The organism is Flavobacterium hiemivividum, assembly GCF_004349145.1.
Lineage (GTDB): Bacteria > Bacteroidota > Bacteroidia > Flavobacteriales > Flavobacteriaceae > Flavobacterium > Flavobacterium hiemivividum.
The window spans coordinates 1-57,671 of the sequence record NZ_SMFO01000007.1 but is presented as its reverse complement, the minus strand read 5'-3'; the positions used below and the strand labels follow the sequence as shown (position 1 = coordinate 57,671).

Annotated in this window: 50 protein-coding genes and 2 pseudogenes (1 of these 52 running past the window's edge); 24 read left to right on the top strand and 28 right to left on the bottom strand. The window is 33.1% G+C overall.

Annotated features, from left to right (window positions below):
* On the top strand, positions 1–800 hold the 3' portion of the coding sequence (locus E0F98_RS10500) for a formimidoylglutamase (RefSeq protein WP_132111199.1). Its footprint begins 238 nt before the window's first position; only the last 800 of its 1,038 coding nucleotides appear in the window; the start codon falls outside the window, past its left edge; it ends in the stop codon at positions 798–800.
* A gap of 132 nt (positions 801–932) precedes the next feature.
* Positions 933–2,192 (top strand): DEAD/DEAH box helicase, encoded by a 1,260-nt coding sequence (locus tag E0F98_RS10495; protein ID WP_132111197.1) that lies wholly within the window; start codon positions 933–935, stop codon positions 2,190–2,192.
* Positions 2,193–2,279: 87 nt separating this feature from the next.
* On the opposite strand, the gene E0F98_RS10490 is transcribed toward E0F98_RS10495, so the two are convergent.
* From E0F98_RS10490 to aroC, 4 genes are all read right to left on the bottom strand, one after another.
* Positions 2,280–4,493, bottom strand: coding sequence for a response regulator (locus E0F98_RS10490; protein ID WP_132111195.1), 2,214 nt, complete (start codon positions 4,491–4,493; stop codon positions 2,280–2,282).
* Between the two features lie 260 nt (positions 4,494–4,753).
* Positions 4,754–6,034: a dicarboxylate/amino acid:cation symporter gene (locus tag E0F98_RS10485; protein ID WP_132111193.1), complete on the bottom strand. Its 1,281-nt coding sequence runs from the start codon at positions 6,032–6,034 to the stop codon at positions 4,754–4,756.
* A gap of 80 nt (positions 6,035–6,114) precedes the next feature.
* Positions 6,115–7,395 carry a dicarboxylate/amino acid:cation symporter gene (locus tag E0F98_RS10480; protein WP_132111191.1) on the bottom strand — a complete coding sequence of 427 codons (1,281 nt, stop codon included), beginning with the start codon at positions 7,393–7,395 and terminating at the stop codon, positions 6,115–6,117.
* An 81-nt stretch (positions 7,396–7,476) separates the two neighbouring features.
* On the bottom strand, positions 7,477–8,547 hold the full coding sequence (aroC, locus tag E0F98_RS10475; protein ID WP_132111189.1) for a chorismate synthase: 1,071 nt from the start codon (positions 8,545–8,547) through the stop codon (positions 7,477–7,479).
* Positions 8,548–9,032: 485 nt separating this feature from the next.
* Between aroC and E0F98_RS10470 the strand changes: the two genes are divergently transcribed.
* Entirely contained in the window at positions 9,033–9,542 is a 510-nt protein-coding gene (locus tag E0F98_RS10470; protein ID WP_132111187.1) for a hypothetical protein, read from the top strand.
* Between the two features lie 49 nt (positions 9,543–9,591).
* On the opposite strand, the gene E0F98_RS10465 is transcribed toward E0F98_RS10470, so the two are convergent.
* The 9 genes from E0F98_RS10465 to E0F98_RS10425 all read right to left on the bottom strand — a co-directional run bounded on the left by E0F98_RS10465 (position 9,592) and on the right by E0F98_RS10425 (position 20,222).
* Complete coding sequence (locus E0F98_RS10465) at positions 9,592–10,020, bottom strand: protease complex subunit PrcB family protein (protein WP_132111185.1); 429 nt, start codon at positions 10,018–10,020, stop codon at positions 9,592–9,594.
* A gap of 27 nt (positions 10,021–10,047) precedes the next feature.
* Entirely contained in the window at positions 10,048–11,217 is a 1,170-nt protein-coding gene (bshA, locus tag E0F98_RS10460) for an N-acetyl-alpha-D-glucosaminyl L-malate synthase BshA (RefSeq protein ID WP_132111183.1), read from the bottom strand.
* Positions 11,218–11,317: 100 nt separating this feature from the next.
* Positions 11,318–14,320, bottom strand: a complete 3,003-nt coding sequence (locus tag E0F98_RS10455) for a glycoside hydrolase family 3 N-terminal domain-containing protein (protein WP_132111181.1) — start codon at positions 14,318–14,320, stop codon at positions 11,318–11,320.
* A gap of 17 nt (positions 14,321–14,337) precedes the next feature.
* On the bottom strand, positions 14,338–14,820 hold the full coding sequence (locus tag E0F98_RS10450) for an ABC transporter ATPase (protein WP_132111179.1): 483 nt from the start codon (positions 14,818–14,820) through the stop codon (positions 14,338–14,340).
* Between the two features lie 41 nt (positions 14,821–14,861).
* Complete coding sequence (locus E0F98_RS10445) at positions 14,862–15,653, bottom strand: (Fe-S)-binding protein (RefSeq protein WP_132111177.1); 792 nt, start codon at positions 15,651–15,653, stop codon at positions 14,862–14,864.
* A gap of 81 nt (positions 15,654–15,734) precedes the next feature.
* Positions 15,735–17,072, bottom strand: a complete 1,338-nt coding sequence (locus E0F98_RS10440) for a (Fe-S)-binding protein (protein ID WP_132111175.1) — start codon at positions 17,070–17,072, stop codon at positions 15,735–15,737.
* Positions 17,073–17,077: 5 nt separating this feature from the next.
* Positions 17,078–18,043 carry an MlaD family protein gene (locus E0F98_RS10435; RefSeq protein WP_132111173.1) on the bottom strand — a complete coding sequence of 322 codons (966 nt, stop codon included), beginning with the start codon at positions 18,041–18,043 and terminating at the stop codon, positions 17,078–17,080.
* Positions 18,044–18,091: 48 nt separating this feature from the next.
* Complete coding sequence (locus E0F98_RS10430) at positions 18,092–19,228, bottom strand: N-acetylmuramoyl-L-alanine amidase family protein (protein ID WP_394345848.1); 1,137 nt, start codon at positions 19,226–19,228, stop codon at positions 18,092–18,094.
* A gap of 217 nt (positions 19,229–19,445) precedes the next feature.
* On the bottom strand, positions 19,446–20,222 hold the full coding sequence (locus E0F98_RS10425) for an N-acetylmuramoyl-L-alanine amidase family protein (RefSeq protein ID WP_132111171.1): 777 nt from the start codon (positions 20,220–20,222) through the stop codon (positions 19,446–19,448).
* A 75-nt stretch (positions 20,223–20,297) separates the two neighbouring features.
* Between E0F98_RS10425 and E0F98_RS10420 the strand changes: the two genes are divergently transcribed.
* Both E0F98_RS10420 and E0F98_RS10415 read left to right on the top strand, forming a co-directional pair.
* Positions 20,298–23,051, top strand: coding sequence for a putative LPS assembly protein LptD (locus E0F98_RS10420; RefSeq protein WP_132111169.1), 2,754 nt, complete (start codon positions 20,298–20,300; stop codon positions 23,049–23,051).
* Between the two features lie 63 nt (positions 23,052–23,114).
* Positions 23,115–23,495, top strand: a complete 381-nt coding sequence (locus tag E0F98_RS10415) for a RidA family protein (RefSeq protein ID WP_132111167.1) — start codon at positions 23,115–23,117, stop codon at positions 23,493–23,495.
* Here the strand turns inward: E0F98_RS10415 and E0F98_RS10410 are convergent.
* From E0F98_RS10410 to E0F98_RS10390, 5 genes are all read right to left on the bottom strand, one after another.
* Entirely contained in the window at positions 23,476–23,850 is a 375-nt protein-coding gene (locus tag E0F98_RS10410; protein ID WP_132111165.1) for a methylglyoxal synthase, read from the bottom strand. The two genes, E0F98_RS10415 and E0F98_RS10410, sit on opposite strands and share 20 nt — an antisense overlap.
* Before the next feature lie 8 nt (positions 23,851–23,858).
* A complete protein-coding gene (locus tag E0F98_RS10405) occupies positions 23,859–24,710 on the bottom strand; it encodes an N-acetylglucosamine kinase (protein ID WP_132111163.1) in 852 nt (283 codons plus the stop codon).
* Between the two features lie 126 nt (positions 24,711–24,836).
* Positions 24,837–25,841, bottom strand: a complete 1,005-nt coding sequence (gap, locus tag E0F98_RS10400; RefSeq protein ID WP_132111161.1) for a type I glyceraldehyde-3-phosphate dehydrogenase — start codon at positions 25,839–25,841, stop codon at positions 24,837–24,839.
* A gap of 78 nt (positions 25,842–25,919) precedes the next feature.
* Positions 25,920–26,906 carry a 6-phosphofructokinase gene (gene pfkA, locus E0F98_RS10395; protein WP_132111159.1) on the bottom strand — a complete coding sequence of 329 codons (987 nt, stop codon included), beginning with the start codon at positions 26,904–26,906 and terminating at the stop codon, positions 25,920–25,922.
* 357 nt (positions 26,907–27,263) lie between these two features.
* The gene (locus tag E0F98_RS10390) at positions 27,264–31,670 is read right to left on the bottom strand and encodes a translocation/assembly module TamB domain-containing protein (protein WP_165929311.1); all 4,407 of its coding nucleotides are present in this window, start codon (positions 31,668–31,670) and stop codon (positions 27,264–27,266) included.
* Between the two features lie 232 nt (positions 31,671–31,902).
* Here E0F98_RS10390 and tsaD point away from each other — a divergent pair, with 232 nt between their 5' ends.
* The 7 genes from tsaD to E0F98_RS10355 all read left to right on the top strand — a co-directional run bounded on the left by tsaD (position 31,903) and on the right by E0F98_RS10355 (position 38,703).
* Positions 31,903–32,925, top strand: a complete 1,023-nt coding sequence (gene tsaD, locus E0F98_RS10385; protein WP_132111157.1) for a tRNA (adenosine(37)-N6)-threonylcarbamoyltransferase complex transferase subunit TsaD — start codon at positions 31,903–31,905, stop codon at positions 32,923–32,925.
* A 3-nt stretch (positions 32,926–32,928) separates the two neighbouring features.
* On the top strand, positions 32,929–33,636 hold the full coding sequence (locus E0F98_RS10380; protein ID WP_132111155.1) for a 16S rRNA (uracil(1498)-N(3))-methyltransferase: 708 nt from the start codon (positions 32,929–32,931) through the stop codon (positions 33,634–33,636).
* Between the two features lie 110 nt (positions 33,637–33,746).
* The gene (locus tag E0F98_RS10375) at positions 33,747–34,385 is read left to right on the top strand and encodes a DUF4159 domain-containing protein (protein WP_132111153.1); all 639 of its coding nucleotides are present in this window, start codon (positions 33,747–33,749) and stop codon (positions 34,383–34,385) included.
* 446 nt (positions 34,386–34,831) lie between these two features.
* The gene (locus E0F98_RS10370; RefSeq protein WP_132111151.1) at positions 34,832–35,779 is read left to right on the top strand and encodes a zinc metalloprotease; all 948 of its coding nucleotides are present in this window, start codon (positions 34,832–34,834) and stop codon (positions 35,777–35,779) included.
* Between the two features lie 80 nt (positions 35,780–35,859).
* A complete protein-coding gene (locus tag E0F98_RS10365) occupies positions 35,860–36,951 on the top strand; it encodes an AI-2E family transporter (protein ID WP_132111149.1) in 1,092 nt (363 codons plus the stop codon).
* 1 nt (position 36,952) lies between these two features.
* Positions 36,953–38,131 (top strand): THUMP-like domain-containing protein, encoded by a 1,179-nt coding sequence (locus E0F98_RS10360; RefSeq protein WP_132111147.1) that lies wholly within the window; start codon positions 36,953–36,955, stop codon positions 38,129–38,131.
* Positions 38,132–38,136: 5 nt separating this feature from the next.
* Positions 38,137–38,703, top strand: a complete 567-nt coding sequence (locus E0F98_RS10355) for a hypothetical protein (protein ID WP_132111145.1) — start codon at positions 38,137–38,139, stop codon at positions 38,701–38,703.
* A gap of 1 nt (position 38,704) precedes the next feature.
* Here the strand turns inward: E0F98_RS10355 and E0F98_RS10350 are convergent, their stop codons facing one another.
* Positions 38,705–39,361, bottom strand: a complete 657-nt coding sequence (locus E0F98_RS10350; protein WP_132111143.1) for a M15 family metallopeptidase — start codon at positions 39,359–39,361, stop codon at positions 38,705–38,707.
* 1,215 nt (positions 39,362–40,576) lie between these two features.
* On the opposite strand from E0F98_RS10350, the gene E0F98_RS10345 reads away from it, so the two are divergent.
* The 5 genes from E0F98_RS10345 (at position 40,577) to E0F98_RS10325 (ending at position 44,112) form a co-directional block, all read left to right on the top strand.
* A complete protein-coding gene (locus tag E0F98_RS10345) occupies positions 40,577–41,170 on the top strand; it encodes a Crp/Fnr family transcriptional regulator (RefSeq protein WP_132111141.1) in 594 nt (197 codons plus the stop codon).
* Positions 41,171–41,266: 96 nt separating this feature from the next.
* Positions 41,267–42,106 carry a hypothetical protein gene (locus E0F98_RS10340; protein WP_207917101.1) on the top strand — a complete coding sequence of 280 codons (840 nt, stop codon included), beginning with the start codon at positions 41,267–41,269 and terminating at the stop codon, positions 42,104–42,106.
* Positions 42,107–42,142: 36 nt separating this feature from the next.
* Positions 42,143–42,991, top strand: a complete 849-nt coding sequence (locus E0F98_RS10335) for a hypothetical protein (protein ID WP_207917100.1) — start codon at positions 42,143–42,145, stop codon at positions 42,989–42,991.
* 82 nt (positions 42,992–43,073) lie between these two features.
* Complete coding sequence (locus E0F98_RS10330) at positions 43,074–43,667, top strand: FMN-dependent NADH-azoreductase (RefSeq protein WP_132111139.1); 594 nt, start codon at positions 43,074–43,076, stop codon at positions 43,665–43,667.
* 10 nt (positions 43,668–43,677) lie between these two features.
* Positions 43,678–44,112: a nuclear transport factor 2 family protein gene (locus E0F98_RS10325; RefSeq protein WP_132111137.1), complete on the top strand. Its 435-nt coding sequence runs from the start codon at positions 43,678–43,680 to the stop codon at positions 44,110–44,112.
* Positions 44,113–44,356: 244 nt separating this feature from the next.
* On the opposite strand, the gene E0F98_RS10320 is transcribed toward E0F98_RS10325, so the two are convergent.
* The gene (locus E0F98_RS10320; RefSeq protein ID WP_132111135.1) at positions 44,357–45,073 is read right to left on the bottom strand and encodes a sulfite exporter TauE/SafE family protein; all 717 of its coding nucleotides are present in this window, start codon (positions 45,071–45,073) and stop codon (positions 44,357–44,359) included.
* Positions 45,074–45,196: 123 nt separating this feature from the next.
* On the opposite strand from E0F98_RS10320, the gene E0F98_RS10315 reads away from it, so the two are divergent.
* Entirely contained in the window at positions 45,197–45,631 is a 435-nt protein-coding gene (locus E0F98_RS10315) for an Lrp/AsnC family transcriptional regulator (RefSeq protein WP_132111133.1), read from the top strand.
* Positions 45,632–45,646: 15 nt separating this feature from the next.
* On the opposite strand, the gene E0F98_RS10310 is transcribed toward E0F98_RS10315, so the two are convergent.
* Together E0F98_RS10310 and E0F98_RS10305 are read right to left on the bottom strand one after the other, a co-directional pair.
* On the bottom strand, positions 45,647–46,099 hold the full coding sequence (locus E0F98_RS10310) for a hypothetical protein (protein ID WP_132111131.1): 453 nt from the start codon (positions 46,097–46,099) through the stop codon (positions 45,647–45,649).
* Positions 46,100–46,255: 156 nt separating this feature from the next.
* A pseudogene (locus E0F98_RS10305) lies at positions 46,256–46,450 on the bottom strand (YceI family protein); the annotation flags it as partial.
* A 119-nt stretch (positions 46,451–46,569) separates the two neighbouring features.
* On the opposite strand from E0F98_RS10305, the gene E0F98_RS10300 reads away from it, so the two are divergent.
* The 4 genes from E0F98_RS10300 to E0F98_RS10285 all read left to right on the top strand — a co-directional run bounded on the left by E0F98_RS10300 (position 46,570) and on the right by E0F98_RS10285 (position 50,533).
* Complete coding sequence (locus E0F98_RS10300) at positions 46,570–47,394, top strand: hypothetical protein (protein WP_207917099.1); 825 nt, start codon at positions 46,570–46,572, stop codon at positions 47,392–47,394.
* Positions 47,395–47,471: 77 nt separating this feature from the next.
* Positions 47,472–48,158, top strand: a complete 687-nt coding sequence (locus tag E0F98_RS10295; RefSeq protein WP_132111129.1) for a DUF2490 domain-containing protein — start codon at positions 47,472–47,474, stop codon at positions 48,156–48,158.
* Between the two features lie 277 nt (positions 48,159–48,435).
* On the top strand, positions 48,436–49,296 hold the full coding sequence (locus E0F98_RS10290; protein WP_132111127.1) for a helix-turn-helix domain-containing protein: 861 nt from the start codon (positions 48,436–48,438) through the stop codon (positions 49,294–49,296).
* Positions 49,297–49,495: 199 nt separating this feature from the next.
* Positions 49,496–50,533 carry an alpha/beta hydrolase gene (locus E0F98_RS10285; protein WP_132111125.1) on the top strand — a complete coding sequence of 346 codons (1,038 nt, stop codon included), beginning with the start codon at positions 49,496–49,498 and terminating at the stop codon, positions 50,531–50,533.
* A 153-nt stretch (positions 50,534–50,686) separates the two neighbouring features.
* On the opposite strand, the gene E0F98_RS10280 is transcribed toward E0F98_RS10285, so the two are convergent.
* Positions 50,687–51,403, bottom strand: a complete 717-nt coding sequence (locus E0F98_RS10280) for a LytR/AlgR family response regulator transcription factor (RefSeq protein ID WP_132111123.1) — start codon at positions 51,401–51,403, stop codon at positions 50,687–50,689.
* The gene (locus E0F98_RS10275) at positions 51,400–52,491 is read right to left on the bottom strand and encodes a sensor histidine kinase (RefSeq protein ID WP_132111121.1); all 1,092 of its coding nucleotides are present in this window, start codon (positions 52,489–52,491) and stop codon (positions 51,400–51,402) included. Before E0F98_RS10275 ends, E0F98_RS10280 begins: the two co-directional genes overlap by 4 nt.
* A 198-nt stretch (positions 52,492–52,689) precedes the next feature.
* Between E0F98_RS10275 and E0F98_RS10270 the strand changes: the two genes are divergently transcribed.
* Entirely contained in the window at positions 52,690–53,682 is a 993-nt protein-coding gene (locus tag E0F98_RS10270) for a hypothetical protein (protein WP_132111119.1), read from the top strand.
* Between the two features lie 529 nt (positions 53,683–54,211).
* Here the strand turns inward: E0F98_RS10270 and E0F98_RS16050 are convergent.
* Positions 54,212–54,367, bottom strand: a complete 156-nt coding sequence (locus tag E0F98_RS16050) for a hypothetical protein (protein ID WP_165929310.1) — start codon at positions 54,365–54,367, stop codon at positions 54,212–54,214.
* A gap of 365 nt (positions 54,368–54,732) precedes the next feature.
* Positions 54,733–55,677 (bottom strand): NADP-dependent oxidoreductase, encoded by a 945-nt coding sequence (locus E0F98_RS10265; RefSeq protein WP_132111117.1) that lies wholly within the window; start codon positions 55,675–55,677, stop codon positions 54,733–54,735.
* Positions 55,678–55,759: 82 nt separating this feature from the next.
* On the opposite strand from E0F98_RS10265, the gene E0F98_RS10260 reads away from it, so the two are divergent.
* The gene (locus tag E0F98_RS10260) at positions 55,760–56,599 is read left to right on the top strand and encodes an AraC family transcriptional regulator (protein ID WP_132111115.1); all 840 of its coding nucleotides are present in this window, start codon (positions 55,760–55,762) and stop codon (positions 56,597–56,599) included.
* 54 nt (positions 56,600–56,653) lie between these two features.
* Here the strand turns inward: E0F98_RS10260 and E0F98_RS10255 are convergent.
* Positions 56,654–57,318, bottom strand: a pseudogene (locus tag E0F98_RS10255) (IS6 family transposase).
* A gap of 215 nt (positions 57,319–57,533) precedes the next feature.
* Positions 57,534–57,671, bottom strand: a 138-nt coding sequence (locus E0F98_RS10250) for an ATP-binding protein (RefSeq protein WP_165929278.1), incomplete at its 5' end; no start/stop codon positions are given.

Below are 57,671 nucleotides of genomic sequence, written 5' to 3'. Positions count from 1 at the left end.
TAGCTAATATCCAGCACAATCGTTTTTGTAAAGGGAGCCAAATTATAGTTCTAGGCCAAATTAATGTTTGTGAAGAAATGAAAGAAGTCGAACATCTAGACTTCCACGATATCGATGATCGCTCAAAACTAAGTCAATTAGTAGAAAAAATTGACAAAGACGTTTCTCATATTATTTTTAATATTATCAAGGCCGGCAAAACACCGATAATAATTGGCGGAGGCCACAATAATTCCTATGGTAATATTAAAGGTACCGCTTTAGCAAAAGGAAAACCAGTAAACGCCATTAATTTTGACGCTCATTCTGACTTTAGAATTCTAGAAGGACGACATAGCGGCAACGGTTTTTCATATGCTTATGAAGAAGGTTTTCTTAAAAAATATTTTATTTTTGGATTGCATGAAAATTATACTTCCAAAAGTGTTTTAGATCTAATCAAAAAAACAGAGGATCGAGTGCGTTACAATACCTACGATACTCTGGCTATAAGAAAGGAAAAAGAGTTTAACCAAGAAATGATTACTGCCCTTGAATTTATAAAAACGGATTGTTTTGGAATCGAAATTGACTTAGATGCTATTCCAAACATCGCCAGTAGCGCTATGACTTTGAGTGGCTTCTCAGTAGAAGAACTTAGACAATTCATTTCTTTTTTCGCTGGCAATAAAAATGCTGCTTACATACATATATGTGAAGGTGCACCTGACTTAGCCGAAGATAAAAACAATCATTTGATAGGCAAACTAATTGGATATTTGGTGACTGATTTTATAAAAGCGAAAAATACGGCAACATAATCCACCTCTTACACTCTTTTATTCCATCTACAAAACCGTTAGAGCATTAGGGCTATATAAGCATCAAAAATAATAATACTATCTTTGCAAAACTATCCTTGCACTTAATACGGGATATTTAATTTCAAAAATATGTTATTCGAAGATTTATCACTTTCAAAAAGTATACAAAGAGCCGTATATGAACAAGGCTATACAAACCCTACTCCCATTCAAGAACAATCCATTCCGCTAGTATTAGCAGGAAAGGATGTAATAGGTTGTGCACAAACTGGAACCGGAAAAACGGCAGCTTTTGCTATACCAATTATACATCAATTACACCGTATTGTAGGCTCTTCAAAAAAAGCAAAACAAATTCGTGCATTAGTAGTTACACCAACACGTGAACTAGCAGTTCAAATTGGTCAAAGTTTTGACACGTATGCAAAGTATACGAATTTAACACAACTGACTATTTTTGGTGGTGTTTCTCAAAATCCTCAAGTTGATGCTTTAAGAAGTGGTGTTGATATTTTAATTGCAACTCCAGGAAGATTACTTGATTTACACAAACAAGGTTTTATTGACTTAGATCATTTGCATGTATTAATTCTAGATGAGGCTGATCAAATGCTTGATATGGGATTTGTAAACGATGTAAAAAAGATTGTAAAACTGACTCCTAAAAACAGACAAACTTTGTTTTTCTCTGCCACCATGCCAATGGCTATCCGCGAACTGGCAGAAATGTTTTTAACAAACCCAGAAACAGTAACAGTATCTCCCGTTTCCTCTACTGCAGAAAATGTAGAGCAACACGTATATTTTGTTGAAAAAACAGAAAAACGAAACTTGTTATACCATTTAATTAAGAATCAAGATTTATCTGATGTGTTAGTGTTTTCAAGAACGAAACATGGCGCAGATAATGTAGTAAAAGCATTGCATAAAAACGGAATTGCCGCTGAAGCCATTCATGGTGACAAATCTCAAAATGCAAGACAACGCGTCTTAGATGCTTTTAAGAATAAAGAAGTTGGTGTTCTCGTAGCTACTGATATTGCAGCACGTGGAATCGATATTGACCAACTGCCTTATGTTATAAACTTTGATTTACCAAATATCCCTGAAACCTACGTTCACCGAATAGGAAGAACGGGCCGTGCAGGAAATGGTGGAGTGGCTATTTCATTTTGTAGTAAAGATGAACATGGTTACTGGAAAGACATCCAAAAATTAATTAAAGTGGATGTGAAAATAATAAGCGATCATCCTTATCAATGGCATTCAGGAAATCCTGAAACAGCTCCTGGAGGCTCCACAAAACCAAAAAATTCGAATAGAAGTGGTGGTGCACATAAATCCAGAAAATCAGATGCTTCAAAACAAAATAAAAAACGCTGGTATTAACTAAATTAGTTTTTACTGAGTAGCTAAAAAAAACACCTTTTTCCATCATTGAAAAAAAGGTGTTTTTTTGTGCGCAACTGTTAGTATTTAAACTACTGCCACTTCATTACTTTTATACAAAAGCTGATTTATCGTTTTAAATAAAATAACAGGCTCAAATGGCTTGATTATAATATCATTCATTCCAGAGGCAAGTGCCTCTTCTGTTATTTCCTCTTTGTCAAAGGCTGTTAATGCAATTACAGGAGTTTTTATACCGTTTTGACGCAATCTTTTAGTAGTTTCAAAACCATTCATCAATGGCATATTGATGTCCATTAATATCACATCAAATTTTTCCATTTCTACAATTGCAAGCGCAGCCATACCTGATTCAACTACAGTACATTTATAATTATTATTTAAAATAATCTTTTTTGTTATTAGCTGATTAATTTTGTTATCGTCTACCACTAAAACATTAAATATTTCACTTGCAGTCAAATCAACTTGAATCTTATTTATGAGCTCAACAGTTCTTATAGGATCGTGATCAAATGCTATTGTAAAAGTAAAGGTGGTTCCTTCTTCTATTTTACTTTTTAAAGAAATCGTACTGCCAAACAATTCTAATAAACGCTTCACGATAGATAAACCTAATCCGGTCCCTTGATAGTCGATTTCTTTTCTTCCAATTTGTACAAATTTATCGAATATTTTACCTTGATCTTCTTCTGCAATTCCTATTCCATTATCCTGAATATTAAATTCAATATAATGTGCTTTATTTTCGATTTTAACTAAATCTGCTTTAATATTTACTTCTCCATTGTTTGTAAACTTCAATGCATTGTTTATCAAATTTATTATAATTTGCGAAAAACGTAGTTTGTCACCAATTAAATATTCGGGAATCGCAGGATCTATAAATACATTAATCTGGTTATTGTGGTTTTTAGCAATGAACAACAATGAATTCTTTATAAGATTAATTTCATCTGCAAGATTGAAAGTTAGGCTTTCGAGTATAATTCTATTTTCTTCTATTTTATTGATTTGAAGTACATCATTAACAAGGGACAGTAAGTAGCGCGCCGAGAATTTGAGAGCACTTAAATGTGGACTGTCGGCTAATTCTTTGTGCTCATCGAGTATCATATTAGTTATCCCTACAACACCATACAAAGGAGTTCGCAATTCATGACTAATCGTTGATACAAACTGAGATTTTAAATACGAGGCTTCCTCCGCTTTCTCTTTTGCCGCTAACAATTCATTATTTGCAATTGTAAGCTCTTCATTCTTTTCCTTCTTGAATTTATAATTTTTATAAACACTATAAAGCAATAGTAGCACTACCGTTAACGCAATTACAAATAAGGCTACAATAATTCTTGACTTTTGCAAACTTATAGCTTGTAAGTTTTTCTCGCTTTCTATTGCATCGACCTTTCTTTTATATTCATCTAATTCGATATTAACACCTACTACATTTGCCCTATTAAATTTGTCAGCGTCTTCTAGTTCTTTTTTGACCGAATTATACAAAACTAAATTTTCATAAGCTTTTTTAAAATCTCCTTTTTTCTTTAATAATTTAGCATACTCCTCGTATACATACGGTAAATCCGATTTATCACCAGCTTCCTTTCCAGATTTAATTGCTTTTAAAAAGAACGATTCCGCCTTATCAAATTCTAATTTATGAGTAAAAAACATCCCATTTAGCATACTTACGGCTAGAAATGTCCCGTTACCATGATATTCATTTTGATGCTTATTAATAAAATCCAAATAAGGCTTTCCTTCATTAAATTTATCCTTATGAAAATAAGCCCAGGTAATATTCACTTTTGTAATATATACCCCGCTGGTATCTGAAATTTTATAACTGTAATTTAAGGATCTTTTATAATAGCTTAATCCTTTGTCCATATTGTTTAATCCGAAACAATACGTATTCCCTAAATTATTATTTAACGAATTCTTGATTGTATCATTATCTGTTTTATCAGCATGGAAAAGTCCTTTCTTGTAGTAAAAAATTGCTTTATCAACTTCTGCTAGTTCTTCATAATTTGCTGCAATTGTATTATATGATTTAGCTATAAGGTAATCATCATTTCGATCTATAGCATACTGCAATGCTACTCTTGCTGTCGATAAGGATTTATCGTATTTAGATTGCCTCAAGTTTTTAGCAGCCTCGGCCGTTAATTGTAAAATTGCCTTTCTAGAAGGTGCAGGAGTTTTAGCTACAGGAACATAGCTAAAGACATTTAACGAAAAAAAACAAAATAAAAATATTCGTATATGGAGCATAAATTGTTTTTGAGTATCAAATATACATTTATATAATTGAGCATCAACATTTACATCAAATAAATAGTAAGAAATTACACGAAATAATAAAAATCAATATTGTAAAGCAAATCTAACAACCAAGTTTAAAATGAACATCAAAACTTAACTAAAAACAAAAAGCCGTTCAGCACAATTACACTCAAGATATACCATCTTAAATAAATGTCCCGAACGGCTTATTTTATAACAATTACAAAAGAATCTACATGAGAATCTCTCTAAAAATCTTTAGGATGATGCAACTTTCCTACTGATTTTGCCACTATAGTAGCAACTGTAGAATCACTCGTTATATTCACAACAGTTCTACACATATCTAAAGGTCTATCAATGGCAAAAATTAGAGCTAATCCCGCTTCGGGAATTCCAGCTTGCCCTAAAACAATAACTAGCATTACCATTCCGGCGCTGGGAACTGCGGCAGAACCAATAGAGGCTAAGGTTGCCGTCACCACAATCATCAACTGAGTATTTAAATCTAAGGGATTCGGAAGCATTGCTTGAGCAATAAAAATGGCAGCGACAGCCTGATAAAGGCTGGTCCCATCCATATTTACCGTAGCACCTAGAGGAAGTACAAAACTCGAAACTTCTTCGTCTACACCTACATGTTCAGTCACACATTCCATCGTTACTGGCAAAGTTGCTGCACTTGAACTCGTCGAAAATGCTAACAATTGAGCTGGCGCAATCGCCTTGAAAAATTTTATTGGATTTACTTTTGCAAAAACCATTAACAAAGTAGGGTAAAAGATAAAAGTCATGATTAATAGACCTAACACAACGGTCAATCCATAAATACCCAAAGCTCGTAAGGTACTAAAATCAGGGATCTCGACCATTAAAGAAGCCATCAATGCAAAAACACCATATGGTGAAAAAAGCATTATAATGTCGATTATTTTCATAATTACATCATTCAACCCTTTAAAAAAGTCAACAACAGGCTTGGCTTTACTCTCCTCGATTAAGATCAGTCCAATTCCGAGCAGAATTACAAAAAGGATAACCTGTAGCATACTTCCATTATCACTCAAAGCTTGGAAAAAATTATCTGGTACGATATCAACAAGTGGTTGAAGTGGACCGCTTTGTTTGGCGCTTTCTGCCATCTCGATTTTTTGAGAAGCATCTACAGCAAAATTCTTTAGTAAACTTTCTCTGGATTCTTGATTAATATACCTTCCCGGCTTGATCAAATTAGCTAATCCTAAACCAATACTAACAGCAACTACCGTTGAGCCTAAGTAAAACAGAACTGTCCTACCACCTAGTTTTGAGAGCTTTGCAATGTCCTTTAGATCCGCTAATCCTACTATCAATGAAACCACAATTAATGGAACCGCGATCATCTTAAGAAGATTTATAAAAATAGTTCCAAAAGGTTTAATCCAATCGACAACAATCCCTTTCTGTTCCAGATTCTTCATCAATAATCCAAAAAGCAATCCTAATATCATTCCAATTAGGATTTTCCAATGCATCGCAAGTTTTTTCATGTTTTTAAGTTTTTTTTAGCGGTCAAGCCAAATATCCATAAATAAAAAACTCCTCAAATGCGAGGAATTTTTAGTGTGTTTTATTCTATAGAAACTTCATTTATTTGAGTATTTTCTTCCCATTTCCCTACCACCGAAGTAGCAATCGCATTTCCTAAAACATTAGTAGCACTTCTAAACATATCGCAAAAGTGATCAATTGGTAATATTAAAGCAATTCCTTCAATTGGTATATCAAACATGCCACAAGTAGCGGCAACTACAACTAAACTTGCTCTTGGCACACCTGCAATACCCTTACTAGTAAGCATCAGTACCAGCAACATTGTCATTTGCGTTCCTATATCTAAATCGATACCATAGGCTTGTGCAATAAAAATACTAGCAAAAGTCATGTACATCATACTCCCATCAAGATTAAACGAATATCCTAAAGGAAGCATAAAAGAAACAATTTTATCTTTTACTCCAAAGCGTTCTAACTCCTCTGTTAATTTTGGGAAAACTGCTTCGCTACTTGTTGTCCCAAAAGCAATAACCAGTGGACTTACAATTCTTTTAAGGAGCACAGTCATTCTACTTTTCAAAAAGAGATAACCCACTAGAATTAAAACTACCCACAAGGATGAAATTCCAATTAAAAAAGAACCAAAGAATTTGAAATACGTAATTGCTAGTTCCTGGAAATCTCTAACTGCAAAAACACCTGCAATTGCTCCGAATACTCCTATTGGTGCAAAATTCATCACATAATTTACCATTTTCAAAATGATATGCGACATTTTATCTAATGCAGTGATTACGGGCTTAACATGATCCCCAATTGATGCGGCAGCCAATCCAAAGAAAATAGAAAAAACGACTATCTGTAAAATTTCATTAGTTGCCATTGCCTCAAAAACACTTTTCGGAACAATATGTTCAATAAAATTTTCGAATGAAATACTTTGTGTTTTGGCGGCAACTTCTGACGCTGAACTCATATCCACATCAGATAAATTCAAACCTACTCCTGGTTTTAAAGCGTTTACAAAGAACATTCCTAATAATAGTGATATAAATGACGCTGTAAAAAACCAACCAAGTGCTTTACCACCAATTCTTCCTACAGCAGACACATTTCCTAATTTTGCAATCCCTACTACTAATGTGGTAAAAACTAAAGGAGAAATAATCATTTGTACTAATCTGATAAAAACTGTCGCTAGAATCTTTACTTTAGTACTAAAAGCTGTAGCAGCTTCTGGAGAAATTGTGTTATGTATTATAATTCCTAACACAGCTCCTAATAGCATTGCTATTAATATTTGACCTGTAAGCCCTTTAAAAAAAGACTTTTTCTCCACTGGTGTAGCGTTCATTGGCTTTAAATTGGTTTAGATTTTATTTTGTGAGTATTATAATACCGATTTTAACGCTATAATTAAACTGCGCTTAAAATCTTAGATGTTTTTATTATAAGTTTTATTGATCAAATAAAAGTCGGCCAAAACAATTGCTGCCATTGCTTCAACAATGGGTACTGCACGTGGAACTACACAAGGATCATGACGTCCCTTTCCCGTCATTTCAGTAATAGTTCCTTGATTGTCTAATGATTCTTGTTTTTGCATTATGGTAGCTACCGGCTTAAAAGCAACACTGAAATAAATATCCATACCATTACTAATACCGCCTTGAATACCGCCAGAAAGATTTGTTCTAGTAGTTCCGTCAGTATTGTATAAATCGTTGTGCTCGCTACCTTTCATTTTCGCACCACAAAATCCGCTTCCATATTCAAACCCTTTAACGGCATTGATAGAAAGCATCGCTTTACCAAGTTCAGCATGCAGTTTGTCAAAAACAGGTTCACCTAAACCAACTGGAACGTTTTGAATTACGCAAGTAACAGTTCCGCCTACAGTATCTCCTTGTTTGCGAATTTCACGTATGTACTCTTCCATAATTACTGCCGATTCTTCATCAGGACAGCGAACTGGATTGTTTTCAGTTTTTGAAAAGTCTAAATCTTGATACGGTTTTTCTAAAAAAATAGGCCCTACAGAGGAAACGTAGGCATTAATTTTAATATCTGGCATCATTTGCTTAGCAATTGCGCCTGCTACTACTCTACTTGCTGTTTCGCGTGCAGAACTACGTCCGCCACCACGGTAATCACGCACTCCATATTTTTTTTCATAAACATAATCGGCATGACTAGGTCTATAATTGTCTTTTATATGAGAGTAATCGTCTGATTTTTGATTTGTATTTGGTATAATAAATCCGATAGGAGTACCTGTTGTTTTTCCTTCAAAAATACCGGATAAAAACTGGACGTCATCTGGTTCTTTTCGTTGTGTAACTATGGCAGATTGACCTGGTTTTCTTCTAGACATTTCAAGTTGAATAGCCTCTAAATCTAATGCTATTCCTGACGGACAACCGTCAATTATTCCGCCTAATGCTTCTCCATGCGATTCTCCAAAAGTGGTTATTCTAAATAGGGTTCCGTAGCTATTTCCTGCCATTATAAAAAGTTTGGAACAAATGTAATATTTTAGTTGAAAGATTAAAAGTTTAAAGTTTAAAGTTTTCCTTCACAATGATAATATTAATCACTTTAATTGAATTATATCGTTAATTTACTAACCTTACTCTTATGTTAGGACCTCTTTAATTCCATAATGTACTAAAATTCAAATTAGAATCATATAAAAGAACAAATCCGAAAGCTATTACCCCTATTAGAAAGCTAATTTTTTTGAGCTTTAAAAAATCTACTACAAATGAAATAAAAAAGCACAATTGTAGCGTTTTACGCCTAATTTACACTGGACGCTGAAATATTTAACATTTTTTTAATAATCCATAAAAACAGAGCCAATCTCCTGACAACCAGTAAAAACGCCACTATCCAACGTAAATAAAGTGTGAATTTTGAAACATTTAACAATTATAGTATAAATTTAACGTTCCCATTTCGTTGTATCTTTGCAACAACAAATATCTACTTATGAAAAAAATTATTTTATCTGCTTTTATGCTAGTTGGATTAGCATTTAGCGCACAGGCACAAGACATCTCTAAAAATGCATTAGGTCTACGTTTAGGAGACAGCGGAGGTTTCGGAACTGAAATCAGTTATCAAAGAGCTTTAGGTAGCAACAATAGACTTGAACTAGATTTAGGTTGGAGAAATAGAAAAGATTATAATAATGACAACTACGATGACAATGCAATCAAACTTGCTGCTTTGTACCAATGGGTATGGAATATTGATGGTGGTTTCAACTGGTATGCAGGTGTAGGTGGAGGAGTAGGAACATTTGGTAGAGATTACTATGACAATCGTAACTACAATAACGAAGCTTTTGTTTTTGCTGCAGGTGATATCGGAATCGAATATAATTTTGATATTCCATTGTTGATCTCATTAGATTTCAGACCTGAGTTTGGTGGAAGTGGATACTACAACAACAATTACGGTTCTGATATCGCTTTGGGAGTTAAATTCCAATTCTAATCTTAGAATACATTATATTAAAAATGCCGCTAGAAATAGCGGCATTTTTTTATTTTATAATAATATCTTTTTTAGAATTGATTTTGACAACGCAAAATGGGTAAGTTATAACTTGTGTAACCATTGCACCAGGCTCTGGACTACTCTCTTTTACATTGATTATTATGTTTTTGTCCGTTTCTACTACACTTTCCACTCCTACCGCATAACCTCCAGAATTCTTTTCACCCATATTCAGAATCACAAAATTTGATTTTTGAACATCCACAGCTGAAATTTTGTTTTTTAACAATTCATCGTTTTGCAACATTTTTATCTCGTTTGGCTCCGTTAAAATCTCATAGAAATGAATATTCCCTCCACCATCAGATTCTTGTATTAAGACTTCATACAAAGGTCTTTTTCCAGCGTCGACTATAGCTTTAGATCCGCAAGAGACTACTAGAAAAATAACTAACAAATAGGGGATTTTTTTCATTGGATTGTTTTAAATAACTTCAAAAATCTATTCCGTTTTTGATTGATTCAAAAACTTATTTTTTTTCAAATATTTCTTAATCGCCTTTTCATATATTTCTACATACAATGGCAAAATATTTTTAATATCAAACTTCTTCGCAACTGTTAATGCGTTTTCTTTAAATTTTAAAAGAACTGCATCGTCCTTCAATATTTTTAATGCATTTTCAGCCATTTCATCGGTTTTCCCAACATCAGTTAAATAACCTGAGATTCCTTCGAAATTTACTTCAGAGAGCCCGCCAGAATTACTAGAGATGACTGGAACTCCCCATGCCATTGCTTCTAATGCCGCTAAACCAAAACTTTCCGTTTCAGATGGTAATAAAAACAGATCCGTATAACTTAAAATCTTATCAATTTCATTACTGTTTCCAAAAAAGATTACTTTGTCTAAAATTCCTAATTCTTGACACAGCTGTTCTGCTTTTTCTTTTTCAGGACCATCACCTACCATCATCAATTTGGCGGGGATTTGCTGTTGAATTTTATAAAATATTTTAATGACATCAGGAATTCGTTTTACTTTTCTAAAATTACTGATGTGGGTAATTATTCTTTCGTCTTTTTTTGCCATTACAGACCGGTGACAAGGAATATTTGGATCTTGGATATTCTTATCTAATTCGATAAAATTAGGGATGACATGAATGTCCTTTTTTATGCTGAATAACTTATAAGTATCTTCTTTTAAACTCTGTGAAACTGAGGTCACCACATCCGATTTATTAATACTGAAACTTACTGCTGGCTTGTAAAAAGGATGATTCCCTACCAAAGTTATATCAGTTCCATGAAGTGTAGTTACCATAGGAATTTCAATTCCTTCGTCTTTCAACATTTGCTTAGCCATATATCCCGCATAAGCATGAGGAATTGCATAATGCACATGTAGCACTTCAATTTTATAAAGTTTCACCATATCGACTAGCTTACTAGACAAGGCTAATTCATAAGGTTGGTAGTGAAATAATGGATACTCAGGAACGTTTACCTCATGGTAATGCACATTGGGATTTAATAATGCTAAACGTACGGGTTGACTGTATGTAATGAAATGAACCTCATGTCCATGACGAGCTAATTCAAGTCCTAGCTCTGTAGCTACAACTCCACTTCCACCAAAGGTAGGATAACAAACTATTGCAATTTTCATGTATTTATTTTAATCTACCGAAATTAAGAAAAATAGGAACGCTATTTTTATAAAAGGGAAAAAGAAATCTATTATTCGTTTTCTGTTTTCAATTACTGCCTTACTTTTCGATTGCGTTATATATTATTTCTTGAATATCTTCCCGAATATTTTCTCTTGATAATTTATTTGTGCCGTCTGCAGGGAAGGTTCTATTGGATAAAAAGACATAGACGATTTCTGTTTCTGGATCGGCCCAAGCCATTGTTCCTGTAAATCCTGTGTGTCCAAAACTAGTCATCGAAGCACAACCACAAGTGGGACCTTTATCTCCTAATTGAGGTTTATCAAAACCTACTCCTCTTCTATTTCCTTCCTCACAAAAATAACAGGTATTGAAATCATTGAAAGTTTTTTCAGAGAAATACTGCTTATTCCCATAATTCCCTTTTTGCAGATACAGTTGCATTATTTTGGCAACATCCAAACTATTCGAAAAAATACCGGCATGTCCTCCTACTCCGCCCTCCATAGCTGCTCCCATATCGTGAACATATCCTTGTATCGTTTGCTGACGGAAATAGGTATCGATTTCTGTTGGAGCAATTCGATCTTTAGCCACCCTTTGCAACGGATTGTACATTGTATTATTGGCGCCAAGCGGCTTAAAAAAGTTCTCCGTACTTAACTCGTCTAATTTCTTTCCAGTAGTTTTTTCTAGATACTCTTTTAGAATGATAAAAGTGAAGTCACTGTATTTGTATTTTTTTTGTGCAAGCAAACTACTCTGAGCAATCAACTTGATAATAGTGTCATGGTAGTCATTTCTTAAAAAAAGACTGTCGGCCACTTTTGTCGAAAACTGGGCATCCGCAGTTTTTTTATAATATTTTTCTAAAGGACTTCCGTTTTTATCTACGGTAGCTTTATAAAAAGGCATCCACGGTTGCAGTCTCGCATAATGTGATAGCAATTCCTTAAATGATATGTTTCCCTTATTCGAATTTTTAAATATCGGAAGCATCGCTCCTAATGTCGTTTCCATATTTACTTTTTGCTGGTCGTACTGCAACATTACGTTTGGTAAAGTAGATACGATTTTTGTCAAGGAAGCGACATCATATAAATCATTGTTACTGACTTTAGAACCTTTTTCATAGGTTAGGCTACCAAAAGACTTCTGATAAATAACTTTTCCTTTTCGAGCCACTAAGATCTGCATCCCGGGCGTCATCTTTCCATTAATCGCCTTTTGTGCCACAGATTCAATTTTCGATAAAATTAAAGGATTCATTCCCACATTCTCCGCAGCTGTAAATCCTAATACATTTAATTTCTCTGTGGGAAGTCCCGCGTTTGTATTGAAATCTGTGGTAAGCGTTACGGGTAATTTCCCTTTGGCCGCAATAGCCCCAAAAATCAGTTCTGCAGTCACTTCCTGAGCAATAGTACTATTTTGATAAGAAACTATTAATCCTTCGATGCCACTAAAATCTTTAACTGTTAATAACGAATATGGATTAGCAAAAGCAGCCACTATAACTTTGTTATTTTTAGCTAAAAAATCAAGTTTCGCTAATTCACTATTGCTAAACTTGTAATTTTTAAAAGGTGTATTAGAGGTGTGGTAACCCACAATAACCTTAGTGAATTTATTTAATTTCAGCTGTAAACTGTCTAAATTACTATCTGAAACTTCAGTAACTTCTGTATATTTTTTTAAGGTCGAGATAAAACTGCTATTTGTGGCATCACCAATTTTTACATAGGCAATTTTTTCATTTTGCAATTCTTTTATTGGCAATATAGTCTCTTCATTTTTTAAAACGGTCAATGCGCTTTCATACAATTCATACTGCAATGCATCGTTTTTAGTTTCATTAAGATCTGAAACTAAATTATCAATCACAATAGGTTTGAACTTATTAAGACCCGCAATGTATTTGTATTTTAAAATCTTCTTGACAGAGTATGCTAATCGTTTTTCACTAACCAAAGAGTCTTGGTAGGCTTTTGTTAAGGTTTGAATAGCCAGAGGAACATTCTCCGGAAACAATAAAATATCATTTCCGGCTAAAAAGGCCTCTAAGTCAATTTCGCCAGGTTTTAAATAATTACTGGCCGCTTTCATATTCAAAGCATCAGTAAAAATTAAGCCTTTAAAACCTAACTCTTTTTTTAAAACGCTAGTCACCACATTGTAGGAAATAGAAGAAGGGTAATTAGACCTAGATTCTAAACTAGGAACATTTAGATGAGCTACCATTACAGAGGAAAGGCCTTCTTTGAACATTTGCTTATAAGGGTAAAACTCCATTACATCTAGTCGTTCTTTCGAAAAAGTAATAGTAGGCAATCCTTTATGAGAATCCACTTCGGTATCTCCATGTCCCGGGAAATGCTTTCCAGTAGCAAAAATTCCTTGGTGTTGCATTCCTTTCAGCAATGCAATCGCTCTCGTTGCGACATTATATTTGTCTTCACCAAAAGAACGAAAACCAATTATGGGATTATTCGGGTTCGTATTTATGTCTAATACGGGACCAAAATTAAACTGTATTCCGAGACGTTTGCTTTGGCGGCCAATTTGCACACCCATTTTTTCTATTAACTTCATATCCTGAACCGCTCCAAGAGTCATGTTATAAGGGTACGCATAAGTTGAATCTAGTCGCATACTCAGGCCCCATTCGGCATCATTCCCTATAAATAAAGGCGTTTTTGCTCTTGCTTGAAACCTGTTAATTAGCTTTGCTTGTCTAACTGGACCACCTTGAAAGAAAATCAATCCACCCACCTTTGACTCTACAACTAATTTCTCAATAGCGTTTTCATGTGCTTTATCCTTATTCGAATAAGCAGCAACCATAAACAACTGCCCTAAACGTTCATCAAAAGTCATATTTGAATAAATACTATCCACCCATTTCTTCCGCTCTGTAAATAGAGCTATAGGTTCTTGAATGGTATCTGTATCCAATGAATTGTCTACTAAATATTCATCTACAACAGTAGGGATCTGTGTTAATTTAACTTTTGGCTCATTCTTTTTCGTAGTACTACAGCTGGCTACAAAAAAAAATAAGACATATAGAATATAAATTCTGATGTCTGTATTTTTCATTATGCTATTAAATAATTTTAGAAAAAACGGCTGTGCCAGCTATCAATCGCCGGAACTTCCCATGATTCATTATACTCCTGAATGTTATTGATTAAATTATTAAAAACCACTGTGTTTTCAGTAACTGCCTTGTCTTTTACCATTTTTTTAAAATCTATTAATGGTTTATGGGCAATATGTTCACCTAGTTTAAAAGTCACATTCATTTTGTCTAATAAATCGACATTGTATTTCTTTTCCAAAGATTGAATAAATTCAACAGAGGAGTCTATAGAGCAACCTGTCGCTGCCTGAACTTCTTGATCTACCGCTATAATAATAAACCGATTGTATTTTAGTTCAAAAGAAGAAACTAAGCTTGTTCCATGGGCAGCCCAGTTTTCTAAAAAAGCTTCCAAATCAGTAGCAATTTCAGCGAACTCAGCATCCGAAAATTTTCTATTGGATTGATAGATCCAAATTTTGGATTCTTCTGGTAAATTTTCAAATGGTACGTACATTTTTTTTATTTTTTTTATTTCGAAATTTAGATTCTAAATTTCTATAAATCTTGAGCATTTGCAATTAATTCTGCAATGTCCATCACTTTTACATCACCTTCTTTTTCTTTGTTTTTAATGCCATCAGTCATCATCGTATTACAAAACGGACATCCAGCAGCAATTATATCTGGTTTTGTCTCTAATGCATCTTCCGTTCTTTCGATATTAATTTCTTTATCTCCTGGTTCTGCATCTTTAAACATTTGAGCACCTCCCGCTCCACAGCACAAGCCGTTTGCGCGAGAACGTTTCATTTCAACTAATTCGGCATCCAATTTTTGAATCAATTCTCTAGGCGCTTCATATACATTATTTGCTCTACCTAAATAGCAAGGATCGTGAAAAGTAATTCGTTTCCCTTTAAACTGTCCGCCTTCAATAGTTAGCCTTCCATCATCAAGCAAGGATTTTAAAAACTCAGTATGATGTACCACCTCGTATTTCCCACCTAGTTCTGGATATTCGTTTTTTAAAGTATTAAAACAATGCGGACAGGCAGTAACGATTTTCTTAGCTTCATAAGCGTTCAACACTTCGATGTTCATCATCGCTTGCATCTGAAACAAGAACTCATTTCCTGCTCTTTTTGCCGGATCACCAGTACAGCTTTCTTCTGTACCCAATACTGCAAAAGGAACATTTCCACGATTTAAAATTCGTACAAATGCCTTTGTTATTTTTTTTGCTCTATCATCAAAACTACCTGCGCAACCTACCCAAAACAATACTTCAGGTTGTTTTCCTTGGGCTAGCATTTCTGCCATTGTTGGCACTATTAAATTCTCTGACATTTTCTGTTTTTTTATTCGGTTATTTCAGCAACCGGTTATTTGAGAAATAGTTCAATAAACAACTACTTATACTCTACAAATTTAATTTTCGTTTTTCCAATTCAATCTATCTTGTTGATTGTATTGCCAAGGCGCACCATTGTTTTCAATATTGGTCATCATCGCGTTCAAAGGCATCGGAGCAGCACTTTGCTCCATAACTAGGTAACGACGCATGTCCATGATGATAGATAATGGACTAATATTTACAGGACATTCTTCGACACATGCATTACAAGAAGTACAAGCCCAAAGTTCCTCTGGAGTAATATAATCATTCAATAATGTTTTGTTATCTGGAATAAAAATACCTTTATTAGCATCAATATTTTTCCCTACCTCTTCCATTCTATCTCTAGTGTCCATCATGATCTTTCGAGGAGAGAGCTTTTTACCCGTTATATTAGCAGGACAAGCAGAAGTACATCTACCACACTCCGTACAAGTATATGCGTTTAACAATTGTACCCAATTTAAATCCTGAATATCACTTGCTCCAAACTTCGCAGGAACTTCGCCCTCCGCCGGTGCTGGAGCTGCCGCAAATGGATCAGCGTTAGGATCCATCATCATTTTAACTTCTTTAGTTACCGCTTCTAAGTTATTAAACTGTCCTAGTGGATTTAAATCAGCAAAATAGGTGTTTGGAAAGGCCAATAAGATGTGTAGGTGTTTGGAAAAGTACAAATAGTTCATAAAAACTAAAATCCCAATAATATGCAACCACCATGACGCTTCAAAAATTAGCATCACTACCTCATTTGACATTCCGTTAAATAAGGGCTCGATGAACTGACTAATAGGAAAAGAACCAGCTTGTATAAAATGAGAAAAGCCTCCAGGTACATTTTGCAAATGCAAATCAGTGGCATTCATTAATAAAAACAAGGTCATCAAGACTACTTCAAAATAAAGAATGTAGTTAGCATCGTTTTTTGGGAATCCTGTTAGATCCTTATTTATGAATCTTTTTAATTTTACAACATTTCTTCTAATCCAGAAAACACTAACCGCTACAAGTACTAAAACCGCTAATATTTCAAATGAGGCGATTAAAACATCATAAGTAGTGCCTAAAAAAGCAAAAACGCGGTGCGTCCCAAATAAACCGTCAATAATAATTTCCAACAACTCAATATTGATAATTATAAAACCTAAATAAACAATAATATGAAGTATTCCCGCAACTGGTCGCTTTACCATTTTTGACTGCCCAAGAGCAATCATAGCCATGTTTTTCCAACGGGCAGCAGGGTTATCTTTTCTATCTATCTCAATACCTAGATTTATGTTTCTTTTTATTTTTAAGATGTTAGCAAAAAAATATCCAAATCCGATTATTAATAATAGGGCAAATAAAATATTGTCTAGATAGCTCATAGTTGCTAGTTTTTTTCTTTTGAAATAGTATCAGTTACAGGTGCTACATAGGGTTTGTTTTTCTTTCCAAAAAGAGAAACGTTTACATATCTAGTAGGATATAGTCTAACATCTTGCAGTAAAAGCTCTAATTCTCTCGAAGTTTTCGTCAAGTTGGCATATAATGCATCATCATTTAACAATTTACCCATGGTACCGTTTCCAGATTTTAATCCATTCATGAGACCGTCAACTTTGGCCAAGGTCTGGTTTAGATTGCGCACCGATTTACCTAAGTCTGCTTTGTTTAAAGAGTCGGAAATTTTAGCAAAATTGCCAGAGACCTTATTAAAATTAGTTACCACTCCTTTTATTTGAGTTTTGTTTTCATCAAGAATAGTATTCATACTTAATGAAGCTTTATGAAACTGCTCCATAGTTTTACTCAATTCAGCTAAACTAACCCTCAGATCTTCCTGTGCTTTCTTATCTAAAACATTATTAATTCCTGTAATTAGATTATCGGCATTAGCCATAACTTTATCTAATTTTTCTTGAAGCGGAACGAGTTTATCAGCAACTTTGTCAGTAAGTCCCAACCTAATCACACCCTGAAGCCTTTCGCCATCTAAGGCTAAAGTCTTATCATTAAAATTATGTTCAATCGCGATTTGTTTTCCGCCAATAAAACCAGGCTCGTAAATTGCAGCTATACTTGATTTCGAAATAGGAAAATCAGATTTTATTTGCAGTTCTACTAACAAATTCCCTGTGTTCTCATCGATCGTAATTGCAACAACTCTACCTATTTCTAAACCATTTAATGTAACTGGGGCTGAAGGAGCTAAGCCTTCTACGGTTTTGTATTCGACATATAATATCTTATAGCTGCTTAAAAGGTCTCTCCCTTTTAAAAAACTATATCCCCAAATAAATAATAATATCGATGCAATTACTAGAATTGCAGTTTTAATTTCTCTCGTTAATTTCAAAATGTAAGTATTTTGGACAAATTTAATATAAAATAATTGAACTTCTTGTTATTTAATCGCTTCTTGGATACTAATCTTCTTGCTATTTTTAAAAGCAATCAGAAAAGCAGAATCATAGCCTTTTGCCTTAGCCTCCTCTAAAAGATTCCTAGACTTTTCATAATCAGTCGTTTCACCATACATATATTTATAGACCTTACTTCCGTAATCTATCGATATATTTTTCAAGCCTTTAAAATTCCTAGGGTGTAAATCCAATTTTCTACTACTTGCTGAAATTTGAACCTTGAAAAGAACCTGCGAACTATCTATTTTAGATGCTGCTTTTCTATCTTCAGCAGCTTGTGGAACTTCTTTTACTCTAGTCGTAGCTCTTCCACTATCATTAGCCGAACTTTCATTACTTCTTTGCGAAGATCTAACTTCAGGAGTATCTATACTTCCGGTACCGTAATATTCATTTTTATAACTAATTATTGCAGTAGCAATAGCCTTAGCAATTTCATTTTGACCTGATTCTGAGTCTAATATTTTTCCTTCTGCAGGATTAGAGATAAACCCCATTTCGACTAAAACTCTTGGCATATACGCTTTATGCAATACCATAAACGGAGCTTGTTTTACTCCGCCGCCTCTTACTTTTTTATCAAGTGTTGCAAATTCATTTTCGATTTTACTAGCTAGCGAAATACTGTTTTCCAAATATTCCTCTTGCATCAAGGTCATTCCTATCATTGTTTCTGGAGAATTCGGGTCGAAACCTTCATACTTTGTTTTATAATCTTTCTCTAAAGTAATAACAGAATTCTCTTTCTTAGCCGCTTCTAAATTTGAAGCAATTTTATTCATACCCATAACATAGGTTTCGGTTCCATAAGCAGCAGTATTTCTGTTTGCGTTACAATGAATAGAAACGAAAATATTAGCATTAGCTCTATTGGCAATATTGGCTCTTTCGACTAAATCTACAAAAACATCCGTTTTTTTTGTATAAATAACGTCTATTTTAGGATGTGCCTCCAATAACTTACCGACTTTAAGCACTACTGCCAAAGCAATATTTTTTTCTACATGACCACCATAGACAGCGCCAAAATCATGACCACCATGACCTGCATCCAAGGTAACTTTAAAATTAGTGTTTTGACCATAAGAAAGGCTGCTAATTAAAAATGCGAAAACTATTACTACTTTTAAAGCACTATACTTATTACTTTTTATCAATTTCAAAATTTAGATTTTTTTTTTACAAATTTAATTATTCTTACTAACAACATCAAACTATTAAGACAAGACTTTGATTTAATTCGAAATCACTATATAAGCGTCAAGATAGCTAAGAATTTAAACTTCTCATTATATTATTTAGACTATTGTAATGAACTATGTTATTTCCAGCCCATCAAAGTCCAAAATACTTTTTCTTGTATGCAATTATTGCATTAGCGATTTGTAACGCCATTTCATCTTGGCCAGCTTCAGAATTTAAATACTCGCCTTCCTCTTTATTTGATAAAAAACCGAGTTCGATTAGAACACTTGGCATGTAAACAGCGTCTAAAACCCAAAGTGGTTGCTGTTTAATTCCCCTCGAGTTTCTGCTTAAGTTGTTTGTAAAGTTATCTTGAACCTCGGTGGCTAACATAATACTGTTGCTTAAATTCTCTTCTTGCAACATAGTCAATCCAATCAAGGATTCCGGTTTAGTTGGATCAAAACCCTGATATGTATCTTTAAAATTCTCCTCTAATAAAATTACGGAATTTTCCCTTTTTGCTACCTCTAGATTTAAATCACTTCGAGACATTCCCATCACAAAAGTTTCTGTTCCATGAGGCAAATAATTTTTTACTGCATTACAATGAATAGAAACAAAGGCGTTACCATTTGCTTTATTAGCAATTTTCGGCCTTTTTGCTAATTCAATAAAAACATCAGTAGTTCTTGTATAAATAACAGTGAAGCCAGGTGTTTTTTCTAAATAACTTCCTACTTTTAGCGTCGTTTTTAACACAATATCCTTCTCCACAAATCCATGGTGCGAATTCCCAGGATCTTTACCGCCATGACCCGCATCTAAAATGACAGTGAAATTTTGATTATCTTGAGAAAACACACAAGTATTACTAAACGCTATCAAAATAGCTATCAAAATAAAACTATGATAATTGAGTTTCATATGTTAAAGTTAATTTTAATGGAACACTAATCTTAAATTTATTTGATTATTTTTGCCCACAAATAATCTGTAAGTTTGACACTTCAAAAAACAGGCCGTAATTTTACAAAAATAGCATTTAAACCTTTGCAGACAAACTTATTTAATATCGTTTTAGTATCATTATTCCTGTTTTTAGGATATGCCAATGTATACTCTCAAGAGCTACCAAAAAAAACGACCGCTATTACTGCTAAAAAACAAGCAGACACTTCTACTTTAGGCACTAAGAAAAATGATGTTTCTATTTTAGATCTGAAAAAAGAAACAGATACTATTATTGTAAAAGATACAATCAAGCAAAAAAAAGCTTTTCTTGACGGAAAGGTAAAATATAAGGCTAACCAATATGCCAAGATCGATCAAAAGAAAAAACTGATTACCTTATACGACAAAGCAGAACTCTATTATCAAGATGTGGAACTGAAGGCCGGAATAATTGTAATGGATTACGAGAAAAATGAAGTTTATGCCGGTAGAATAAAGGATTCTACAGGTAAATTCACGCAATATCCTAATTTTAAACAAGCCGAAAATGTCGTGGAGCCCGATTCTATTCGTTTCAATTTTAAGACACAAAAAGCTTTAATCTACAATTCAAGATCCAGTCAAGGAGAATTTAAAATAAAAGCAGAAATTACGAAAAAGGAAAATGATTCCGTTTATTTCTTAAAAGGGGCACGATTCACCACTTCGGCTGATGTCGATAATCCGGAATATTATTTTCAAACGAATAAAGTTAAATTTATTCCAGGAAAGAAAGTAATCACCGGTTTAACTAATATGGTAATTGCTAATGTACCGACTCCGATAGCTTTGCCATTTGCTTATTTCCCCATGAGCAAGGAAACTAGCATTTCTGGAATTATTTTACCTAGCTATAATGATTCTAACGATAGAGGTTTCTCCTTACAAAACGGTGGTTATTATTTTGCTTTAAACGACCATTATGATCTTACTGTTTTAGGTGATTATTATACAAATGGTAGTTACGGAATGCGTTTTGAATCCTCTTATGCAAAACGATATGCTTTTCGAGGGAATATAAATTTCCGATTTGAGAATCTAATCAGCAGCGAGCGTGGCTATCCAGATTATTCGAAGCAAAATATATACAATTTACAATGGTCGCATTCTAGAGATTCAAAAGCAAATCCAAATTCTAGTTTTTCAGCCTCGGTAAACCTTGGAAGCAGTAAGTATTTTAAGCAATCGATAAATCAGGCGAATATTGGTTCGAATCTTAATAACACTTTGAACTCTTCTATTTCCTATTCTAAAACCTTCCAGACTGCTCCTCAAGTAAGAATGTCATTGTCTGCCACCCATTCGCAAAACACGCAAACAGAACAAATTAACATGACGCTGCCTACACTTCAACTTAGTGTAGACCGAATTTATCCTTTCGCTGGTAAAAACGACATTAAAAAAGGCTTTTTCAAAAATATAAATTTGCAGTATAATTTAAATGGCCGAAACACAATAACTACAACTGATTCGCTTTTCTTCAAACCACAAATGTTTAGAGATGCTAAGTTGGGAGTACAACACAGCATCCCTTTAAGCACAAATTTTAAATTGTTTAAATACTTTAGCGCATCGACCGCTTTAAATTATGAAGAAGTTTGGTACGCCAAAACAATTCAAAGAAGCTATGATGCAGACCAAAGCGCAGTTGTCGATAAAATTGTAAGCGGTTTTGACGCCTTTAGAACGTACTCTTTTTCTTCTAGTGTAGGGACTACTATTTATGGTACTTTTAATTTTGGTGAAGACAAAAAAATCAAATCGATTCGACACGTCATGAGACCTTCTGTTTCTTATGGTTATACTCCAAGTTTCGAAAAATACTATGATTCTTATGCTTCTGATGCCAGCGGAACGATTATAAAGCAATATTCTCGTTTTGAAAGCGGAATCTTTGGAGCGCCAGGACTAAGTAACTCTAATAATATTGGATTTGATTTAAGCAATACCTTTGAAGCAAAAGTAACGGATAAGGACAGTACTAAAGTAGAAGCAAAAAAAATAATGTTGCTTAATAATTTAAATCTATCCACGAGTTACAATCTTGATGCAGATGGAGTAACGTCTCTAGCTTGGTCGCCAGTTCGAGTTAGCGGTGGAACACAATTATTTGCCAATAAAATGAATGTCAATTTTGGCGCAACCTTAGATCCTTACGCGATCGACAATTCTGGTAATAGAATCGCAGTTTACAATATTGACAACGGCGGTAGCTTATTTAGAATGACAAGTGCAAATTTGACTATGAACTATTCCATATCCAGCTCAGATAAGGATAAAAACAAGAAAGATAAAAACGAACAAAGCCAAAGAAATGGTGGACGTGAAGATGATCTTTTTGGTTCCAATACCGTCTTGAATGATACTCGAAAAAGTCAATTTGATGGTGCTGAAGAAGAAGGCGAAGATAAAATTGCAGAATTTTTCAACAACAAATTGCCATGGGATATGACTTTTGCCTACTCTCTAACCTATGGAAACAACAACCGCGAGAAAAAAATTATAGGAAATTCTATAATGATATCAGCTAATACCGACTTGACTCCAAAATGGAAAGCAGGAATATCTACCGGTTATGATTTTGTACAAAACGGAGTGACTTTTACACAGCTGCGTTTTGAGCGCGATTTGCTTAGCTGGAGAATGGATTTCAACTGGACTCCTTTTGGAACAAATGCGAACTGGGGATTCTTCATTGGAATAAAATCAGGAGTGTTAAGCGATATTAAATGGGATAAACGAAGTACCAATACTTCGCGCTAAGCCTCTATTTATCTTTTGATTACAACTACTATAATTCATTAGAAAACCACTAAATACATTTTTATGAAAAAGATAATTTTTACTGATAAAGCTCCGGCGCCAATAGGACCGTACAATCAAGCAGTACTTAAAGGAGATACACTTTATACTTCTGGTCAAATCGCTATCAATCCTGCTACAGGTGAGCTCGTTCTAGAAACGATTGAGGCAGAAACTGCACAAGTAATGGAAAACATGAAAGCCGTGCTAGATGCTGCAGGAATGACTTTTGAAAACATCGTTAAAACGACAATTTTCATCATGGACATGAATGACTTTGGAAAAATAAATACCGTTTACGGTTCTTATTTCAATGAAAAAACCGCTCCAGCTCGTGAAACGGTTCAAGTGGCTTGTTTGCCAAAAAATGTAAATGTAGAAATTTCTATGATTGCAATTCTATAGCTTGTAATAGCAATTGAGCAGTTGCTTCGTTTGTCGCTATTGGCACATTGTGTACATCGCATACGCGAAGCAACATGTTTATATCCACCTCATGAGCATGACTAGCCATTGGGTCTTTAAAGAATAAAACCATTTTAGTCTTACCTTCGGCTACACGAGCCGCAATTTGTGCATCACCTCCCAAAGGACCTGAAAGCATCTTTTTTACCTTAAACCCCGCTTTTTCACACTTGCTACCAGTAGTTCCAGTAGCAATTAATTTAATGTTCACGTGCTGTAATAAATCAGTATTCTTATTTAAAAACTGAACCATATCTGCTTTTTTTCCATCGTGAGCTATAATAGCAATTTCCATAGCCATGACTATTTATTTGCGATATGATACGCAATTAAACCATCAATAGGTCGTCTAAGCACATTTCCCAACTTCAAATCGTATTTTTCAAATGTTTGCTCTAATTCCTCTTTCAAATAGAAAGCGATCGAACCTACAAAATGTACTGGTACTTCTTTGTGATTATCAAATTGCTTGATATAGTTCTTCACGAAAGATTTCATGCCTTTGAAAATAATTTTTTTGCAGAATTCAGTATCTTTATTTTGAATTAAAAATTTTGCAAAAGTGGCTAAATACGCATTCGGATTGGCTTCTTTGTACAATTTATTTTTAATAAAATCAGGATCTACATTGTACTCTTTTTCGAATTTAGCTGCTAAATCTTTTGGCATTTTATTGAAATAATACTTGCGTATCAACTCTTTCCCAAAAACATTACCGCTACAATCATCCATGATAATATATCCTAGCGACTGTACTTTTTGATGCAATTCTTTTCCGTCAAAATAACTACAATTAGATCCAGTTCCAAGGATGGAAACAATCGCTTGCTGCCCTTTTGGAGTAGTGGCATAAACCGCCGCATAAGTATCTTCTTCAACTGTAACAATGGCATTCGTAAAATAGCTTTGAAAAGCTTGCGAAAGATTTACTTTCATTCTATCTGTACCACAACCTGCACCATAAAAAAACAAATGAGTAGCCGTCTTTTTACTTTGAACAATATCAAAACGATCATTCAAACGTTCGATTATTTGTTCATTTTCAAGAATTTCAGGATTTAATCCCAATGTTTGCGTGGTAAATAATACTTTTCCATCATCGTCAATCGCAATCCAATCGGCTTTTGTGGAACCACTGTCAACTATTAATCTCATTTCTTTTACTATTTGGTTATCTTCTGTTTCTTCTAAATCTAATAAAACTATGTTTTACTTTAATTTATCGCTAAAATAAAAAAAATCCCGTCTAAAAACTAAAAACGGGATTTTTTAAAATTTTGATTATTTTAATCCTGAAATATGAACTGATAAATCAATTAATTTACTTGAATATCCATACTCATTATCATACCAAGATATGATTTTGAAAAAAGTAGAATTCAAACCAATTCCAGCATTTGCATCGATAATAGATGTTCTTGGATCAGAAACGAAATCTTGAGAAACCACTAAATCTTCAGTATATCCTAAGATTCCTTTCATTGTAGTTTCTGAAGCTGTTTTTAAAACTGCCATAATCTCTTCGTATGAAGTTTCTTTAGCCACTTTTACTGTTAAATCAACTGTAGATACATCAGTAGTAGGTACACGGAAAGCCATTCCAGTTAATTTTCCATTCAATTCAGGAATTACTTTACCAACAGCTTTTGCAGCTCCAGTAGAAGAAGGAATAATGTTGCAAGAAGCAGCACGTCCACCTCTCCAGTCTTTTCTAGAAGGACCGTCAGTAGTCATTTGAGTTGATGTTGTAGCATGTACAGTAGTCATCAAAGCTTCAACAATTCCGAAATTGTCATTTATTACTTTAGCCAATGGAGCTAAACAGTTTGTAGTACAAGAAGCATTAGAAACTACTAAATCAGAAGCTTTAGCACTTTCGTGGTTTACACCCATTACAAACATTGGTGCATCAGCAGATGGTGCAGAAATGATTACTTTCTTAGCTCCACCAGTAATGTGTGCGTGTGCAGTTTCTATAGTTGTAAAGAAACCAGTACATTCAGCAACTACATCTACATCAACTTCATTCCATTTTAAATTTGCTGGTTCTCTTTCAGCTGTAATTCTGATATTTTTATCGTTTACAAAAAGTTTTCCATCTATAACTTCAACTTTTCCTGCAAAACGTCCGTGAACTGAATCGTATTTTAATAAGTAAGCTAAGTGATCTACATCTAATAAATCGTTGATTGCTACTACTTCTACATTATCTCTATTAAAAGATTCTCTAAAAACAATTCTTCCAATTCTTCCAAAACCGTTTATTCCTAATTTTACTTTTGACATCTTAATTAAATTTTTTGTTTATTTTTCCTAACCTTCATTTAAAGTCTAATTTCCTCACAATAAACTTCACTTTTATTTTTATGTTGACATGATCTCAGAGACTCTTAACAATTCTCTGTCAATTTCAGTTTTTCCTTTAATTGCTTGTTCTAAAGGTGTCAACGAAATCTTATCGTTTTGTAATCCAACCATGTAATTTGATTTTCCTTCGATCAATGACTCGACCGCTTTCACTCCTAATCTACTTGCTAAAACTCTATCAAAACAAGAAGGTGATCCACCGCGTTGCATGTGACCTAATACTGAAACTCTAACATCATATTCTGGTAAATTAGCTTCTACGTAATCTTTTAATTCGAATACATTTTTTCCAATTTTATCTCCTTCAGCGATAACAACTATACTAGATGATTTTCCAGAAGCCTTACTTTTTTGTAAAGATTCTAATAGTCTATCTAATCCTAAATCCTCTTCGGGAATAAGAATTTCTTCGGCACCTGCACCAATTCCGGCATTCAAAGCAATATGACCGGCATCTCTACCCATCACCTCTACAAAGAACAAACGATTATGTGAGCTTGCGGTATCTCTAATTTTATCAATTACATCCACCACTGTATTCAGGGCTGTATCATATCCTAGGGTATGACTAGTCCCAAAAATATCATTATCAATTGTTCCTGGAATTCCCATTACTGGGAAATTAAATTCAGAATTAAATAGTAATGCTCCGGTGAAAGAACCGTCACCACCAATTACTACCAGAGCATCAATTCCCGCTTTCACAAGATTTTCATGTGCTTTTATTCTACCTTCAGGCGTTCTGAATTCAAGAGATCTTGCTGATTTTAAAACTGTTCCTCCTTTATTTACAATGTTATTCACACTTCGAGGTCCCATTTCTTTGAAGTCTCCTTCAATCATTCCTTGATAACCTCTATAAATTCCTATACATTCTATATTATGGTAAGCACAAGTTCGAACAACAGATCGAATTGCAGCATTCATTCCCGGCGAATCTCCACCAGAAGTTAGCACCCCTACTTTTTTTATTGTTTTTGGCATTATTTAAGTATTAAAGCGTAAATTTAGCAAACAAATTACACTTTTAGCGTTATGTCTTTACTAAATTAGTTAAGCGAACTAAATTCAAACGTTTTCGTTGATAAGTTTTCGAAAAAACAATAAAAACCTCCATTTTTTTTCAAAATAAGTTGAATTTGTTAATTATAATTTAATAATTAACTGTTTTTTGCCTTAAATAGTGTTTTTATAGCATTAAACACCCAGAAGTAAAAGTGTCATTTTCACAGCTATCTTAGTTAGATAAGGTACTGTGTTACAAAAGCCAGCAAGTAGATTTCGACTTTTAAATAAAGTAGCAATAACGTTAACTAGCAGCTACTATACAATAGCAACACACTAATCCTCCTCAGGAATTCTTCCTTCATTATTTTTCTTCGGAGTTTCCGTTTTAGGAGTCGTCGGCTTAGAGAAATTAATATATTCTGGGGCTAGGTTCGAATCTTGGAATTGCTGACTGTAGTTACTTTCGACACCTAATTTATGATTCTTAAAAATTATATTAACGAATTCTTTGAAGGTATCAAAATCGACTTCATAAGTTACCCCTACTCCTTGAGTATATCCGATTCCTTCTCCGATATAATTGATGTCATTTTCACGATTAAACAAACGCAAATTAAGTGTTCCGTCTTCATTAACCCTGTATTGAATTTCTAAATCCCCAACTATCGCCGACTCATTAATCCCTCCAAAAGGCACCCCTACTTTACCATTAATTGTAATTCTCTCATTAACCTTTGATGAAATAGTTGCCACAAACCTTCCGTCAGTTTCTTTTCCTATTCGTCTATCTGCGGAGATATAATTAAGTCCAACTTTGAATTTTTCATCATCCGATTTTATAATTCCTCCTAATAAACTAGAGGCCGTTTCGAACAAACTTCCAGAAAAATCAGACTGACTAACACCTTCAGCACTTAAAAATCCTCCTGTAGACAAGAGATAAAGTGCTTGTGTTTGTCTCACATCTTTATCATTTAGTTTGTATTGAATCTCTGATTTTAAAACACTACTAACGGTTGGGAATTCGATATTAAAATCTGGTTCTGGACTTGCTAAATCTCCACGTATTCCAATTACTACTTCAACTGGAACTTTTCTATTAAAAGATGAGTTTTCAAGTAAAACAGATGGATTAGCAATCGTTTTATAAACGGCTTCTAAATTTAATTGTGCTCGCATTGGATTCCCTTCCCATGAAATTGAACCTCCTTTTTTTACATCAAATTTCTTATCTATCAATCCTCCATACTTAAAATTATAAGAACCTTCATAGGCCTGGAAATCTCCCCACATATTAAACTTACCCAATGTATTTATTTTAAACAGTAAGGATCCAAAACCTTTTCCTTTAATTCCATGTCCTGAATTTCGATCTAAGATCACCTCCACTTCGGCATCTGGTGTAATATCAAGATCAAACTCTAATTCCAGTCCTTTATAATCCCTCGTATCTTCAACAATTCCCATTTGGATATTGTATTTTTCTTTTGGAGTTAAAAAGTGAACAAAAGAATTATCACTAACACTTTCAGCATAATTTATTGGAATTTTGACTTCGGTACCTTTCTCAGATTTTGCCTGTACCTTAATAAATAAACCATTTGTAGGACCTTTTATAGTAGCATCACCATCAATAAATGCTGTACCATAATAAGCGGCGTCTTCTTTATCGACAGTATTTAAAACAAGAAGTCTCTTAGTACTTACCGCTAAATCCAGTTTCCAATCGCCAAAATTATTATGCTCGATACTTCCGTTTAAAGCTCCCTTTGTTCCAAATTTAGAATCAGTTAATGTGTTATTTCTAAACAAGAACTTCTGACCAATTAAATCAATTACAGATCGATCATTTAATTCATAATCTACATTTAAATAAGGAATTGTCAAGCCAGTCTTTTCAACATACAATCGTCCGTTAATATCAGGTCTGTCTAAATCACCTTGAATCGTAGAGTTTCCACTAACCAATCCTCTTATATTAGATATTACGTCTCCTCCTAGCGAACTTAAAATCCCCAAATCAAATTTGGCAAATTTAAGTTTCATATCAAGAATCGTTTTATTATCTATAATTTCGAAATTACCAAAAGCATTAAAAGATTCAAAATTCTTATTTTCTAAAAAGGAATTTATGGTAAACTTCTCTAAATTTTCATCTCCTTCAATATCAAATTTCAAATCACCCAGATCAGTTTTATTGATGTTTAAATGATCAATTAAGAGCGAAGCCGTTGGTTTATAAACTGCTTTATTCTGTTTAAAACTAATATCGCCATTTACATTTCCTCTAAAGACAAACTTTTCATCTTCGGGTGTGATTTTATATAGATCTACATCTTTAAAACTGAGCTGTAAATCCTTATTTGTATTGTCTTTTATACTTCCTTTTAGCGATATCTCTTGGTCTTCATGAGACAATATTATATCGTCTATCTTCCAATTTTTAAATGACTTATCAAAAACAATTTGGTTATTAGGCGTTTCTTTTTCATTTAAAAACCACAAGTAGTCTTTAAATTTCATTTCAGATTTACTCAAGCCTACCACATTGTCGTTGTCCTTATTAATAGTGTGATATAAGTTTAAATTAAAATAATCCTCTCCGTTTGGTCCACCTTTAAACTCTGATCTAAAGAACAAAGTGTCTTTCATCGTTATATTAATAAGACTAAAATCACGTACTTTATAGTGCTTCGTTTTGATACTATCTAACTCAATATATGCATTGTATAAAGGGTTTTTATTATCTATTGACACTCTAATATTGTCAAAAGTATTTTTTGAAGCTACAATTTGTGGTGAATTAAATTTTAGTTTAAATTCTTGATTGTCTGATTTTATATTTCCTTTTACAACTGTATTGGACCCAATGGCAATTTCTGGGTAAAACAACTCAATAATTTTACTGTAAATTGTGAAATCAAATTTCAAAAATTGGCCTTTACTAACTTTATTGGGTTTAAAATTAGTGTACAAACTTCCTAATGAGTTCTTAACCAAATTCCCAAGTTCGCTAAACTGAAATTTCCCTATAATTTCACCTTCAATAATATCAGGAGAGTTCACCGTAATCGTACGAACCCTTTCTACATCAAAGCTAGAAGAGATATTAAAATCATCAAAATTATAAGTGTCTTTCCCATTACGGTAAGACGTTTCCTTTATAAATACGTTTCCTTGCAAATTTTCAATCGAATTTCCAGTCACCTGCACAATTACATCTCCTTTAAACACTGAAACGGAATCTTTAACTAATTTCAGCTTGTTTAAATCGGCATTTTCTACTTCAATATGAAAATCATATTTGTTTTCTCTATTGGTTAAATCTAATAAACCATCAAAATTCATGGTTAGATTTGGATCATTTACTGAAATCTGACCTTTATAATTCGGCGCTTTAAAGTTACCATTTACTACTACATTAGAATAGGTGTAATTCTTAAAATCTATTTTAGTAACATCTCCTTTTAATGCCGTATTTAGATATTTTTCGGTAAAACCTTTCCCATCTACGTCTATGTTCATGGTGATTTTACCCAAATCTTTTTTATCTAACAATACTCCTAAATCAAAATTATCTAAAATAACATTCCCCATATAAGAAGCTTTGTCAATAAAATCAATGCTTTCCATCCTGAAGAACGATTTTACACTACCTATATCAGTGTCCATTTTAAAATCGGCATCGATTGCAGTGGTGCTTAGCTGAGAATTTCCAACTAACGTAAACCTGCCCAGTTTTTTTAACTCAACTGGTAGTTTCTTTCCTAAAATATTAGGTAATATGGTTACCAGATTATCATAACTGCTAGAAAGTCTAGTAAAATCCCCATCCATATAAAATTTCTGATCCTTGTTTCCAAAAAGATTTTTGAAATTTATAGTCCCATATATCTGAGAATTCCTGGAGTCAATAAGAGCTAATTTTGTTATATTCAAATCATTTAACGGCCCTTGTACATCTGCATTAATTTTGAAAAATTCATTTTTACCTAGTTCATTGTAGAAATGTCTAATATCATTAGTGGCAATTTTAGACGCTTTAATCTTAACATCAAATTTCACTTTATCAGTAAATTTTGAAAAATCACCCGGTTTATAATTTAAAATTACATTAGCTTTAAATTTTGATTCTTTGGTAGACAAGTCAAGTTTGTCAAATTGTATTTTATTACTAGCATACGTAAATTTAGAACTCATATTTACAACATACAAGCCACGATGATCTAGGAAAGACATTTTATCTATGTTTGCTTTTAAGTCAGGCCCATATAATAAAAAATCACTCAGCGTTGTGTTTAACCTCGTAAAGTCCACGTCAACTGGGGTTGCTTTATTTTCATCAGTAATACTAAACCGAGCATCGGTGATATTTGCATTGTCAACTTTTAATAGAAATTTTCTTGTAGAGGGTTTATCGCTATCGAAAGCAGCTATAAACCTATTTAGATTCGTTTCGTCCTCGTTTTTATATAATTTGATTTTAAAAAGCAAACCATCAAGTCTAACATCTCCAAAAATCAAGTCGCCTTCCAGAATTTTTTTTCCTTCTAGTATATTAGTGTTTACAATTTTAGAAAAAATTAAAGTATCCTTATGATGATCTAGAATCAAAACATTTTTAAATTTCACCCCACCAAAAACGGATAGTCGTACAGATTCAATAGAAATATCAGTACCAAAATCTTTATTAAGACTATTTGTAAAATGCTTCGCTATTTTAGTCTGAAAATAAGGCATCGAAAGGGCAATCCCCAGCAGCAGCAAAAGCACAATTAGTCCCAGAATGAAACGAAGAATTATTTTAACGAATTTTTTGATACCTATTGATGTTTTATTTTTATCCTAAAATACTATTTTGCCCAAGGAAAGAGCGGCACCTTTAATAAAAATTCTTTAATTTTGGCTGCGCCGTAAAATTATAAAAAATAAAATCGGTTTGTAACTATAATTCAAAAATTTGTGCCTTTTTATGCAAAATTCCGATGTTTTTATTCTTGCTATCGAAAGTTCCTGTGATGACACGGCTGCGGCCGTTTTACATAACGACAATGTACTGTCAAATGTTGTGGCAAACCAACTCATTCACGCTCAATATGGAGGTGTTGTCCCCGAATTAGCTTCGCGTGCCCATCAACAAAATATAGTACCTGTTATCGATGCGGCACTTCGCAAAGCAAATATTACTAAAGAACAGCTGTCAGCAATCGCATTCACCCAAGGTCCCGGACTCATGGGATCGCTACTTGTAGGAAGTTCTTTTGCTAAATCGATGGCTTTAGCCTTAAATATTCCGCTGATTTCTGTAAATCACATGCACGCTCATATTTTAGCGCATTTTATAGATGAGGAAGGATTTGATAAACCTAACTTTCCGTTTCTGGCGCTAACCATTAGTGGCGGTCATACTCAAATTGTACAAGTAAATGACTTTTTTGATATGACTATCATCGGTGAAACTACAGATGATGCTGTGGGCGAAGCATTCGATAAAAGCGCAAAAATACTAGGTCTTCCCTATCCAGGTGGCCCTTTGGTTGACAAGCATGCACAACTTGGAAACCCAAAAGCATTTGCTTTTACTAAACCCAAAGTTCCTGGATTGAACTTTAGCTTTTCAGGTTTGAAAACAGCTATATTGTATTTTGTACAAAAGAAAAAATTAGAAAACCCTGATTTTATTTCTGAAAACATGGATGATATCTGCGCCTCGATACAATATACCATTGTCGAGATTTTAATGGACAAATTAAAACTAGCCGTAAAAGAAACTGGTATTAAACAAATCGCCATCGGTGGTGGCGTATCAGCTAATTCTGGAATTAGAAAAGCCATTAAAGATACAGAGCAGAAATACGGTTGGAAAACATACGTTCCAAAATTCGAATATACTACTGATAATGCTGCAATGATTGGAATTGTAGGTTATCAAAAATTTTTATCACAACAATTTGAAACTGCAGCAGTAGTTTCTAAAGCACGAATACAATTCTAAATTATGCAATTATTTTATAATCCAAATATTGACGAAACGACCGAAACTTTTACTTTTGACAAGGTAGAAAGCAAACACATAATAAAAGTATTACGCAAAAAAGATACTGATATTTTACATGTTACCAATGGAGCTGGTTGTCTATTCGAAACTGAAATCACCTTAGCCTCAGACAGTAAATGCACGGTAAAAATTATTTCTTTCGAAAAGAAACCAAAATCAAAATACCACTTACATCTGGCTGTGGCTCCAACAAAAATGAACGACCGTTACGAATGGTTCCTTGAAAAAGCAACAGAGATAGGTGTTCATGAAATTACACCTATAATATGTGACCGTTCTGAAAGGAAAGTGATCAACAACGAGCGATTTGACAAAATCATTTTGGCTGCCATGAAACAGTCAAACGAATTGTATCTTCCAAAATTAAATGAAGCCGTTACCTTAAAAGATTTTCTTAAAACTAAAAATGAAGGATTGCAATTAATAGCACATTGTGAGGAAACAGATAAGAAAACATTAAAATCAATTTTAAAACCAAATGAAGATATCACCATGCTTATAGGTCCTGAAGGTGATTTTTCTGAAAAAGAAATCGCAATGGCAATTGAGAGTGGATTCGTCGCTGTATCTTTAGGCAATACTAGATTAAGAACGGAAACTGCTGCAATAGTTGCCTGTCATAGTGTTGCATTTTTCAACGAAGGCTAGAAAACAGTACAATTAATCGTGAAACTAATATTATAAGCTTCTTTTTTTTTAGACATTCAAGGTTTATTTCGAATACCGATAGCGCTTTAAACAAACAATACAGATTGACTATGAAAAGAATATATCTTATTTTACTTTTAATCTCCATCTCCTCGTTTTCGCAAGAGATTGCTTTATTAAAATATAGTGGCGGTGGAGACTGGTACGCGAATCCCACTTCGCTACCTAATCTTATTAAGTACAGTAACGCAAACAATAATACTAGGATAAATACTAAGCCAGCAACGGTAGAGCCCAGCAGCCCAGATTTGTTTTCATATCCCTTTATTCATATGACGGGACATGGAAATGTAACTTTTAATGATACCGAAGTTAGCAATCTAAAAAAATATTTGAGTGCTGGAGGATTTCTTCATATTGACGATAATTACGGGATGGATCAATACATTAGAAAAGAAATAAAAAAGATATTTCCAAATAATCCACTAACTGAAATCCCATCTTCCCATATAATATTTCAAAAACCCTATCTCTTTTCTAATGGATTACCTAAAATCCATGAGCACGACGGGAATCGACCGCAAGCTTTTGGAATTTTCGTAGAAAATAGACTGGTATTACTTTATACTTTCGAATCTGATTTAGGTAATGGCTGGGAAGATCCAGAAGTCCATAACGATCCGACCGCTGTTCGTGAAAAAGCATTAAAAATGGGAGCAAACATTCTAAGCTATATTTTTAACAATTAACACTTTTTCAGGCTTCTTTATTATCCGTAATTCAATTTCGAAAGAAACTCTTGGCTTATGCAATGAACCGCAATTCTATTTTTTATTAGCCAAAAACGCGACTTTTTCTATTAGAAAACATAAAAAACAAACTAAAAACAAACTTTCCGTTCGTTCCATTAAGTGAAAAAAGTAAGATTTACTCTTCACTAAAATTAATTTATTAGACTTTATTAGAAAAAATAAAAGGATAATATTGAGCCAAATATAGTAGTAATGTATCAGATAAATCTTTCTTATTAAATTTTCTTTAATTCTGTAAATTTAAAAAAAGCGCGCGAAATAAGGATTCTTAAATAATTGTTAAAAAATACTTTTCACAATTATTTTTTTTACAACTGGTTTTGTTATAAAATTGTCAAATGATTGCCCAAAATCATATTTAACTAACATAACCTCTAATTATTATGAAAAAGATTATTTTATCTGCAGCAGCACTTATGATGCTTTTCTCTTGTCAAAATGACCAGACAGAATCAACAAACTTAAATGCAAATGCGATTAGCCAACGTGGTTGTGCATCGCACGAAGTACTTGCAGCACAATTAGCCGCTGACCCAACTTTAGCGGTGCGAATGAATCAAATTGAAGCCTTCACTCAAAATGCTAAATTAACTGGTCGTTTAGTAAACGGAAAAGTTGAAATACCGGTTGTCGTAAACGTATTGTACAGAACTGCAGCTGAAAATATTTCAGATTCACAAATTCAATCACAGATTGACGTTTTAAACGAAGATTTTAATGCAACTAACGCTGACTATAATGATGTTCCTGCCTTATTCTCTGGAGTAAAAGCAAATGTAGGGATAACATTTGTACTCCAAAAGATAGTAAGAAAATCGGTTAGAACTGTTTCCTTTTCTACTAATGACGCCATGAAATCCTCAAATAAAGGGATTCCGCCTACTTCACCTTCAACAGTACTAAACATGTGGTCTTGTAATCTAGGTGGCGGTATTCTAGGATATGCTCAGTTTCCAGGTGGATCTTTAGCAACGGACGGGGTGGTAATAGACAACAATGCATTTGGTCGCACAGGCACCGTTTCTGGAGTTTACAACCTAGGAAGAACCGCTACTCACGAAGTTGGACACTGGATGAACTTACGTCACATATGGGGCGACGCAACTTGCGGAAGTGATTCAGTTGATGATACACCTTCACACAATACTGCAAATTATGGAGTTCCTGCTTACCCGCATTATAGCACTTGTACTGGTACTCCAGTGGAAATGACAATGAACTATATGGATTATACAGATGACCGAGGTATGTACATGTTCTCTAACGGACAAAAAAGTAGAATGGCTGCTATATTTATTTCGGGAGGCGCAAGAGCTAGTTTTGGAATCTAAACTATTGTAAAAAATAAGAATACTTAAACTCGCTACTTGTTAGCGAGTTTTTTTTATCTTTAGCTCCAAAATAAAAATTAATGGTCACGTCTAGAATTATAGCATCAGGAATATTAAAGGCAATAGTCATCGTAGTATTAACTGCACTAGTTCTTTATTTTCTCTACCAAATCCAATCCGTATTAATATACTTGATCGTAGCTTTAATCCTTACGCTAATTGGAAATCCAATTTTAGATTTCTTTCGAAGACGCTTAAAATTCAACCATGTTTTTGCAACTATTGCTACCTTATTTATTTTTATAGTGATAATCGCTGGCTTCATAATGATGTTTATTCCTTTAATTTTATCTCAAGGTGAAAATCTATCATTATTAAACACTGGCGCTATTGAACAACAGACGCTTCAATTAGTGAATCAAATAACTCAATTTTTAGAAAATCATCATATTGATTCATCCAAAGTCTTAGGCTCTGCAGATATTAGTTCTAAAATAAATTTCAACATTATTCCAAATTTTTTAAATGCAATTCTGGGAACCATAAGCAGTTTCGGAATGGGATTAGCATCTGTATTGTTCATCACTTTTTTCTTTCTTAAAGAGCGAAAATCATTTATGTCAGGAGCAATAAAACTTATTCCAAACAGCCATGAGAATCAAGCACTGAACTCATTAGAAAAAATAAATTCCTTATTATCTCGTTATTTTATTGGATTATTACTCCAATTATTTATTGTTTTTATTTTATATCTTACCGTACTACTTATTTTTGGTGTTCCCAATCCGTTTATTATCGGTTTTTTATGCGCAGTTTTAAATATCATTCCATACATAGGTCCACTAATCGCATCCGTTTTAGCGGCAATTCTAACAATGTTAAGCAATCTAGGAAGTGATTTTCAGAGCGAAATTTTACCTACGACTATCTATGTTTTAATTGGTTTCTGGATTGTTCAAATTATCGATAATAATCTATCACAGCCTATCATTTTTTCTAAAAGTGTCAGTTCACATCCCTTAGAAATATTCCTTGTGATACTTATCGCAGGTTTTCTTTTTGGTATTTTAGGAATGATTGCAGCAGTTCCACTATATACTATTCTAAAAGTGGTAGGTAAAGAATTTTTCCCGCAAAACAAAGTGATTCTCATGCTAACTAAAAACATTTAACTTGGATTTACATATACTAAATTCTGATATTCAAGAATTTATAGATCACAATATTGGAGTCAGTATTGCAAAATTAGCTTTGCAAAAAAATCCGTTTCCTGAGGTAGAATGGATGGTTGTTTTAAATCAGATTGAAGCCAAAACAAAGGCAAAAGACAAATTACCCAATTGGTTCAAGACCAAAAAAATTATCTACCCCAGTAAAATTTCGATAGAACAAACTTCGTCCGAAAAAACGGCACACTATAAATCTACGATTGTATCTGGTGCCAAATTAATCGATCTTACAGGAGGTTTTGGCGTAGATGATTTTTATTTTTCTAAAAGTGTCAGCACGGTCGCTCACTGCGAAATTAATGCTGAATTATCTAAAATCGTAGCACATAATTATGACCAGTTAGGAATTGAAAATATTAGCTGCTACGCCGGAGACAGCGCAGCTACCTTAGAATCATTATACCAAAAATGGGACTGGATCTATATCGATCCTTCGAGACGCAATGATGCCAAAGGCAAAGTTTTTATGTTGAAAGACTGCCTACCAAGTGTTCCTGACAATCTTGACTTATATTTCAAAAATTCGGATGCTATTTTAATAAAAACCGCTCCCTTACTTGATATTGCTGCCGGCGTACTAGAGTTGCAAAATGTAAAAACCATTCATATTGTAGCTTTAGAAAATGATGTAAAAGAATTGCTGTGGGAATTGCATAAAGATTATCAGGGAAAAATTGAGATTAAGACAATCAACATTTTAAAAGATAAAACCGAAACTTTTGATTTTATTTGGAGTGATCAATCACAAACACCAAACTACGACTTACCTCAAAGTTATTTATACGAGCCCAATAGTGCGATAATGAAATCAGGAGGGTTTGATGAAGTAGCCACTTTCTATGCTTTAAACAAACTGCACAAACATTCTCATTTATATACATCGGCAAACCTAATTTCCTTCCCTGGAAGAATTTTTGAGATCACACGTTGTATTCCTTACAGTAAGAATGAAATGAAAACTTATTTGCAGGATAAGAAAGCAAATATTACCACTAGAAACTTTCCAGATACGGTAGAAAATATTCGAAAAAAATGGAAAATAAAAGATGGAGGAAATCTCTATTGTTTTTTCACTACTGATGAGAATAACAATAAAATTGTTTTAATTTGCACCAAAATATAATAAAAATGAAACAACTCGCCATACTAGTATTCTTATTCATATCAGGGAATGTCCTTGCTCAAGCGCCATGCGATTATAGTGTTAACGTCACAGATTCTATAGGAACCTACAAATCTACTAAAGACCATATAATCTGGGAGAAAAACTTTGCAGGAAACTCCAGCTACATCTTCTATTCATTAGCAATGACAGATGGTTTACCAACATTGAATGTTCAAATGCTTCAAAAAAGCAAAGATTTTATGAAAGCCAATTGTTTTGATAAAAATTCTAAACTTTATTTACAGTTATTTAATGGGAAGATAGTGACTTTACTGCACATTGATCAAGAGAATTGCGGGTCGTTGATACGCGACGATAAAGGATATGACAATAGAGTTATTACGGCATCTTTTATGTTCCCAAAAGGAAGTTTTGAAGATCTAAAAAGCGCTCCAGTTTCCATGATGCGAATCAAATACTTAAATGAAAATGAAGATTATATACTCAAAAAGGAGTTTCAATCCGAATTAGATAATAAAGTTTACAAACCCGAAAACTACTTTATAAATAATTTAAAGTGTATCGAATAAGTTATTCGCAATCCCATTTTACATTAGAAACAGCATCTTTCAGTCCTGATTTTAGATTGTAATGCCACCATTCTGAATCGAAAGGCATAAAACCCGAGGCTATCATTACGTTTTTTAATAACAGCCTATTGTCTTTCACCTCTTGTGAAAGCTTAGAATAACCATGACTGGCTTCGATACCAAAGAAATCAAAGCCAGTTCCCATCTCCAGTTCGTTTCCTGCTACATCGACCAAAGTGATATCTACTGCCCCACCTCTATTGTGAATAGATCCTTTAGCGGGATCAGCGACATATTTTGGATTGGAAACAATTGTCCACATTCTTTTTTGGATATCTAAGGGTCTGTAGCAATCAAAAAGCTTTATTCTATATCCTTTTTTAATAAATTCTTTATTGGCTTCCACCAATGCCGTTACCGTTTTTAAACGCAAAAAACATTCCGCGCAATCGTATACCGTAGCTTTCAAAAAATTATCGTCAGTTGCATATTTCATATCATACAGAAAATCGCTACTATAGTCCTTTAAATTTACAAATGTGGTGTCATGTACCTGAGCTAAGTTTGCATTATTGGCAGGGAGTTCTATTTGTGCTTTACAAGAAATTATCGCAAAGCACGACAAGAAAAGAAAAAGTGATTTAGTAGGAAGCGTCATGATGTTATTTTTTTATAAAAATAAAACATTTGAAATTATTATAAACAAAAAAAACGACACTATTACTAGTGTCGTTTTTGTGAACTTGGAAGGAGTGAATTCCAACCTTTTACTTGAAGATTTGAAAATTTTGGCGGAATGTTTTGAATAGAAAAGTCAGTAAAATAACTATAATCTAATACTTAATGATAGTAAGAAAATAAAAATCATCCGATCTGTCGGAATCCTGTGTCGCAAAACCATGCATCATTTTGCAAGCCTTTAAACATGGACGTTTCCCAAGAGTTCAAACTAATAGCTGCATTAGAATTACCTTCATTTTGTAAGTAAATTAAAATTCCGTTCGCACCTGCTCCGCTTGAAAAAATATCATGCAAATTTTTCTTTAATCCAAATATAAAGCTATTGTTGTCAAAACTACCTTAAAAAGTTAGAATTCCTTAAAACCAAAGAATCCGTCTTACAGCAGTTTTCAGTAAAAATCCAGCAAATTTTTTACAATAGCCTTTACAAATCATACTATTAAAAAGATCCTTTTCGGATTTCTGTTACTTTTCTAAGAGTCGGTATTTGTGGATAATAAAAGAATTTTAGTCCTGCATGTTTTTTATATTTGTTTATACTATTTAACTGTAGAAAATTACATTTTTAAGATATCATTGAAAACTGGCTTAAAGTCTAGAGTATGTCACGAGAATTGCTATTACTGGTTAAATTTAAATCCGGCTTAAAGGTGGATGTGGGGCTTGAAAAACAGAAAAACCAGCTATGTTTTCACTGAACTTAATGACGACTTTATGGAGCGTTCAAAAGATATAAATGAACCTTGGGTCTTTTTAAAAATTCTCCCTCAAGTAAAGTTAAACTTCATATATTAAAGAAATGGATAATTCAGCCTCAAGGCTATATGATGGATGTGTTTCATTTTTTTGTATATGTGCTATTTATAAATTTCTCTTTATCAAAAGAAAATTAGTTAGTCTTTTTAACAAAATTATTTTTGGTTAGACCAACAAAAAAATGAAGTAAATTTTAATATCATTTATTCCTAGCTTAGGCTTAATTTTTATTGGCATAAACACTTAAGAATAACAAACAACCATTATAAACTATAAAAAATAATACTTTTATATCAGTTGTTTTATCATTATAGGGTAAAACTTTATTTTGATCTAATTAAAATAATTAAATTTGTGGCTATATCTAAACTAAAACATGGAGGAACCCAACGAGTATTTGAATCAATTTATACAGCATTTAAAAGAAACCATTGCATTTAATGAATCCGAGGAAGAGTTAATTGTTTCTTGTTTAGAAATCAAATATTTAAAAAAGAAAGAATCTGTTTTAGAACCCGGTGAAGTTTCCAATCATATGCGATACATCGCAAAAGGGAGTATGCGAGTCTATCATTTAGATGAAAACACTCAAGAACAAACACTTCAACTCGGAGTAGAAAATTGGTGGGTTAATGACCTGTATAGTTATCTTAGCGAAAGACCATCAAGGATGTTTATTCAAGCAATAGAATCTGCGGTACTTGTACAGATCAGCAAAAGTAAACTAGAAATTTTATTTGTAAAAGTTCCTCAATTAAGTAACTTCTTTAGGTTAAAGATGCAAAAAGCATATGTCGTTCTCCAAGAAAGAACAATGGAGAATTTAAGTCTGGATTCATTTGAAAAATATGAAAAATTCAGAAAAGATCATCGAAATCTTGAGCAGAGATTTCCTCAATACATAATAGCCTCCTATTTAGGTATGACACCGGAATTTTTAAGCTACCTGCGTAAAAAACATTCTTCATAAACCTTTATTCTTATACTTTTTTTTCATTCTTAAGATATCGTAAGTTTTTCTTCAGACATATCATAGACCTTTGTATTATAATTAATCAATGATACAATGGAAAATTCAGATACATCCTTAAGAAATACCTCTCCACGTTTTTTTAGAATCACAGCTGTATTGCTTACAGTCTTTTTTTCGCTAACCATTTCTTTTGCTCAAGACCAGCAGTCAAATGGTGTTAAATTGCAATTCAGTGATGGCAGACCAGCTGTTAGTGGATTTGAAAATGTTAATGCCGTACTAAGCAGAGTTGGTGTGCGCACCAGTCTTGTAGAGGTGCCAAAACAGGCTTCTGCTATTTTAGGTTCTGCTAAAGACAGGGCGCTATCAGAAAATGAAAAACAGCAACTTTTATCTTTATTTAATTTAAGCCGCGCAGAGCTATTAGAGCAGGTGCGTTTGGCTGGGCGAATTCCTGAGGGACATCGCGGTGGCTTTCTTAATATAAAAGCTACCAATGGAGGTACTTATCCCAATATAAGTGATCTGCAGAGTTTTCCCAAAAAATCTCGTTCAGAGGCCATAAAAATGTTTGGAAAATTACACATCAATATGTCAGATGATGGAATGAGTATCGATGAAACAATGACCGTAATATCCGGTGGGGAGTTCATCTGGTTCTTTGTTCTTCCTGATGGTGTCATATCAAAACTAACAGCTCTTACTGTTGACCCAGGAGATAAAGCAGTTCGGGTAAGTTATCCCGGAATGGTTATTCACGCAGGTTATTTCCCTGAAAAAGGTGTTGCTGTTGGCTTCGCACATGGCCCAAAAGAATTTACAATACGTTTTAATGAATCAATGGTTGCTCATTTTGAACTATTAAATACTAATCCATGGATTGACTTTACTCAAGAAACTCCCAAACTCCTAGAATCTATTACTAAAAAATAATTTAAAATTCTTAATAATAATTTAAAAATTAAAACAATGAAAAATTTTAACAACACATTGACAGCACCGAGATTCGATAGATTTTTATCGATCAAATCTTATTTATTTTTAGCATTTTTTATGCTTATATCTACAATATCTTTTTCTCAAAATCAACTTAACGATGGCCTAAGACTGCAATTCAGCGATGGCAGACCAGATGCTTGGGGTTTTAAAGATGTAAATGCAGTTCTGAAACAAATTGGTGTTCACGGAACTTTACTACCAATTCCTGAAAAAGTAAAACCTCTTCTAGAAATTTCAAGTAAACGAGCTTTGACAGCCGATGAAACTAAGAAAGTAAGTTCGTTCTTCCTTATGGACAGAAAGTCTCTTTTAGAACAAGTAAAATTAGCCGGAAGAGTTCCTGTAGTTGCCGGAGGCGGAAGTTTAGGAACCATCGAAGTTGGAAATACTCCTTACCCTAAAGTGTATGATTTAATGTCATGGTCAGCAGAAGGACAAGCTGATGGATTAAGAAAATATGGTACGTTTCATGTAAACAGCTCCGATGATGGAACAGGTATAGATGAAGTAATGACTGTAGTTGCAGGAGGTTCATTTACATGGTTTTTTGTTCTGCCTGACAATACAATGATTCAGCTTACAGTAAAACGTATAGGAAAAAATGATAAAGCAGTTCGTTTAAGCTATCCTGGATTAGGAATACATGCCGGTTACATGAATCCAAAAGACGGTCTGATCGTTGCCTACGCACATGGACCTAAAGATTTTGTAATGCGTTACAAATCACCAGGGGTTAGAGGTGAAAAGTTTTTAGGAACTAATCCTTGGGTAGATTTCACTACACCTAGACCAACAATTATTGATATCACAAAAAAATAAAATCTTATTTCAGAATCTAATTTGTTTTCTAAAATCAATTAAAGAAAACAAATTAGATTCTTATTCATAAAAAATAGCACAAATGAACATTTTATATATTAAAACTAGTATCAGTGGAGAAAATTCACATAGTTTAAAACTAGCTGATTTTATCGTTGACAAACATAAAGAGACTCATAAAAATAGTACTGTTGTAGTCAAAGACCTGGTGAAATCACCGCTTCCCTATTTTAGTGAAGAACATTACAAACTTTTATTTTCAAATGAAGATAAAAATCCGGAAGCACTCGAAATGCTGAAAAAACATGACCAATCCATCGAGGAACTTGAAAATGCAGATGTTGTGGTTGTTACTGTTCCAATGTACAATTTTGGAATACCTGCCGTTTTAAAAACGTGGATTGATTTTATTTCACGCGCAAAAAGAACCTTTAAATATACTGAAAATGGACCTGAGGGGCTTTTGGTAAACAAAAAGGTTTATTTGGCAATTTCCTCCGGAGGATTATACACCACTGAGGAGATGAAATCTCTTGACTTTACCGAATCTTTTTTAAAAACCGTTTTTAATTTTTTAGGAATGACAGACATTACGGTACTCCGAGTTGAGGGTGTTGGTATACCTGGGGTTAAAGAAAACGCCTTTGAGAAAGCCATAAGTAATTTTCAAATTTAATAAAGAAGCAATGCGGAAAAATAATAAAAACAGTAACTTAAAGGATATTACAATTCTGTACTTTGATAAGATAGATAATGGTCATTTTGATCAGGCATATCTTAATATGTTCACAGAAGACATCCTATTGGAATTTCCAAAGTTTGGTTCAAAAACAGGTATTGAAAGCCTTTCTGAGTTTGGTCAAAAAATCAGTAGTCGTTATAAAAATCTTAAGCATCACATTGATCCAAAAGATGTACAGGTAATAAATAACCTTGTCTTTGTGGAAGGAATATTAAGTGGTGAAACTACTTCAGGTATGATTTGGCCCGACAATATTAGTTCATACGGTAAATTTTGTTCCGTTTTTGAATTTGTAGAAGAAAAGATTAAAAGAATAAGTATTTATTCTGATCCTGATTTTGCTTCTCAGGACCAGGAACGATTAAACTTTTTAAAATAAACATCATAAAAACCGTAAGCAAATTTTTGCTTGCGGTTTTTTATTTACCGGACAAGACTCAGTGTTTTTTTTCATTCATTTTGGTTATACTAATAAAAAAGTGAATTTTAAACTATTTTTTTTAGTTATCACCTACTAATAGAAACTGGTATATTTGTAAATTTAGTAGCTTTTTCACACATTACTTAAATATTTAATTAACTTAATTATAAACATTTACATTTTTTTTCAAATAATATTTATACTAGAATAGCATTATTATTCCTGAAATAGATAAAATTGTTATTAAAAAAATTTTAAATACTTTTCCATTAATCTTTCTAAAAGTCAATTTACCTAAAAATTGTGCAAAAAGAAAAACAGGAAAAATATACAAACTCAGCTTTAAGTGAGTAAAAGTTAATAACCCAGTGGCAACCAAGACAGGGATTTGGGTCACAGTCACTAGCGCTGAAAGAGCAATCATTGTAGCGCGAAAGATTCTCATGTCTTTAACAGAATTCTCAACACACACTGCATAAAGAGGCCCCCCGGTAGAAAAGACTCCAGAAAAAAAACCTGCCAAAATACCAAAACTTAAGACTCCGCTTTTGCTTAATTGTATTCTTTTTTTCCAAAACAAAGTGTACGCTACATAAGTCAAAATAAAAAAACCCAAAGCCTTTTTTAATACTATAGGCTTTGAAAATGCAAGAACCAATATACCTAAAACTACTCCAACAACAGAAGCTAAAGCGAGCTTTAGTATTAGTTTCATATCTATATTTCTGCCCTCTTTTGCAATTAGAAAGACACTGGAAAAGAAGTAAAAAATGGATAAATAAGAAATTGCATCAGGCAATTCCATCCCAAAAAGAAGTAATGGAAGAGCTACTAATGAGCCGCCGAAACCAATTACTGTTTGAACATAAAAACCTACAAAAACACCAATAGCTAGTGTAACAAATAATCCAGTCTCCATAACATTAAAAAAAAAATCTATACAAATGTAAAAAGCACAAGATTAACACGTCAATCGATTAAACGGAAAAAACAACAAAATTTACAATAAATAATGTATTTTTACTTAAAAAAGATCGAATCAATGCTTAGTGATATAGATAGCCAAATTATCAATGTTCTAAAAAAGAATGCAAGGGCTTCATTTGCAGAAATTGGGAGAAAAATAGGCCTCTCACCTTCTTCTGTAAGAGAACATATTCAAAAATTAGAAGAGCTCGGAATAATACAAGCCTACAAACTTAAACTTGACCATGCATTAATGGGTAACGGTTTGGAAGTTTTTATTATGTTGAAAATATTTGATGGTAAACTCAAGTTTATAATCCCCGAAATTACAACATTCCCAGAAGTGCAAGAAGTTTATAGGATTACGGGTCCATACAATATCCATATGAGAGTAGTGCTTCGTAATCAGTTGCATCTTCAACAATTTATTGACAAGCTCATTGAGTATGGTAGTCCAACAACATATCTTATTCTTTCTGATCTTAAAAATGATACTATACCTATTAATTAAAATAAATTTAAGAAATCAATATCTTGGTTTAACTGAAATGCTTTCCATTTCAATGATATTGGAGGTTGTGTTGTGGTAATGCAGATTAAAATGCCGCTGGATATCTTTAGGTACTTTAATAACTTTTTGGCTAATCATGTCAAACCACTCTACTTCCTTAATAACTTCTGCACAGCATTCTTTCTTTGAATTGAAAAAGCTACTTTTAATTTTGATTTTATCATCTATATGACAATGTTTCATCTCGATAAAAAAGGCTTCAGTAAACATTAAATTTTTATAACAAACCAGTTCTTGTTGCCCTTCCTGCAAACCCAAATGTAAAGTATTAAGTTTCTGTTTTGAAAATCCATTATTAAATAGGAAATGATATAACAACCGAAGGGTGTATGAAATGTAAGCACTGCTTTCCATTATCATATAATCATTTACATCCTCTCCAGTAACAACGTAATTTTTGCAAATCATTTAAATTCAGTTAAGGTTATTAAAAAAAGAGGTCAGCCTCATGTGAAACTGACCTCAAACAATAGTCATGTTTAATGATCTTCCAAATCAAAAAGAGTTGTCTTTAGCTAATAATTGAGGGGGTAATTTCTATTAGCTAATTATTTACTGACGATGTTATTTTACCAATAAAAAATTATAGCTGATTTTTATTTTATCAGCAATTTTTTTTCTTACCATGCTTGATATCTCTATATCAAAATCTTCAGGTTTTACTTCAAATGAACCAATGGCAGTAACTCCGTTGGCTGCTTTTGAAATTTTTACCATAACAGTTATAGGTTTTGTTTTTCCGTGAATGCTAAGATCTCCTTTTAAAGTAAAATTTGTAGCATATCATTTTAGTTCGCTTTTCCTTTCTTAAGATATCGTAAGTTTTTACTCAAGCGTATAATAGACCTTTGTATCATAATAATTAAACAATGATACAGATGAAAAATTTTAGTCTACAAAAACAATTAACTAAGCTATCACTTATGTTCTTCTTCGTGATTGCTTTCACTTCTCAAATTTCAGCTCAAAATCAAATTAATGATGGATTAAGACTGCAATTTAGCGATGGAAGACCAGATGCTCTGGGTTTTGAAAATGTAAATGCAGTTTTGAAACAAATTGGCGTTCACGGAACTTTAATACCGATTCCTAAAAAAGTAAAACCTCTTCTAGAAATTTCAAGTAAACGAGCTTTGACAGCCGATGAGACTAAGACAGTAAGTTCATTTTTCCCTATGGACAGAAAGTCCCTTTTAGAACAAGTAAAATTAGCTGGAAGAGTTCCTGTTGTTGCCGGTGGCGGAAGTTTAGGAACAATCGAAGTTGGAAATACTCCTTACCCAAAAGTGTATGATTTAATGTCATGGTCACCTGAAGGACAAGCTGATGGACTAAGAAAATATGGTACATTTCACGTAAACAGCTCCGATGATGGAACAGGTATCGATGAAGTAATGACTGTAGTTGCGGGAGGTTCATTTACCTGGTTTTTTGTTCTGCCTGACAATACAATGATTCAGCTTACAGTCAAACGTATAGGAAAAAATGATAAAGCAGTGCGTTTAAGCTATCCTGGATTAGGAATACATGCCGGTTACATGAATCCAAAAGACGGTCTAATCGTTGCATACGCACATGGACCTAAAGATTTTGTAATGCGTTACAAATCGCCAGGGGTTAGAGGAGAAAAGTTTTTAGGAACCAATCCTTGGGTAGATTTCACAACACCTAGACCGACAATTATTGATATCACAAAAAAATAAATACTTGTTCCTTAATGTAAATAGGAAATAGTTATAGATATGCTTACAAACTAACCTGTATTTTAATACTAGCTTTGATGAAAAAATCCCTGATAATAACCTTTGCAATGCTACTAATTACCCTTAAAGGAATATCCCAAAATACGGTACATCAGTATCTAACTTGGACACAAGCGATCATGCGAATTCATCCGGATTCAAAGTTTTCCTACGAAGGGATTTTACAGGTTAGGTTGTTGGAAAACTTAGATAACATTCAATTAATATCCCTTACCAATGGCGTCTATTACAAAGCAGGAAAAAAGCCGTTTTTTTTGGGAGCCGACTATAGCTTTATAACTGTAAATACAGGAGAACAGTACAGGCAGATTCACTGGATTCAGCCAAAACTAGAATACCGTCCAAAATTGGATAATATCAACTTTTTATTTCGCCTTATGTATGCCCATTTATGGATTTTTGATCTGAACGGGCCGGATTATAAATCAGAAGATGATAGAATTCGATTTCTTTACCAAGTATCTCTTCCGATAACCAAAGACTTAAGATTGAACCTGAACGATGAAATTTTTATCCTGGGAAGACAAAGTTTTATGAAGGAAAACAGATTTCAATGCTCTATTTCTAACAGACTTGATGACAGGAATACCATTTCGGTAGGCTATTTTTTCCGATGGGTTGGAGCAACTAACAAAATACAAAAAACACTTTACGAAAACGCTCTTACAATAGCCTACACATATACAATCCCATCAAAAAAATAATATAAATAATTAAGGTCATGAAAAATTCTGATAACTCAATGACCTACACTATTTAGATCAGGATAAGCAAGCAAAAAGCAAAGAAAAGTCAGGTTGGTTTTCCTCTGAATTTAGTCTCCTGTTTTTGTTTGCTATCCTTTATTATTCAATATAGAACTTCTTAATTCAGAATATAACTTGAAGTTATAAATTATCTGTTTTAAAAACTATAGCTTAAAATTTATGGATGACATATTACAATAAAAATTAATTTAGCATTTGCATTAATAATAGAAATATGATCATTCAAAAGACATTCGAATTAAACTATAAGAAAATAGGTTTACTTATTGTAAATGATCAAAGCGTATCTAAAATTAATAATGATACACAATACAAATCATTAATTAAGATACTTTTTTTACCTAAAGATTATACTGTAACAATCGACTTTCAACAGTACACAACAAAACAGGATAGCTTATTTTTTATAAACACAAATCAGTTTTTGCAAATTCAAAATATTGGAAAAGATATCGGGTCTCTTATTTTTTACAACCGTGATTTTTATTGTGTCCAAATTCACGATGCCGAGGTCGCGTGTGACGGTATATTGTTCAATAATATCTACAATATGCCAATGACCATTTTAAATTATCAAGAGAATAACATTATCGAAAACTTATTTAAGCAAATTAATGATGAATTAGAATTAAAAGATGCTTCAGAAGAAGAAATGATTCGTACTTGTTTGAAACAAATTTTGTTAAGGGCAGCGCGCATTTGGAAAAAACAGCAAATTGGTCAGGAGATGCTAACCCAAGACAATGAAATGGAGTTTTTTCGCCAATTTAGCCTTTTAGTTGATATCCACTTTAAAGAAAAACATACAGTGGCTGATTATGCCGATATATTGCATTTAGCCCCAAAAACAATTACACATAAGTTTAAAAAATTGGGTTTGGCACAACCTAACGATATTATAAAAGACAGAATCATTCTTGAGGCCAAAAGGCTCATTATCCATACTAATAAAACGGCTAAAGAAATCGCCTATCAATTAGGATACGAAGATCCTGCTTATTTCAATAGACTCTTCACGCTCAAGACAGGAGATAGTCCTGTGAGTTTTAGGAAACAATACAGCCGTATTCTTTAAAAATAGCAGCCAGTCAGAATTTTTCTAGACTGGCTTTTTTTATCTAAAATTTTATGAAAGACAGATATCAGCCTCTTTTCTACACAAGTAATACCTATTAGGGAAAAATATACAACAATTAAGGAATAATCACTCTGTTTTCATGCTTATATCTGCCACATCTTTGCAGTATCAAATTAATCATTTAAAAACATTTATCATGAAAACATTCAAAACACTTTCAGTTTTTCTATTACTGACATTTAACATTATTGTTATGGCACAAGAAAGACCATTTAAAGGAGAAAATGATCCTTTAATTTTTACAAAAGTGCAATCATTTTTAAAAGCATTAAATTCAGGCAATGGGAAACCATTGGAACAACTAAGCCCTGCTGATGCAAGACAGGTTTTAGTAGGGGCTCAAAAATCAGTTGAAGTAGATTATTCAGGAATCGAAGAATCAGAACGTACCATTACTCAAAATGGATATACTGTAAAGATGCACATTACTAAACCAAAAGGAGCTAAAGCCGGCGCACCTGTTTTCATCTTTATTCATGGTGGTGGATGGATTTTAGGAGATTATCCTACACATCGCAGATTAGTTCGTGACTTAGTGGTAGAAAGTGGTGCTGTAGCAGTATTCCCAGATTATTCCCCATCGCCGGAAGCCAAATATCCAACTGCTATTAACGAAATCTATGCTGCCACAGAATGGATTTCTAAAAACGGAAAGGAAATTGGCGTTGATGGGAAAAACCTTGCTGTTGTAGGAAATAGCGTTGGTGGTAACATGGCAACTGTTACAGCATTAATGGCAAAAGATAAAAACGGACCAAAAATCAAACTTCAAGTATTATTATGGCCAGTTACAGACGCTGATTTTGAAACTGAATCATATAACTTATTTGCCAATGGAAGATTCTTGACAAAAAATTTAATGAAATGGTTCTGGGACAGTTACCTGCCTGATGCATCTAAAAGAAAAGAAATATATGCCTCGCCATTACAAGCTTCATTGGAACAATTAAAAGGGTTACCTCCTACCTTAGTTCAAACAGCAGAAAACGATGTATTAAGAGATGAAGGCGAAACCTATGCCAGAAAATTAGAACAAGCTGGTGTTGCAGTAACTTTAACTCGCTATAATGGAATGATTCATGATTATGGTTTACTAAATCCAATCGCTACTGTACCATCAGTGCAGGTAGCAATTTTACAGGCCGCTGCCGTAATCAAAAATACTTTAAAATAAATAGAATTCTATAAGTTGTTAACTTAAGCTAATCATTTGTCATTAAGAAACCAGTAGGTCCTATGACACAACAATAAATACTCAAACTGAAAATTACAATTAATATAAACGGGCTACCCTTTTGGACAGCCCGTTTAAATTTTAACATCACTCCTAATTGAGTGATTCCCCAGAGTAAATTCTAAAAAACTCATCTTTAAACACTTCACCGAGCGGAATTTCAAACTCTTTGATATAAATACTATGATTGTCAAAAGAATTTATGTAATCCGTATTCACAACATAAGATTTACTAACACGCAGAAAACTTTTAGATGAAATCTTTTGATGTATCGTTTTCAGATTCATAGCTGTAATCAGTTTTTGATCTTGTGTATAGATAACGACATAATCTTTAAGTCCTTCAATAAACCGAATATCCTGAAATTTCACTCTGTAATATTTTCTGTCTGATTTTATGAATAAAAAATCATCTGTACTGCCTTCAATAATGTTTTTTATGGTACTTTCTGCTAATAGATTATAGTAAATAACTGCTTTTTTTATGGCTTTTTCCAATCTGTTTTTATCAATTGGTTTGAGCAGGTAATCAATAGCATCAAATTCGTAACTTTTCAAAGCATATTGAGAATAAGCTGTGGTAAAAATTATTAATGTCTCTTTGGACACTTGTTCTGCAAATTCCAATCCGGTTACTTTTGGCATTTGGATATCTAGAAAAATCAGGTCAACGCTATGGATTTTTAGAAAATCCATAGCAGTTAAAGCACTTGAAAATTTCCCCAATATCTGAAGCTGCGACAGTTCTTCTATTTGTGATTGCAGTCCCTCTCTTGCCAATGGCTCATCATCTATTATTATACATGTCATATCGGAATGGTTAAATTAACGGTGTATTCGTTTTCTGTTGTCCTTACGTCTAATTGATATTGATTTTGATACAGTAATTCCAACCTTCGTTTAATATTGACAAAGCCTAATCCACTATTCTTTGCGTTGGGAATTAATTCATCATTACTTTTTGAGTTAACACAGCTGAAATGGAGTTTTTTATTATGAATCTCAATGCTTATTTTAATGTATGTATTGTTATCCGTGAAATCAATACTATGTTTTACAGCATTTTCCACAAAAGTGGTAAACAAATTTGGAGGAAGAAAAATAGTATTTAGATTTCGTTCATCTGTTTTGGTTTCTAAAGCAAAAGTAAAATAATCTCTTCTTATTTTTTCTAGATTTAAAAAATTGGTTAGAAAATTAATTTCTGATGTAAGTAGTGTTTTTTCTTCGTTATTTTCATAAAGCTGGTACCTCAAAAACTCTGACAATTTGATATTTACCAAATAGGCCTTCTCCGGATTGCTTTTTATTAACACATTTACATTATTAAGCATATTAAACAAAAAATGTGGATTGATTTGATTTTTTAACTCATTCAATTCCATGCTTATGGTTAGGTTTTTCAATTCATTGATACGTTCATTATCTTTAATCCATCGTTGAATAAGCTTTACTGTAGTACCCTGAAAAATAAATGGAAAACCGAGCATGCTTCCTGCAAAAATAACTCTAACTTCATTGGCTTTTGTCTGAAGCTTCACAGTCGTGTATGGTTCAAAATAAATAATAGAGATGTATCTTATACTAACTAATCCTAAAATGACAACTGCGATTGCAAGTGTTACATATAGCACATACCGGCCTTTAAAAAAAAACAAGGGAACTAAGACGTAAAGGTTTAGATAAAACATAGCGAAAAACAAAATATAGGTCGTGAAAAAATTATAGTATTCATAAACTCCCAAATATTCCGGATCGCCTAAAGGTTTAAAAATATATCTTACATTATAGAGAACCAGCAGAAAACCTAGTAGCAATATCAAATGCCTTAGCAATCGGTAACGACTATCAACAAGTAAACCAATCAGCTGATTATTTTTTATGTCCTGAAAATCCATATTTTTTTACTATCTAATATTTTGTCAAACAAAAATAAGTTATCTGAGATACCTGCACATTAAAACTTATACAAAACCTGCTTTTTATTATACGAAATTGAAAGCAAAATAAATTTGGTATAAAATATTAGAGGTTTGGTAGAATAAAAAACAACAGCATAAGTCATTTTACTTCTTTTGGCAATAAAAAACAAAAGAATGGATTTAAATATCAAGTTAGCTATTTACTGTGCATTTATTTTCTCTGTAACATCAATAAGCTTTGCTCAGAAAAAAGACAGTCTTTCAGATAAAGTCACAGCGTATGTCGCGGATAAATTTCCGGCGACAAGGGTTTTCAACGTTGAATACAATCAAATATCACCATACCAATATTCTTCAAAATTATTAGGAACAAATTTACCTGAAAACAAAGTGGAGAATCTGTATCAGATAAAGATTAATGCTAATATCAATATCATCCGAAAAAAGAATTGGATGCTGGGCACTGCCTTTAATTACCGTTATCTTTATGCTACAACAGAAATAAACGCCCCCAATTCCTCCATAAAAGGTAATGTAGAAAATGAGTATCATTATCATTCCACATCGCTCAACTTTACCTATTTTTCAAAACTTTTCAATAAGACAGTTATTTATTCGAACAACTTGATTGTTGATGGCAGTGAAAAACATTTTGAACGGATTAAAGGTCTGCTGACGGGAACGATGATTTTAAAGGCCAATGCACAAACTAAAATAATGGTAGGCTTAGTTGTCAATATTGACCCAAGTAGCCAGGTACCGGTATTTCCTACTTTTACATACGAACACAAATTCAAAAATAATTGGGTCATGGACATGGTACTTCCTCAACGTATTTTAATGAAAAAAGAAGTTTTGGGCAATGGCAGGATTTCATTGGGAAGTGAGCTGAATATAAATTCATTTTATCTTTATGCCTTCACTGGTAACAATGATCGAAAGTATGAATTCAGGCAAGCTGAAATCAATACTGGAATTACTTACGAACACTTCTTGGGTGGATCTTTTATTGCGACTTTTAAAACAGGTATGAAAAATATACCTAATGGAAGATTATTTGATAAGAATGAAACTCCACGTTCCTACATTTTTGAAGTAAAACCACAAGCTACTTTTTATCTCAATTTGGGTATTTCTTTCAATCCCTTTGCAAAAAATAATAAATAATTTTCCAAAATGTCTTTTGAAATGATACATATTTTTAAAACTGATGTTCAGCATCAACATGATACAAATAAAATTACAGATGCACTTTTTAAAATATATCCCCAGTATAGAATCAATTTTGATTTAGACGATTGTGATAATATACTAAGGATTGAAGGAGAGGAAATTTCAACAAATGTTATAATAAATTGCCTTGCCGTTTTGGGTTATGAGTGTACTGAACTTTATTAATTATCTGTAGAATATCTAGGTTGCATGAATAATAGTTGAGGATTTGGAAGATATAAAAGTCTAAAGTGGATACCTTTTTGTTACAAAAAAATAAGGGCATTCTTTTTTATACTTTAAGTAAATTACAAATTATTTGATTACATTTTGTATTGCAAAATTATATATGAAATTAAATACAAAATTAACTAATAAATTAAGCCAGAAATTGCCGTACTTTTGTTATAACCAATGCCATTTTATCCTTTTAGAGAGGTTAATTTTAGCCTTAGTGCTTCCGTTTAGTTATTCATATTTTTCTTTATTGGGTAATATTTCTAAAGTCATTACCCGAAATTTTATTGGAACTATCAATCATTGTTTGTAAATCTCCCAATTCAAACAAATCCGAAGGTCTGCCTTGAGAATCAATACTCTCGAAATCCGTGTTTAATTTAGACTGATTTTGTTGAGCCATTATGGAGTCCGCTAAGAAGAAAAATAATAAGAGTGTGATATATTCACTATAAAGATTATGGATTGGCTTTGCCAATCCATAATTAGAGTCTTATTTCATTAAGCAACTGTACACCGCATCCTATTTCCCGCAGAATTACAAGTAATTACAGTAATTCCCTGACAAAATCTATCTCTTGTTATCGGAGGACATAAAGTTAGGATATGTACCACTGAAAGGCATTAATAATGTCCTGAGTTTCATTGTCTTCTTTAGTACGACCTCCAACGATAGTCTCCAGTTGAAGTTCAGAAATTACCTGCTTGTCTAAAGCAAAAGATTTTAACGATTTAGTTTTAATTTAGAATTTATTTTTAGAGAATTGACTATAGTTCTACAATTACTTTTCCTTTTACAGTTCCACTTTCAACTTCTAAATGAGCTTCTTTCATTTCATTAAAAGCATACACCTTATAAATATAAGGTTTGATAATTTTCGCTTCGAGTAATTCAGCTATTTTAGCCATATCAGTACCACTAGAAAATACTCCCATAAAAAAGCAGGAAATTAATTCCTTTTCATTGGCCGATTCTTTATCAGCCTCACTTACAGGAGCTGGTAAATTAACAATTGTTCCTTTGTTTCTAAGCGTTTTTACAGATTTTACAAAATTGGCACCACCTATGGTTTCTAAAACAAAATCTAAATTGTTTAATTCGTTTTCGAATTTTTGATTTTTGTAGTCAATATGTTCCTGAGCACCTAATGAAAATACAAAATCTTTATTCTTTTCAGAAGAAGTTCCAATGACGTAAGCCCCTAAATGACGCGCTATTTGAACAGCAAAATGTCCCACTCCCCCAGAGGCACCGTGTATTAAAACTTTATCGCCTTTTTTCAATTTTCCATAGTAGGTAAACGCTTGCCAGGCTGTTAAAGCGGCTAGAGTACTTGCAGCAGCTTCGGAATAAGAAATATTTTCGGGCATTATCGCAAGATGCGCTGCTGGTACGGCAACGTATTCGGCATATCCTTTTCCATGTCCAACAAAATTAACCATACCAAAAACATTTTGACCTCTGGCTAGGTTTTTTACATTCTTTCCAGTGCTTTCGATTACACCAGAAATATCCCAGCCTAAAATAATAGGCTCAAAATCTCGCAATGAATCTGCTAAAACATAGCCTTGTCGGGTTTTTACATCAACTGGATTTATACTAATGGCTTTAACTCTAACTAAAACTTCATCGGCAGAAATCTCGGGCATTGCAATATCTTTTATTTCTAAATTATCAACACTTCCAAAATCTTTTAAAACAATTGCTTTCATAATTATATATTTTAGTGCAAATTTATAACTGTTTTTTAGTCTGTATCGGTATATATATTACATAAATAAGTACTTTTGCACAATGGGAATAGAAAATATAGAGAAGCCTGTTGAAATAATTTATGTAAAAGTAGATGAGTGCCCTATTAAAAATAGGCAATTTAATTTTTTTCAAATTGTATATGTTATTTCGGGCACAGGAAGTTATGTGTTAAACGGAGCGACAAAACCATACAAAAAAGAAGATCTTTTATTATTAGTTCCTGATGATATTCATACCTTTAATATTCAAGACAGTACGGAGTTTCTTCTTATAAAATTCAACTATATTTATTTAAATGAGTATAAATGGAAATATATAGATCATTTAAAAACGTCATTATCTAATGCAGGAAGATTAAATGAGGATATAATAAGATTAGAATCGGATAAGGAATTAGTGAAATCAATAGTTAAATCTATTCTTTACGGTATTCAAAATTTGGATATGTTTTATACAGAACTTACTTCGCACTTAGTCAATTCATTTTTGATTATTATAACAAGAAATCTGGTTAACTATCAATCAGAAATGATTTCAGAAAGTAAAGATAAAAGACTGATTGAAATTATTAATTATATTCAAAAAAACATATATTGTCCAGAACTTTTAAGAGCTTCATCTATCAGTAGTAGTTTTAACATTTCAGCAAATTATTTAAGTCGTTTTTTTAAGGATAAAAGCGGTGAATTACTTCAGGATTATATCACAAATTATAAAATTTTATTAATTAAAAATCGCTTAAAGTTCAGTGATATGAGAGTAAACGAAATCGCTGATGAATTTGGTTTTTCAGATGGAAGCCATTTAAATAAGTTTTTTAAGAACAAGAATGGTATAAGTGTTTCGGATTATAGAAAAAATTTTGTAATACTAGTATAACTGGTTCTGTCGCATCTGTTAGAATCAAATATAAGAATTTAAGTGATTTAAAATTTATCCCGCCAATTTACAAAATGATTTAAACATACTTGTCCCTGACGTAACTATCTGACGCTTCCTTAACATATGTACCACTTCAATTCCACCCAGAGTTCTTTTGGCAGATTCAAAACTTTTGAAACCTAGTCCATTTAGTATTCTCCATTTTATAAAACGATGATCCTGTTCAATGATATTATTTAAGTATTTACATTGCCGAATTTTTATATCGCAAAAGAACGTTTGTTGTAAACTCTTATTGCGCTGGTGTTCGAACCGCTTTTGTCTATATTTATTACCGTTGGTTGAAAGTTATTTTTTATTGCCTTAATTAGAAATGACTGGGCACTCATTCTCTGTCTTCTTCTGGTCAAAAGAAAATCCACTGTATTACCCAATTTATCAACAGCACGATATAAATAACACCAAATGCCTTTAACTTTTATATAGGTTTCATCCATTCTCCAGCTGACTCCAACTCTGCTCTTCCTCTTTTTTATCTGTGATTCAAGCAATGGGGCAAATTTAAAAACCCAGCGTTGGATCGTAGCATGATCAACATGGACTCCTCGCATTTTCATGATTTCTTCAACATCCCGATAGCTTAATGTAAACCTAAGCTTAAAATATACAGCCTACAGTATAATGGACTTCGGATAGCAATGCCCTTTCGTATTCATTAGATTTAAGAATTTAAAAAAAAGCAAAGATAAAACTTAGATTTAGATGCGACATGCAAATTCCAGCTATATTGACCACCCCATTCCAGTTTAAAGTGAGCACCTAATTCCAGTTCAAAGTGACCATGCAATTCCAGTTGAAATTGACCACCCTAATTTTCATTAAAAAACTACTTTTTTCTGATGTTATAATTTATTCAAATATACTTAAAAATTTATCCGATATTTTTACTTCTTTTTTTACGCATTGATTCCCCTGATAATTCAATTCTGTGTGAATTATGGATGAGTCGGTCCAGAATTGCATCGGCAATGGTTTTCTCTCCAATAATGTCGTACCAGCCTTGAACCGG

Coding starts and splice junctions, on each gene's coding strand:
- E0F98_RS10495 (WP_132111197.1), top strand. CDS start 933: ATGTTATTCGAAGATTTATCACTTTCAAAAAGTATACAAAGAGCCGTA.
- E0F98_RS10490 (WP_132111195.1), bottom strand. CDS start 4,493: ATGCTCCATATACGAATATTTTTATTTTGTTTTTTTTCGTTAAATGTC.
- E0F98_RS10485 (WP_132111193.1), bottom strand. CDS start 6,034: ATGAAAAAACTTGCGATGCATTGGAAAATCCTAATTGGAATGATATTA.
- E0F98_RS10480 (WP_132111191.1), bottom strand. CDS start 7,395: ATGAACGCTACACCAGTGGAGAAAAAGTCTTTTTTTAAAGGGCTTACA.
- aroC (WP_132111189.1), bottom strand. CDS start 8,547: ATGGCAGGAAATAGCTACGGAACCCTATTTAGAATAACCACTTTTGGA.
- E0F98_RS10470 (WP_132111187.1), top strand. CDS start 9,033: ATGAAAAAAATTATTTTATCTGCTTTTATGCTAGTTGGATTAGCATTT.
- E0F98_RS10465 (WP_132111185.1), bottom strand. CDS start 10,020: ATGAAAAAAATCCCCTATTTGTTAGTTATTTTTCTAGTAGTCTCTTGC.
- bshA (WP_132111183.1), bottom strand. CDS start 11,217: ATGAAAATTGCAATAGTTTGTTATCCTACCTTTGGTGGAAGTGGAGTT.
- E0F98_RS10455 (WP_132111181.1), bottom strand. CDS start 14,320: ATGAAAAATACAGACATCAGAATTTATATTCTATATGTCTTATTTTTT.
- E0F98_RS10450 (WP_132111179.1), bottom strand. CDS start 14,820: ATGTACGTACCATTTGAAAATTTACCAGAAGAATCCAAAATTTGGATC.
- E0F98_RS10445 (WP_132111177.1), bottom strand. CDS start 15,653: ATGTCAGAGAATTTAATAGTGCCAACAATGGCAGAAATGCTAGCCCAA.
- E0F98_RS10440 (WP_132111175.1), bottom strand. CDS start 17,072: ATGAGCTATCTAGACAATATTTTATTTGCCCTATTATTAATAATCGGA.
- E0F98_RS10425 (WP_132111171.1), bottom strand. CDS start 20,222: ATGAAACTCAATTATCATAGTTTTATTTTGATAGCTATTTTGATAGCG.
- E0F98_RS10415 (WP_132111167.1), top strand. CDS start 23,115: ATGAAAAAGATAATTTTTACTGATAAAGCTCCGGCGCCAATAGGACCG.
- E0F98_RS10410 (WP_132111165.1), bottom strand. CDS start 23,850: ATGGAAATTGCTATTATAGCTCACGATGGAAAAAAAGCAGATATGGTT.
- E0F98_RS10405 (WP_132111163.1), bottom strand. CDS start 24,710: ATGAGATTAATAGTTGACAGTGGTTCCACAAAAGCCGATTGGATTGCG.
- gap (WP_132111161.1), bottom strand. CDS start 25,841: ATGTCAAAAGTAAAATTAGGAATAAACGGTTTTGGAAGAATTGGAAGA.
- pfkA (WP_132111159.1), bottom strand. CDS start 26,906: ATGCCAAAAACAATAAAAAAAGTAGGGGTGCTAACTTCTGGTGGAGAT.
- E0F98_RS10390 (WP_165929311.1), bottom strand. CDS start 31,670: ATGCCTTATTTTCAGACTAAAATAGCGAAGCATTTTACAAATAGTCTT.
- tsaD (WP_132111157.1), top strand. CDS start 31,903: ATGCAAAATTCCGATGTTTTTATTCTTGCTATCGAAAGTTCCTGTGAT.
- E0F98_RS10380 (WP_132111155.1), top strand. CDS start 32,929: ATGCAATTATTTTATAATCCAAATATTGACGAAACGACCGAAACTTTT.
- E0F98_RS10375 (WP_132111153.1), top strand. CDS start 33,747: ATGAAAAGAATATATCTTATTTTACTTTTAATCTCCATCTCCTCGTTT.
- E0F98_RS10370 (WP_132111151.1), top strand. CDS start 34,832: ATGAAAAAGATTATTTTATCTGCAGCAGCACTTATGATGCTTTTCTCT.
- E0F98_RS10365 (WP_132111149.1), top strand. CDS start 35,860: ATGGTCACGTCTAGAATTATAGCATCAGGAATATTAAAGGCAATAGTC.
- E0F98_RS10355 (WP_132111145.1), top strand. CDS start 38,137: ATGAAACAACTCGCCATACTAGTATTCTTATTCATATCAGGGAATGTC.
- E0F98_RS10350 (WP_132111143.1), bottom strand. CDS start 39,361: ATGACGCTTCCTACTAAATCACTTTTTCTTTTCTTGTCGTGCTTTGCG.
- E0F98_RS10345 (WP_132111141.1), top strand. CDS start 40,577: ATGGAGGAACCCAACGAGTATTTGAATCAATTTATACAGCATTTAAAA.
- E0F98_RS10340 (WP_207917101.1), top strand. CDS start 41,267: ATGGAAAATTCAGATACATCCTTAAGAAATACCTCTCCACGTTTTTTT.
- E0F98_RS10335 (WP_207917100.1), top strand. CDS start 42,143: ATGAAAAATTTTAACAACACATTGACAGCACCGAGATTCGATAGATTT.
- E0F98_RS10330 (WP_132111139.1), top strand. CDS start 43,074: ATGAACATTTTATATATTAAAACTAGTATCAGTGGAGAAAATTCACAT.
- E0F98_RS10325 (WP_132111137.1), top strand. CDS start 43,678: ATGCGGAAAAATAATAAAAACAGTAACTTAAAGGATATTACAATTCTG.
- E0F98_RS10320 (WP_132111135.1), bottom strand. CDS start 45,073: ATGGAGACTGGATTATTTGTTACACTAGCTATTGGTGTTTTTGTAGGT.
- E0F98_RS10315 (WP_132111133.1), top strand. CDS start 45,197: ATGCTTAGTGATATAGATAGCCAAATTATCAATGTTCTAAAAAAGAAT.
- E0F98_RS10310 (WP_132111131.1), bottom strand. CDS start 46,099: ATGATTTGCAAAAATTACGTTGTTACTGGAGAGGATGTAAATGATTAT.
- E0F98_RS10300 (WP_207917099.1), top strand. CDS start 46,570: ATGAAAAATTTTAGTCTACAAAAACAATTAACTAAGCTATCACTTATG.
- E0F98_RS10295 (WP_132111129.1), top strand. CDS start 47,472: ATGAAAAAATCCCTGATAATAACCTTTGCAATGCTACTAATTACCCTT.
- E0F98_RS10290 (WP_132111127.1), top strand. CDS start 48,436: ATGATCATTCAAAAGACATTCGAATTAAACTATAAGAAAATAGGTTTA.
- E0F98_RS10285 (WP_132111125.1), top strand. CDS start 49,496: ATGAAAACATTCAAAACACTTTCAGTTTTTCTATTACTGACATTTAAC.
- E0F98_RS10280 (WP_132111123.1), bottom strand. CDS start 51,403: ATGACATGTATAATAATAGATGATGAGCCATTGGCAAGAGAGGGACTG.
- E0F98_RS10275 (WP_132111121.1), bottom strand. CDS start 52,491: ATGGATTTTCAGGACATAAAAAATAATCAGCTGATTGGTTTACTTGTT.
- E0F98_RS10270 (WP_132111119.1), top strand. CDS start 52,690: ATGGATTTAAATATCAAGTTAGCTATTTACTGTGCATTTATTTTCTCT.
- E0F98_RS16050 (WP_165929310.1), bottom strand. CDS start 54,367: ATGGCTCAACAAAATCAGTCTAAATTAAACACGGATTTCGAGAGTATT.
- E0F98_RS10265 (WP_132111117.1), bottom strand. CDS start 55,677: ATGAAAGCAATTGTTTTAAAAGATTTTGGAAGTGTTGATAATTTAGAA.
- E0F98_RS10260 (WP_132111115.1), top strand. CDS start 55,760: ATGGGAATAGAAAATATAGAGAAGCCTGTTGAAATAATTTATGTAAAA.